The organism is Pseudomonas sp. D4-21 (assembly GCF_051132125.1).
GTDB lineage: Bacteria > Pseudomonadota > Gammaproteobacteria > Pseudomonadales > Pseudomonadaceae > Aquipseudomonas.
On record NZ_CP071664.1, the window covers coordinates 2,049,817 to 2,106,766 of the forward strand.

Annotated in this window: 54 protein-coding genes and 1 pseudogene (2 of these 55 running past the window's edge); 28 read left to right on the plus strand and 27 right to left on the minus strand. The window is 61.6% G+C overall.

Going from position 1 to position 56,950, the window contains the following annotated elements:
* The 11 genes in view from J3Q04_RS09290 to J3Q04_RS09340 are tightly spaced (at most 20 nt apart) and all read right to left on the minus strand, a layout consistent with a single transcriptional unit that may run on beyond the window.
* Window positions 1–573 carry the 5' portion of a polysaccharide deacetylase family protein gene (locus J3Q04_RS09290; protein WP_420765788.1) on the minus strand. It extends 432 nt beyond the left edge of the window, so the window shows 573 of its 1,005 coding nt (coding positions 1–573); its start codon is at window positions 571–573; its stop codon lies off the left edge, out of view.
* 12 nt (window positions 574–585) lie between these two features.
* Window positions 586–1,722, minus strand: a complete 1,137-nt coding sequence (locus J3Q04_RS09295) for a glycosyltransferase family 2 protein (protein ID WP_434606695.1) — start codon at window positions 1,720–1,722, stop codon at window positions 586–588.
* Window positions 1,715–2,674, minus strand: coding sequence for a glycosyltransferase (locus J3Q04_RS09300; protein WP_420765790.1), 960 nt, complete (start codon window positions 2,672–2,674; stop codon window positions 1,715–1,717). The genes J3Q04_RS09295 and J3Q04_RS09300 overlap by 8 nt, the downstream gene beginning before the upstream one ends.
* Window positions 2,671–4,041 (minus strand): O-antigen ligase family protein, encoded by a 1,371-nt coding sequence (locus tag J3Q04_RS09305; protein ID WP_434606692.1) that lies wholly within the window; start codon window positions 4,039–4,041, stop codon window positions 2,671–2,673. Before J3Q04_RS09305 ends, J3Q04_RS09300 begins: the two co-directional genes overlap by 4 nt.
* Window positions 4,038–5,141 (minus strand): glycosyltransferase family 4 protein, encoded by a 1,104-nt coding sequence (locus J3Q04_RS09310; protein WP_420765792.1) that lies wholly within the window; start codon window positions 5,139–5,141, stop codon window positions 4,038–4,040. The genes J3Q04_RS09305 and J3Q04_RS09310 overlap by 4 nt, the downstream gene beginning before the upstream one ends.
* Window positions 5,138–6,730 (minus strand): GumC family protein, encoded by a 1,593-nt coding sequence (locus tag J3Q04_RS09315; RefSeq protein WP_434606689.1) that lies wholly within the window; start codon window positions 6,728–6,730, stop codon window positions 5,138–5,140. Before J3Q04_RS09315 ends, J3Q04_RS09310 begins: the two co-directional genes overlap by 4 nt.
* Before the next feature lie 16 nt (window positions 6,731–6,746).
* The gene (locus J3Q04_RS09320; RefSeq protein ID WP_420765794.1) at window positions 6,747–7,769 is read right to left on the minus strand and encodes a polysaccharide biosynthesis/export family protein; all 1,023 of its coding nucleotides are present in this window, start codon (window positions 7,767–7,769) and stop codon (window positions 6,747–6,749) included.
* A 20-nt stretch (window positions 7,770–7,789) separates the two neighbouring features.
* Window positions 7,790–8,434 (minus strand): CpsD/CapB family tyrosine-protein kinase, encoded by a 645-nt coding sequence (locus J3Q04_RS09325; RefSeq protein WP_420765795.1) that lies wholly within the window; start codon window positions 8,432–8,434, stop codon window positions 7,790–7,792.
* On the minus strand, window positions 8,435–9,181 hold the full coding sequence (locus tag J3Q04_RS09330) for a sugar transferase (protein ID WP_434559703.1): 747 nt from the start codon (window positions 9,179–9,181) through the stop codon (window positions 8,435–8,437).
* A complete protein-coding gene (locus tag J3Q04_RS09335) occupies window positions 9,178–10,236 on the minus strand; it encodes an NAD-dependent epimerase (protein WP_434606682.1) in 1,059 nt (352 codons plus the stop codon). The genes J3Q04_RS09330 and J3Q04_RS09335 overlap by 4 nt, the downstream gene beginning before the upstream one ends.
* Window positions 10,233–11,591, minus strand: a complete 1,359-nt coding sequence (locus J3Q04_RS09340) for a UDP-glucose dehydrogenase family protein (RefSeq protein ID WP_434559699.1) — start codon at window positions 11,589–11,591, stop codon at window positions 10,233–10,235. Before J3Q04_RS09340 ends, J3Q04_RS09335 begins: the two co-directional genes overlap by 4 nt.
* Before the next feature lie 376 nt (window positions 11,592–11,967).
* Here J3Q04_RS09340 and J3Q04_RS09345 point away from each other — a divergent pair, with 376 nt between their 5' ends.
* Entirely contained in the window at window positions 11,968–13,665 is a 1,698-nt protein-coding gene (locus J3Q04_RS09345; protein WP_434606679.1) for a sulfatase-like hydrolase/transferase, read from the plus strand.
* Between the two features lie 8 nt (window positions 13,666–13,673).
* On the opposite strand, the gene J3Q04_RS09350 is transcribed toward J3Q04_RS09345, so the two are convergent.
* Window positions 13,674–15,593 carry an acyltransferase family protein gene (locus tag J3Q04_RS09350; protein WP_434606676.1) on the minus strand — a complete coding sequence of 640 codons (1,920 nt, stop codon included), beginning with the start codon at window positions 15,591–15,593 and terminating at the stop codon, window positions 13,674–13,676.
* Window positions 15,594–15,841: 248 nt separating this feature from the next.
* Between J3Q04_RS09350 and J3Q04_RS09355 the strand changes: the two genes are divergently transcribed.
* From J3Q04_RS09355 to J3Q04_RS09375, 5 genes are all read left to right on the plus strand, one after another.
* The gene (locus J3Q04_RS09355; RefSeq protein ID WP_420765801.1) at window positions 15,842–16,510 is read left to right on the plus strand and encodes an ABC transporter ATP-binding protein; all 669 of its coding nucleotides are present in this window, start codon (window positions 15,842–15,844) and stop codon (window positions 16,508–16,510) included.
* Entirely contained in the window at window positions 16,510–18,978 is a 2,469-nt protein-coding gene (locus J3Q04_RS09360; RefSeq protein ID WP_434611626.1) for an FtsX-like permease family protein, read from the plus strand. The genes J3Q04_RS09355 and J3Q04_RS09360 overlap by 1 nt, the downstream gene beginning before the upstream one ends.
* Window positions 18,968–20,038, plus strand: coding sequence for a lipocalin-like domain-containing protein (locus J3Q04_RS09365; protein WP_434606673.1), 1,071 nt, complete (start codon window positions 18,968–18,970; stop codon window positions 20,036–20,038). Before J3Q04_RS09360 ends, J3Q04_RS09365 begins: the two co-directional genes overlap by 11 nt.
* Before the next feature lie 62 nt (window positions 20,039–20,100).
* Window positions 20,101–20,343, plus strand: coding sequence for a hypothetical protein (locus J3Q04_RS09370; protein WP_420765803.1), 243 nt, complete (start codon window positions 20,101–20,103; stop codon window positions 20,341–20,343).
* Between the two features lie 30 nt (window positions 20,344–20,373).
* Window positions 20,374–20,547, plus strand: coding sequence for a hypothetical protein (locus J3Q04_RS09375; protein WP_420765804.1), 174 nt, complete (start codon window positions 20,374–20,376; stop codon window positions 20,545–20,547).
* A gap of 168 nt (window positions 20,548–20,715) precedes the next feature.
* Here J3Q04_RS09375 and J3Q04_RS09380 read toward each other — a convergent pair whose 3' ends face one another.
* From J3Q04_RS09380 to xthA, 6 genes are all read right to left on the minus strand, one after another.
* A complete protein-coding gene (locus J3Q04_RS09380; RefSeq protein ID WP_420765805.1) occupies window positions 20,716–21,234 on the minus strand; it encodes an Hcp family type VI secretion system effector in 519 nt (172 codons plus the stop codon).
* Between the two features lie 95 nt (window positions 21,235–21,329).
* Window positions 21,330–21,500, minus strand: a complete 171-nt coding sequence (locus J3Q04_RS09385) for a hypothetical protein (RefSeq protein WP_434606668.1) — start codon at window positions 21,498–21,500, stop codon at window positions 21,330–21,332.
* A gap of 10 nt (window positions 21,501–21,510) precedes the next feature.
* The gene (hglS, locus tag J3Q04_RS09390; RefSeq protein WP_434606666.1) at window positions 21,511–22,905 is read right to left on the minus strand and encodes a 2-oxoadipate dioxygenase/decarboxylase HglS; all 1,395 of its coding nucleotides are present in this window, start codon (window positions 22,903–22,905) and stop codon (window positions 21,511–21,513) included.
* A 137-nt stretch (window positions 22,906–23,042) separates the two neighbouring features.
* Window positions 23,043–23,972, minus strand: coding sequence for an alpha/beta fold hydrolase (locus J3Q04_RS09395; RefSeq protein ID WP_420765808.1), 930 nt, complete (start codon window positions 23,970–23,972; stop codon window positions 23,043–23,045).
* 382 nt (window positions 23,973–24,354) lie between these two features.
* Entirely contained in the window at window positions 24,355–25,689 is a 1,335-nt protein-coding gene (locus tag J3Q04_RS09400; RefSeq protein ID WP_434606664.1) for a substrate-binding domain-containing protein, read from the minus strand.
* 224 nt (window positions 25,690–25,913) lie between these two features.
* A complete protein-coding gene (gene xthA, locus J3Q04_RS09405) occupies window positions 25,914–26,726 on the minus strand; it encodes an exodeoxyribonuclease III (protein ID WP_434559689.1) in 813 nt (270 codons plus the stop codon).
* Between the two features lie 175 nt (window positions 26,727–26,901).
* On the opposite strand from xthA, the gene J3Q04_RS09410 reads away from it, so the two are divergent.
* The 7 genes from J3Q04_RS09410 to J3Q04_RS09440 all read left to right on the plus strand — a co-directional run bounded on the left by J3Q04_RS09410 (window position 26,902) and on the right by J3Q04_RS09440 (window position 38,181).
* Entirely contained in the window at window positions 26,902–27,546 is a 645-nt protein-coding gene (locus J3Q04_RS09410; protein WP_420765811.1) for a GNAT family N-acetyltransferase, read from the plus strand.
* A 65-nt stretch (window positions 27,547–27,611) separates the two neighbouring features.
* A complete protein-coding gene (locus J3Q04_RS09415) occupies window positions 27,612–29,339 on the plus strand; it encodes an autotransporter assembly complex protein TamA (protein ID WP_420765812.1) in 1,728 nt (575 codons plus the stop codon).
* The gene (locus tag J3Q04_RS09420) at window positions 29,336–33,022 is read left to right on the plus strand and encodes a translocation/assembly module TamB domain-containing protein (RefSeq protein WP_434606659.1); all 3,687 of its coding nucleotides are present in this window, start codon (window positions 29,336–29,338) and stop codon (window positions 33,020–33,022) included. The genes J3Q04_RS09415 and J3Q04_RS09420 overlap by 4 nt, the downstream gene beginning before the upstream one ends.
* Window positions 33,023–33,255: 233 nt before the next feature.
* Window positions 33,256–33,729: a MarR family winged helix-turn-helix transcriptional regulator gene (locus J3Q04_RS09425; protein ID WP_420765814.1), complete on the plus strand. Its 474-nt coding sequence runs from the start codon at window positions 33,256–33,258 to the stop codon at window positions 33,727–33,729.
* A complete protein-coding gene (locus J3Q04_RS09430) occupies window positions 33,726–35,195 on the plus strand; it encodes an efflux transporter outer membrane subunit (protein WP_434606655.1) in 1,470 nt (489 codons plus the stop codon). The genes J3Q04_RS09425 and J3Q04_RS09430 overlap by 4 nt, the downstream gene beginning before the upstream one ends.
* A gap of 15 nt (window positions 35,196–35,210) precedes the next feature.
* On the plus strand, window positions 35,211–36,407 hold the full coding sequence (locus J3Q04_RS09435; RefSeq protein ID WP_434606653.1) for an efflux RND transporter periplasmic adaptor subunit: 1,197 nt from the start codon (window positions 35,211–35,213) through the stop codon (window positions 36,405–36,407).
* A gap of 244 nt (window positions 36,408–36,651) precedes the next feature.
* Window positions 36,652–38,181, plus strand: a complete 1,530-nt coding sequence (locus J3Q04_RS09440; protein WP_434606651.1) for a DHA2 family efflux MFS transporter permease subunit — start codon at window positions 36,652–36,654, stop codon at window positions 38,179–38,181.
* Window positions 38,182–38,297: 116 nt separating this feature from the next.
* Here J3Q04_RS09440 and J3Q04_RS09445 read toward each other — a convergent pair whose 3' ends face one another.
* Both J3Q04_RS09445 and J3Q04_RS09450 read right to left on the minus strand, forming a co-directional pair.
* Window positions 38,298–39,065, minus strand: coding sequence for a UDP-2,3-diacylglucosamine diphosphatase (locus tag J3Q04_RS09445; protein WP_434606648.1), 768 nt, complete (start codon window positions 39,063–39,065; stop codon window positions 38,298–38,300).
* Window positions 39,062–39,565 carry a peptidylprolyl isomerase gene (locus J3Q04_RS09450; protein ID WP_420765819.1) on the minus strand — a complete coding sequence of 168 codons (504 nt, stop codon included), beginning with the start codon at window positions 39,563–39,565 and terminating at the stop codon, window positions 39,062–39,064. The genes J3Q04_RS09445 and J3Q04_RS09450 overlap by 4 nt, the downstream gene beginning before the upstream one ends.
* Before the next feature lie 248 nt (window positions 39,566–39,813).
* Here J3Q04_RS09450 and J3Q04_RS09455 point away from each other — a divergent pair, with 248 nt between their 5' ends.
* From J3Q04_RS09455 to J3Q04_RS09465, 3 genes and pseudogenes are all read left to right on the plus strand, one after another.
* The gene (locus J3Q04_RS09455; protein ID WP_434606646.1) at window positions 39,814–41,511 is read left to right on the plus strand and encodes a glutamine--tRNA ligase/YqeY domain fusion protein; all 1,698 of its coding nucleotides are present in this window, start codon (window positions 39,814–39,816) and stop codon (window positions 41,509–41,511) included.
* Between the two features lie 21 nt (window positions 41,512–41,532).
* The gene (cysS, locus tag J3Q04_RS09460; RefSeq protein WP_434606643.1) at window positions 41,533–42,915 is read left to right on the plus strand and encodes a cysteine--tRNA ligase; all 1,383 of its coding nucleotides are present in this window, start codon (window positions 41,533–41,535) and stop codon (window positions 42,913–42,915) included.
* Between the two features lie 216 nt (window positions 42,916–43,131).
* Window positions 43,132–43,218 (plus strand): annotated as a pseudogene (locus J3Q04_RS09465) (DUF2214 family protein); the annotation flags it as partial.
* 194 nt (window positions 43,219–43,412) lie between these two features.
* Here the strand turns inward: J3Q04_RS09465 and csrA are convergent.
* The gene (csrA, locus tag J3Q04_RS09470) at window positions 43,413–43,607 is read right to left on the minus strand and encodes a carbon storage regulator CsrA (protein WP_003179932.1); all 195 of its coding nucleotides are present in this window, start codon (window positions 43,605–43,607) and stop codon (window positions 43,413–43,415) included.
* Window positions 43,608–43,854: 247 nt separating this feature from the next.
* Here csrA and J3Q04_RS09475 point away from each other — a divergent pair, with 247 nt between their 5' ends.
* Window positions 43,855–44,217, plus strand: a complete 363-nt coding sequence (locus tag J3Q04_RS09475; RefSeq protein ID WP_420765822.1) for an SPOR domain-containing protein — start codon at window positions 43,855–43,857, stop codon at window positions 44,215–44,217.
* Between the two features lie 132 nt (window positions 44,218–44,349).
* Here the strand turns inward: J3Q04_RS09475 and J3Q04_RS09480 are convergent, their stop codons facing one another.
* From J3Q04_RS09480 to J3Q04_RS09490, 3 genes are all read right to left on the minus strand, one after another.
* Window positions 44,350–45,039, minus strand: coding sequence for an endonuclease (locus J3Q04_RS09480; RefSeq protein WP_434606640.1), 690 nt, complete (start codon window positions 45,037–45,039; stop codon window positions 44,350–44,352).
* Between the two features lie 5 nt (window positions 45,040–45,044).
* Window positions 45,045–45,344, minus strand: a complete 300-nt coding sequence (locus tag J3Q04_RS09485; protein WP_434606637.1) for a DUF1654 domain-containing protein — start codon at window positions 45,342–45,344, stop codon at window positions 45,045–45,047.
* Window positions 45,345–45,499: 155 nt separating this feature from the next.
* Window positions 45,500–46,588, minus strand: a complete 1,089-nt coding sequence (locus J3Q04_RS09490; RefSeq protein ID WP_420765825.1) for an asparaginase — start codon at window positions 46,586–46,588, stop codon at window positions 45,500–45,502.
* Between the two features lie 314 nt (window positions 46,589–46,902).
* Between J3Q04_RS09490 and J3Q04_RS09495 the strand changes: the two genes are divergently transcribed.
* From J3Q04_RS09495 to J3Q04_RS09530, 8 genes are all read left to right on the plus strand, one after another.
* Window positions 46,903–47,349: a hypothetical protein gene (locus tag J3Q04_RS09495; RefSeq protein WP_420765826.1), complete on the plus strand. Its 447-nt coding sequence runs from the start codon at window positions 46,903–46,905 to the stop codon at window positions 47,347–47,349.
* 134 nt (window positions 47,350–47,483) lie between these two features.
* Entirely contained in the window at window positions 47,484–48,443 is a 960-nt protein-coding gene (locus J3Q04_RS09500; protein ID WP_420765827.1) for a sugar ABC transporter substrate-binding protein, read from the plus strand.
* A gap of 55 nt (window positions 48,444–48,498) precedes the next feature.
* Complete coding sequence (locus J3Q04_RS09505) at window positions 48,499–50,052, plus strand: sugar ABC transporter ATP-binding protein (protein WP_434559673.1); 1,554 nt, start codon at window positions 48,499–48,501, stop codon at window positions 50,050–50,052.
* A complete protein-coding gene (locus J3Q04_RS09510) occupies window positions 50,049–51,026 on the plus strand; it encodes an ABC transporter permease (protein WP_039592822.1) in 978 nt (325 codons plus the stop codon). The genes J3Q04_RS09505 and J3Q04_RS09510 overlap by 4 nt, the downstream gene beginning before the upstream one ends.
* A gap of 3 nt (window positions 51,027–51,029) precedes the next feature.
* Window positions 51,030–52,049: a LacI family DNA-binding transcriptional regulator gene (locus J3Q04_RS09515; RefSeq protein WP_420765829.1), complete on the plus strand. Its 1,020-nt coding sequence runs from the start codon at window positions 51,030–51,032 to the stop codon at window positions 52,047–52,049.
* Between the two features lie 23 nt (window positions 52,050–52,072).
* Complete coding sequence (gene rbsK / locus J3Q04_RS09520) at window positions 52,073–52,987, plus strand: ribokinase (RefSeq protein WP_434606631.1); 915 nt, start codon at window positions 52,073–52,075, stop codon at window positions 52,985–52,987.
* The gene (rbsD, locus tag J3Q04_RS09525) at window positions 52,984–53,388 is read left to right on the plus strand and encodes a D-ribose pyranase (RefSeq protein WP_434606628.1); all 405 of its coding nucleotides are present in this window, start codon (window positions 52,984–52,986) and stop codon (window positions 53,386–53,388) included. Before rbsK ends, rbsD begins: the two co-directional genes overlap by 4 nt.
* Window positions 53,389–53,417: 29 nt before the next feature.
* A complete protein-coding gene (locus J3Q04_RS09530; protein WP_434606625.1) occupies window positions 53,418–54,446 on the plus strand; it encodes a nucleoside hydrolase in 1,029 nt (342 codons plus the stop codon).
* 42 nt (window positions 54,447–54,488) lie between these two features.
* On the opposite strand, the gene J3Q04_RS09535 is transcribed toward J3Q04_RS09530, so the two are convergent.
* Window positions 54,489–54,686, minus strand: a complete 198-nt coding sequence (locus J3Q04_RS09535; protein ID WP_434559665.1) for a hypothetical protein — start codon at window positions 54,684–54,686, stop codon at window positions 54,489–54,491.
* A 131-nt stretch (window positions 54,687–54,817) separates the two neighbouring features.
* On the opposite strand from J3Q04_RS09535, the gene J3Q04_RS09540 reads away from it, so the two are divergent.
* Both J3Q04_RS09540 and J3Q04_RS09545 read left to right on the plus strand, forming a co-directional pair.
* On the plus strand, window positions 54,818–55,123 hold the full coding sequence (locus J3Q04_RS09540) for a hypothetical protein (RefSeq protein ID WP_420765834.1): 306 nt from the start codon (window positions 54,818–54,820) through the stop codon (window positions 55,121–55,123).
* Window positions 55,124–55,286: 163 nt separating this feature from the next.
* A complete protein-coding gene (locus tag J3Q04_RS09545; protein WP_434606621.1) occupies window positions 55,287–55,601 on the plus strand; it encodes an I78 family peptidase inhibitor in 315 nt (104 codons plus the stop codon).
* 65 nt (window positions 55,602–55,666) lie between these two features.
* Here J3Q04_RS09545 and J3Q04_RS09550 read toward each other — a convergent pair whose 3' ends face one another.
* Window positions 55,667–55,879: a cold-shock protein gene (locus tag J3Q04_RS09550; RefSeq protein ID WP_003179963.1), complete on the minus strand. Its 213-nt coding sequence runs from the start codon at window positions 55,877–55,879 to the stop codon at window positions 55,667–55,669.
* A 289-nt stretch (window positions 55,880–56,168) separates the two neighbouring features.
* The gene (locus J3Q04_RS09555; RefSeq protein ID WP_420765836.1) at window positions 56,169–56,471 is read right to left on the minus strand and encodes a hypothetical protein; all 303 of its coding nucleotides are present in this window, start codon (window positions 56,469–56,471) and stop codon (window positions 56,169–56,171) included.
* A gap of 373 nt (window positions 56,472–56,844) precedes the next feature.
* On the opposite strand from J3Q04_RS09555, the gene thrS reads away from it, so the two are divergent.
* A protein-coding gene (gene thrS / locus J3Q04_RS09560) for a threonine--tRNA ligase (protein WP_434606619.1) crosses the window boundary here: on the plus strand, window positions 56,845–56,950 show its beginning. It continues 1,817 nt past the right edge of the window; the window shows 106 of its 1,923 coding nt (coding positions 1–106); its start codon is at window positions 56,845–56,847; its stop codon lies beyond the right edge, outside the window.

The following is a 56,950-nucleotide window of genomic DNA, read 5'->3' on the forward strand; positions in this document are numbered from 1 at the left end:
GAGCGTCTTGAGGCTTTGCAGGTAATGCAGCAGCGCCAGGCTGCGGCGCTCGTCGTCGATGTCGTCGAGCAGCACCGGCAATGGCCGGCCGACGTGCTGCAAGTGCTCGATCAGCGAATGCCGCGCCACTTGCCCGTGGCTGCCCCACAGGGTTTCGCCGATGCTTTCCCACCAGAAATGCTGGCGACTGCCGACAAAATCGGTGGACAGGAAAATACTCGCCGGCACCTGGTACTGACGCAGCAGGGGAAAGGCGTTCATGGCGTTGTCACGCCAGCCATCATCGAACGTCAGGGCCACCCGAGGACGGTCCGGAACGCTTTCCGGGTCGGCCAGCAGCAAGGTCATCAAGGGCACGCATTCAAAATGCCGTTGCAACCAGATCAACAGGTGTTCGAACGCTTCGGGCCCCACGCACAGTTCATTGCGGTGGGGCAGCTCGGCGGCGCGGTCGTTGTTCAATACCCGGTGCAACATCAGGATGACGCCGGCGCCACGCAATGGATGGCGACCCATGGACGTGTTCAGGTACAGCCAGCCGCCGGTGCGCTTGAAAACATGTTTGATCGACATCGGCCACACTCCTTAGCGGTTTTGGTCGGGGTTCCATTGGCTGTAGCGCTGGCCTCGCAGGAATTGCCAGAGCCCGATGCTCATGCCGACCAGTGTTACCAGCACGAACGCGGCCAACCGAAATGGCCGAGGCAAGCGGTGGCCTGCGTCGAGCAAGCCGATCAGCGCTGTGGCATAACCGAGCAGTTGCGCCACCAGCGTCAGGCGATAGAACGGATGGTCATTCCACAGCCAGGCGTTGCTCAGCAGCAACGGCAACAGCAGCACCGGCGCCAGGCGGCGGATCAATTTGTGGCTGATCAGGCCAATGGCGTAGAGCCCATGGCGCAGCGGGTTGAGCAGCTCCCGGCGCTGGGCCAGGCTCTGCAATCCGCCGACAGTGACGCGCTGACGACGACGAAACTGCTTGTCGGCTTCGTCCACGCCCTGGTCGGTCACCCGCGCTTTGGGTGCATAAACAATGGATTTGCCGGCTGCCGGCGCGCAGGTGCTTAGGAAAAAATCATCGTTGACCTGGGCCGGAATCGGCTGGAACAAAGCCCTGCGCAAGGCCAGCAAGGCGCCGTCGGCCGAGACCATGCAGCCGGTGCGGCTTTCCACCCGGCGCAGCCACCCTTCGTAGTGCCGATACAGACTGTCGCCGAGGCTCAGGCCCTTGCCGGGCACGGGGATGACCATGTGCCCGGCACAGGCGCCGACTTCAGGATCGCCCAGCGGCGCCAGCAGGTGGCCGAGGGTGTCGTGGGCCCATTGGTTGTCGGCATCGGTGAACACCAGGATCTCGCCGTAGCTATGGGCCACGCCGGTATTGAGGGCGGCGGCCTTGCCCTGGCGTGGCAGGTCGAGCACGGTGATGCGTGAGTCGCCGATTTTGCGCGCACAGGCCACCGTCTCGTCGGTGGAACCGTCGCTGGCCAGGATGATTTGCAGCGAGCGTGCCGGATAATCCTGGGCCAACAGCGTGCGCAATTTCGCTTCGATGTGCCGTGCCTCGTTGTGGGCGGCGATGACAATGCTGACGTCCATCGGCAGGGGCTTGCCATAGCGCCGTAGCGGAAACAACGGTGTCAGCAAGGTCAACAGCACGGGGTAGCCGAGGTAGGCGTACACCGGCAGCAACAGGCAAGACCAATAGATGAATTCAGCCACGGGCGGGTCTCCTGACGTTCCATTGAAAAAGATTGAGCAGCAACGCGGCACCGGTCAGGTGCAGGCGCACCCCGTGCAAGGCCCACAGTTGCAACGCCAGGCGCGGGTCGCGCTGGCTCTGGCGCAGGCTGAGAAACAAGGCCGGCAATGTGCTGATGAACAGTAGCGTCAACCCCAGGCGCACCTGGCCCTGGAGCAGGGCGGTGAGCGCCAGCAGATCCAGGCCCCAGGCGCCAACGGACAAGGCGGGAAAGCGCAGCAAGCGCAGGCTCGGCCCATGGCTGCGCAGCAACTGCCAATGGCTGCCCTGGCGCCACAGCTCCTTGCTCATCCATTCGCGCCAGCTGCCTTCGTAACCCCAATGCAGGGCCAGGCTTTCGTTCACCAGCAACAACTGCGCACCGGCTTGGCGCAAGCGCAGGGAAAAATCCTTGTCTTCACCGGTACGCAGGGTCTCGTCGAAGCCGCCGACCTGTTCGAACCAACGGCGGCGCATCAACAGATTGGCGCTGGGCAGCCACTGCACTCGATGCAGCGGACGGGCGCCCGGACGTTGGCTGCGGCGTTGCCAGGCCTGGGCGAACCAAGGCGCGTGTCGGGGCGTGTCCAGGTCCAGTCCCAACACATCGCCCTGACGGCCCTCCATTTCGACGAGCAGCTTCAGCCAGTCGGCGGGCATTTCCATGTCTGCGTCGATGAATGCCAGCCACTCACCGCTGGCAACCGCCGCGCCACGGTTGCGCAGGGCGCCGATGTGAACGCCGGGCACAATCAGCACCCGGGCGCCCAGTTCGTTGGCGATGCGCGGCCCATGATCGTCCGAGCCGTTGTCGACCACGATCAGTTCGCATTCCAGTTGCGCCTGGCGAGCAGCTTGCTGCGCGGCCAGCAGGGTGCGGCCGATGTGGCGGGCCTCGTTGAACATCGGGATGACGATACTGACGCGGCTCATGGGCGGGCCTCCCGTGGCGCGGATTGTTCGGCGTCGTAGCGCAACACACTGGTCAAGGCGAGCATGATCCACAGCAACTTGTGGTTCGGCGCGCTGAGAAACATCAGGAACAAGGCCAGCGCCAGGAAACTCATCCCCAAATGTGTGAGCAGGTCGGCCTGTGCCCAGTCCCGACGCTGGAGCCAGAGTTGGCGCGCGCGCACCAGGTTGTAGAGGCCAAGACCGATCATGCCGACAAACATCAACCCGCCCGGTACGCCGATCTCGCTGAATATTTCCAGGTAGGTGTTGTGAGCGCGACGGTACAGGTCGCCCAGTTTGCGGTTGGCCGAGAAGGCCTTGGCATAACCGGTCGGCGCGTAGTGCAGGGGAAACGTCCCGGGCCCTGAACCGAGGATGGGGTTCTCGCGGATCATCTGGCTGCCCACCAGGATGTAGGAGGCGCGGCGGCCAAGGGATTCATCCTTGTGAGCGCTGGCGCCGGCGCTGAGGATGCTCAACGATTGGATGCGTGCCACGTAGCCGGCGGGCATCACCGCGATCGCCAGGGGAATTATCAGGGCCAGCCCGAGCATGGCGAAGCCCAGGTGCCGTGGACGAATCCGCGGTAGCTGCGCGCGGTAGTGGTACAAGCCGATCATCAGGCTGAGCAGCAACACCACCAGCCCGGAACGCGATTCGGTCTTGGTCATGCCGCCCAGCAGCAGGATGAAACCGCCGCCCCAGAACAGCCGGTGCAACAGGTTCGGGCTGCGCAGTACCAGCAACAAGGCCAGCGGTATGGTGAACGCGATCAGCAGCGCAAAGGAGTTCGGGTCCTCCAGCAGTCCGGACGCGCGGCCCTGGTCCTGGTATTTGGCCGAGAACATCGCGAGTACGCACGTGGTGGACACGCTCACGGTCATCAAGCGGGCAAACAGGTCCAGGTTCAGCTCGCGTCCGATCAACAAGGTGATCACGAACAGAATCAGCCCTACCGTCAGTTCCCGCAGATGGGTCTGGGACAGGTCCATGTTTTCCGACAGCAGCAGGCTCAGGCCATACAGCGCCATGAAGCCGACCAGCGGCTTCCAGATATTGCTGCGCAGGCGCGTCGCCGGAATCTGGTGCAGGGCCAGTTGCAGTGCCAGGATCAGAATCAGCGCCAGGCCAAAGAACTTGCTGCCCGACAATCCGTTTTCCTTGAACAGCCCTTCGAATGGCACCAGCGCGGCGATGCCCAGCAGGCCCCAGCCGGGCTTGCGGTACAGCACGGCGACGCCGACCAGGCCGAACACCGCGCCGGGCGCCAGGAACGGATAAGGACTGGCCAGCAATGCCAGGCAGACCAGCCCCAGCAAACTGATGATCGAGAGCGGGACGATCATGGTCGAGCCTCCCGTGCCGTGCGGATATAAAGTTGCGACCAGCGTTCGGCCAGCGTGCGCAGGTCGTAGCGGTCGCGTTGGGTGCGCCGGGCGTTGTCGGCGAGGATCCGCGCCAGGGGCGGTTCGCTGAACAGCGTTTCGATCTGGCGGGCCAATTCGTCGCTGTCGGCCGGCGTGGCCAGCAGGCCGTTGTGGCGGTCCTGCAGGATGTCGGGAATGCCGCCGACGCCAAACGCCACCACCGGCACCCCGGCTTGCATGGCTTCGAGCAGGATCATCGGCGTGCCTTCGGTGCGTGAGCTGATCACCAAAGCGTCGAGGCGGCTCCACCAATCATTCATGTCGGTTTGATAACCGGGCAACTCGATGCGCGTCGGCAACCCCGCGTCGGCGATGCGCTTGAGCAGCGGCTGGCGTTCCGGACCGTCGCCGAGCATGACCGCATGCAGCGAACCATGGCGCTGGCAGAGCGGGATCATCGCGTCGAGGAACAGGTCAGGGCCTTTCTCGCTGCTCAAGCGACCCACGTACCCGACCCGCCAGCGCTGCCTGTCGTCACGATGGGGCAGCGGTGTCGTGACGGCCGGCAAACCGTTGGGAATGACGTCGAGCTTGTCCGCCTTGACGCTGGCCTTGCGGTGCAATGCCGCGATGCTTTCGGCGACGCAGACCACGCGCTTGACCGGCGCGGTGCGGCACAGTTGCAGGCTCAACCAGGTGTAGAAACGCTGCTTGGTGCTGCGCGGCGTGAAGCCGTGCTGGGTAATCACCAGGGGCAGGCGCAACAGCGTGGCCGCGGCCCAGCCGAACAGCAAGCCTTTGAAGTTGTGGGTGTTGATCAGCGGCCGGTCCGCGCGACGTTGCCGCAGATGCTGCAACAATTCGCCCAAGCTGGCGCAGTGTCGGCAATCCACCCCGGCCTGGCGAAACCGCGTGATCAAGGTCGGCGGCGCCGCCAGGAACAGCACTTGGTGCTGCCCCGGTGTCGCCAGGCAATGATCGAGCAGCATCCGCTCGGCCCCATAGAAGCCGCCGCTGTCGAGCAGATGAATGATCGACAGGGGGCTGCTGCGGTGGGACGGGCCGAACGGCGCGTTCAATTTTTCACCCAATGGACAAGGCTTGGCAGGCTCCAGTTGCGGTGCGGATTGACCTGTTCGGGCGACTGCTCATTGATCACCAGCAAGACCGGCAGGTCCAGTTGCTGGCTGATTTGCGCAGGATGCTTGAAGCGATGGTCGAAGAACTCACGCACGTAGACCAGAGCGATCGCCAGCAGCAGGCCGCAGAACAAGCCGAACGGGATAATCAGCATCGGCTTGGGGAATACCGCGGCGGTGGGTTCGAACGGGGGGCTCAGGACACGGGCGTTGGACAGGTCATTGTCCAGCGAGCGCGCGGAACTGGCTTCGGCGAACCGTTGGGCATAGGTGGAGAACGCCGCGTGGAGTGCGTTGATCTCGGTGTCCATCTGCCGCAGCTTGCTCTGGGTTTCCTGTAACTGGTGGATGCGTTCCTTGAAGGCCGCGATGCGCTCGACCTTCTGGTTGATCACCGAGCTGACGACGGCCAGGTCGGTGGTGCGTTCCTGGATGCGGTTGTTCACCACTTTGAGGAACTGCTGGCGTGTGCGCATGATCTGTTCGCGGGCCAGCAGCATTGGTTCGCTGCTGGGCTGGAAGATCGCCAGGTCGTTCATGTAGCGGCTGACCTGGCTGGTCAGCTGCTCACCCAGTTGCCTGATTTCCCGGTCCTCGAAAGCGATGTTGTCCACGGTCGTGGTGAAGGTGAACGGGAACGTGTAGTCGTTGAACCGCGAGCTGTTCGCCGCTGCCAGGCTGGTCTTGAGGTAATCGAGCCAGCGTTGGCTTTGCAGCAGGCGATCCTGGTACAGGTTCAGGGCCTGTTCTTCGGTATTGATGGCGTTCAGGCGAAACGTGATTTCTTCCTTGGGATCGGAGGAACCGACGCCTTCGAGCAGGCCGAGCCGGGTGCCTTCCAGACCGTCGAGGCGCGTCTGGTATTGGACTTTTTTCTGCTCGTAGAAGGTCTGGGGCAATTCGATCGATTGCAGGTCCTGGCGGCCGGTGAGGTAGTTTTCCAGCAGCTGCGCGACGAACCGGGTGCCCTGGGCGGGATCGCCGAAGCTGTAGATGATGGAGATGACGTTCGAGCCGGGCAGGGTCTCGATTTTCAGGTTCGCGATGGCCTCGTCGGTGAGGGTATCGAGCATCGTGTCGCGTACCGGATCGACTTCCAGCCCGAGGCCGTCGCGAAGCGGATTGATGACGTATTCACGCAGTGGCTGGGTGATGTAGCGCTTGAGCGGTTCGCTCACCCATTTATTGAGGGCCCCTGGGCTTGGGGTGTATTCACCCTGGTCGCGCAGGGTCTTGATGGTTTCGCGAATCAACGCCGGTGAGCGCAGGATGTTGCTCTCGGTTTCCATGTCCGCCAGGGACGGCGGAATGAAAGTCGCGTTTTCCTGGTTCAACGAGGTAGTGGCGTCGCCTTGGGAGAGTTTTTTCGACTGGACGATCACTTGGGCGGTGATGTCGAAACTCTGCTTGAGCATCAACGGCAACACCAGAGCGATCACGGCGAAAACCAGGAAGATGCGCTTCACCCACTGCTTGTTGGCGAAGAAGATCCTGAAAAACTCGTGCAGATAATTTTCCTTGGGGTTCATGTCGGTCACCTGAGTCTCAGTTGTCGCTGCCTTTGTTGTCGACGCGGTAGCCGAAGCTCAACCCCGTGCCCTGGAACAGCACCACATCGGCCAATTGCCTGGCCAGTTCACCGGCACTTGCAAGCTTGGTCTTGGGCACGAACAGCATGTCTTCCGGTTGCAGATAGGCGATCTGCGACGCGTCGCCGCTCAAGGCTTTCTCCACGTCGTAGTGGCGGGCTTCGACCTGATTGCCGTTGCGGCGCATGATTACCACGGAGTCGAGCCGGGCCTTGACGTTCGTGCCCCTGGCCAGTGTCAGGGCCTCGAGTACCGAGATCGGCCGGCGGATCGGGTAGGAGCCGGGCTGGGCCACTTCGCCGAGGACATAGATTTCGTTGCCGGCGGTGGACTTGAGCAGCACGTCCACCGTCATGTGGCCGGGCAGCTGGGCGTAGCGCTCGTTGAGGAAAGTCTCCAGCTGGCTGACGGTCATGCCTTGCAAAGGCACGGCGCCAATTTCCGGGAAGCTGGCGTAGCCATCCCTGCCCACGGTGATTTCCCGGCTCATGCCCGTGCCAGGGTGAGTCAGGGTGTTGCGCAGCTTCGTCTCGCCGGAGAGCGGGCTCGTCACCAGTACGGTCAATTGGTTGCGATTGGGCTGGAACAACATCTTCTGGTCATAGGCGCGCTGCACCGCCAGGCGCGCCTCGTCGGTGGTCAGGCCGCCGACTTTCACCGAGGTGTTGGCGCCCGGCAGTTCGATACTGCCGTCGGGCATCACCTGTTGCGTGCCGTTGAGCTGGCTGGCGGCGGTGAAGTTCAGGGCAACCTGGTCGCCAGGCTGCACGCGATAAGCCTGGGAAGAGGTGGTGCCGATGTGGAATATCACGTCCAGCACATCCTGGGGCCGCAAGGTCTGCTCGACCTTGGGCATGTCGGTGGCCTGGGCATTGGCCGGCGCCGCGGTGAGGATCTGCACCGGCATCGAGCGGGTATCGGTGTTGCTGGAGCAACCGGCAAGCGGCAGCAACAGCAGGACAAGCATTCTAGCGTTCATCTCGTCATCCTTTTGCAGGCTTACAGGTTGTTGTAGAGCCATTTGGGCATGTAGTACTTGCGGCGGTTGAACACGCTGCCGACCACTTTCGCGCCGGCCTGGGCCAACCTTTGTCGGGTGGCCTGGGCCACTTCCCAGCGGGTGTCTTCGCCGCGCACCACCAGCACCACGCCGTCCACCTGGGTGCTGATCACCAGCGTGTCGGTGGCCGAATACACCGCGTCGGCGTCGATCACCACGAAGCGGTACTGCGCCGCCAGTTGCCGGAACAGCGGGCGCAATCGCTCGGGGCTCAGGCGTTCGGCGTTGTGGCCGAGGCGGCCGTGGGGCAGCACGTCGAAGGGCAGGCTCGACACCTGTACTACGCAGTCCTGCAACAACGGTGGGGACAGGCTGTTGAACAACAGGTCGCTGAAGCCGCGCTCTTTTTGCAGCGAGAGCTGCTGGCTGAGGTTGCGCGGCGACTGGCTGGCGTCCACCAGCAACACCCGGCCATTGCTCATCTGCGCCAGCTGGGCGGACAGCGCCATGGCGCTGGTGCTCGTGCCGGTGCCGGTGTTGGCCGCTGTCATGAGAAGGATCCGCAGATCCGGGTCGAGCACGGTCGAGGTCAGGTTGGTCTCGCTCGGGCTGGCTATGGTCAGGATATTCGTCGAACCGTCCATTTAACTCGCTCCGTGGCCGCTGAACACTTTGAAGGGGGTAATCATCAGGATCTTCAGATCCAACAGCAGGCTCTGCTCGGCGATGTAGCTGAGGTCCAGTTCCACGCGCTGGTCGAAGTCGATATTGCTGCGCCCGGAGATCTGCCACAGGCCGGTCAGGCCGGGGTAGATGCTCAGGCGCACCAAATGGTTGTCCTTGTAGCGATAGGCGTTGAACGAGGTGGGCCGCGGGCCTACCAGGCGCATGTCGCCGGTCACTACATTGATCAGGTTCGGCAGTTCATCGAGGCTGCTGCGTCGCAGGAACCTGCCGATCGGGGTAATGCGCGGGTCGTTGTCGATCTTGAAGTCGATGGCGTCGGCGCCGTGCTTGTTGAGGTGGCGCAGCGACTCTTTCAGGGCCTCGGCATCGACGACCATGGTGCGAAACTTGTACATGCCGAACACGCGCCCGCGATAACCGGTGCGTTTCTGCACGAAAAAAACCGGGCCAGGGCTGGAAAACTTGATCAGCAATGCCAGACCCAGCAGCAGCGGGGTGAGCAGTACCAGGATCGCCAGCGCGCCGAGGCAAGCCACGACCCGATTGGTCCGCGAAACCGTCCAGGGCCGACCACCGTCCCGACCGGTGAGCCAGCCACGGCCCTGGCGGTGGATGGCGGCATCCAGGCGTCGGCGATGCTCGGGGTCGACACGTTTGTCGCGTCCGGAGGTGCTGATCGGAATGTCTTGTTCATGTCGGGTCATAGACTCCTCCGCTGAGGTACGGCCGCAAGCGGCGTGTGATCGATGGGTTGCGCGTAGTAATCGAGGAACCAGTCGACGAAGCGACCCAGGCCGTCATCCAGTGCAATGCACGGTTGGAAACCGGTGGCCCGGGCCAGGTCGCTGGCATCGGCGCAGGTGTTGAGCACGTCCCCCGGTTGCAGGGGCAGCAGCTCGATCCGGGCGGTGCGGCCCAGATGTTTTTCCAGCAGCGCCACGTAGGTTCGCAACGCCACCGGGTGCTGTCCGCCGATGTTGTAGATGCGCCATGGCGCCAGGCTGGTGGCCGGGTCCGGTTGCTCGCGATCCCAGTGGGGCGTTGGCTGCGGCGCACGTTCGATCAACCGGGCGATGCTCTCGACGATGTCGTCGATGTAGGTGAAGTCGCGTTCGTGCTCACCATGGTTGAACAGCCGCAACACTTGGTTTTGCGCGATGGCCGTGGCGAACTGGATCGGCGACATGTCTGGCCGACCCCACGGGCCGTACACGGTAAAAAAGCGCAGGCCGGTGCACGGGATGCCGAACAGATGGCTGTAGCTGTGGGCCATCGATTCGTTGGCCTTCTTTGTTGCCGCATACAACGACAGCGGATGATCAACGCCGTCCCGTACCGAATAGGGCGTGCGCTGGTTGGCGCCGTACACCGAACTGGAAGAGGCGTAGATCAGGTGCTTGACCGGATGACGGCGGCAACTTTCGAGAATGTTCAGAAACCCGGCGAGGTTGCTGTCGACATAGGCGCGGGGATTGTCCAGCGAATAGCGCACGCCGGCCTGGGCGGCGAGGTGGATCACCACCTCCGGGCGATGGCTCTGGAACAGTCCGTCGATCGCCGAGGCGTCGGTCAGGTCGATACGCGCCAAGGGAAATGCGCCGACCTGGTCACGCACCCACGCCACGCGGTCGTGCTTGAGCTGCGGGTCGTAGTAATCGTTGAAGTTGTCCAGCCCGTACACGTGATGGCCATCGCGCATCAACCGCAAGACGCAGTGGGCTCCGATGAATCCGGCGGCGCCGGTCACCAGGACGTTCACGCTTGTGGCCCCGGGGCGCTGGGCACGGTGTGGCGCAAGCCGATGCCACGGTACAGCAGCCCGGCGGCAGCCAGGTGCTCGGGGTTGTAGAGGTTGCGGCCATCGATGATGACCCGGGCGCGCAGCTTGCTCGCCAGCAGGTCGAAATCCACCACGCGAAAATTCTTCCACTCAGTGCAAATCACCAGGGCATCGGTGTCCTCAAGCGTGTCATCGCGGGTGGCGCACAGGTTCAGGTCTTTGCGATAACCGTACAGGCGCCGGCATTCGGACATGGCTTCCGGGTCGTAGGCCTGCACGCGCGCGCCTTCGCGCCAGAGGGCTTCCATCAGGTAGCGGCTCGGGGCTTCGCGCATGTCGTCGGTGTTGGGCTTGAAGGCCAGGCCCCAGATGGCAATCGACTTGCCGGCCAAGCCGTCCGGAAATTGCTGCGCCAGCTTCTCGAAAAGGATGTGCCGCTGGCTGTCGTTCACATCGGTGACGCTGCGCAGCAGGCGCAGCGGCATGCCGCTCTGTTCGGCCGTGTGCAGCAGGGCGCGCAGGTCCTTGGGGAAGCACGAGCCGCCGAAGCCGCAGCCCGGATAGATGAAGTGATAGCCGATGCGTGGGTCCGAGCCGATGCCTTTGCGCACGGCTTCGATGTCGGCGCCCAGGCGTTCGGTGAGGTTGGCCAGTTCGTTCATGAAACTGATGCGGGTGGCGAGCATGGCGTTGGCGGCGTACTTGGTCAGCTCCGCGCTGCGGTTGTCCATGAACATCAGTTTTTCGTGGTTGCGGCAGAACGGCGCGTAGAGCTCGCCCATCTGATCCCGCGCCAGTTGATCGCTGGCGCCGATGATGATGCGGTCCGGGCGCATGCAATCGGCGAGAGCGCTGCCTTCCTTGAGGAACTCCGGGTTGGATACCACACGCACATTCAACTGTTTAAGGCCCCGACGAGCCAGCGCCTGGCGGGCGCACTCGGCGACTTTATCGGCTGTTCCGACCGGTACGGTCGACTTGATGATCAGGGTGCGGTCACTGTCCATGAAGTCGGCGATCTGGCGGGTCACCGCCAGCACATGGCTCAGGTCCGCCGAGCCGTCTTCGTCGGCTGGCGTGCCGACGGCAATAAAAATCAACTCGCCATGGTTGACCGCATCGCTGGCCTGGCAACTGAACAAAAGCCGGCCGGCCTTGATGTTGTCTTCCAGCAATACGGACAGCCCAGGCTCACTGATGGGCGGTACGGCTTGTTGCAGTTGACGGATCTTGTTCGGGTCGATATCGACGCACAGGACGCGGTGCCCGACGTCGGCCAATGCCGCTGCCTGAATCAGCCCCACATACCCCGTGCCAAATACGCTCACGTCCATTCTAGGCGCGCCTCTCAAACCGGTTGATGTAACTCGGATGAAACTGTTTAGAGGGTATAGCGCAGCTTCAAAAAAACGTGTCAGCAAAATGACAGTTGTCAGTGTTGGCAAATCTCGACGGATTAGGGCTTTTTGATATCAAGTCATTGACTGACTTGGAAAAGCGCCATTTTTAAAGGGCTCTGGAGACGTTTAAGTAACCGATGAACGGTATATATCCATAGATTTTTATGTTTTTGATGCGTCAAAGGTGTCACTTTTGAGGTAACTTTTTTTTGACGCTGCGACCGATCAGTCTCTTTCTTGCGCTTTGAAATCCCGCTGCTAGTGTGCAGAAAACGAACCTTCCATCCGCCGCGCCACCGCCGAGAAAAACATGACCCGATACCTCAAGGAACTGCTGCTGTTGCTGTACCTTTTCAGGGGGCATGACTATTACCTGGAGCGTCTCGCTGCGCTGGGTCTTGGTTCTGCAACGGTGCTGTTCGGTGCGATGTTCCTTGTGCTGGTGCTTGCGTTGTGGATGAGCGCCTACATCCGCCAGACGTTGGTGCGGCATCTGTTTGCCTTGACACTGTTTGCCTCGGCGGTGTTCTTCGAGGTGTATACCCGGGTCACCGACAGTTACCTGACCTACAGCCAGTTCGTGTCGCTGGTGTATTCGGGCGGCTTTATCCAGGAGGCGGCTTATCAGTATCGAGAGGTGATTCTCAGCGCGATGGCGGGCGGCCTGTTGCTGCTGTTGGGCATCGGGCTGAAGCCTCGGCGGCGTTTACCATTGCCCGGTTATGTACCGGTCGCCGCGCCGTTGCTCGGGGTATTGCTGCTCAGTGGTGTGCTGTTCGCAAGGGCGGGCGAGGGCGCCCGTGGTCTACCTGTGATGTATACGCCGCTGGCCTATCTGAACCTGTTTGCCTACGAGGCGCTGCACGACACCGTCGGCGTCCGCGAGCCGGTCAGCTTGGCTCGCCGTTCTCCTGCGATCGAGCACGATATCGTGTTGATCATCGACGAAAGCATCGGTGGCAACTATCTCGATATCAACACCCCGTTCGGTGTGAACAGCGGCCTCAAGACCCCGCCGCCTGGGGTGGACATCTTCAATTACGGTTATGCCGCTTCCATCGCCAATTGCAGCGCCGACACCAATATCACCCTGCGTTATGGCGGTACGCGGGCTGATTACGTGCGTATCAACAGCACGCAGCCGTCAATCTGGCAGTACGCCCATGTCGCGGGCTTGCATACCGTCTATATCGATGCCCAGCGCACCGGCGGCAACTTGCAGAACCTGATGACCGAACAGGAAAAACAAGACATCGACCAATTCATCCAATTCGACCAGGTCCGTGTGCTGGACCGCGACATGGCAGCCGCGGCGCAGTTGATCGAGCTCTTGGGCAATGACCGGGCCGAACTGGTGGTGGTGAATAAAGTAGGGGCGCATTTTCCGGTCCACGACAAATACCCCGACGAATTCATGAAACACCGTCCGGCCTTGCCCCGGGGGCGGTTTCAGGACGTGGCCGACACCGGCCAGCGCGACGGCTTCAACGGCCAGCAATATGACTGGTTGCTGTATCGCAATGCGTACCAGAACACGCTCCTATGGAACGTCGGCGAGTTCTTCCGGCGCCTGTTGCGTCAAGGCAACCTTCAGAATGCGGTGCTGATCTATACCTCCGATCATGGCCAGGATCTGCACGAGCGTGGCAATCCCGGGCTCAATACGCATTGCGGCGGCGACCCGGTGGAGGAGGAGGGGCTGGTGCCTTTGGTAGTCATCCAGGGCAGTCAGCTGCGCACCTTGGACTGGCGCGGCGCCTGGGCGCAAAACAAGGATCGTTCCAGCCACTACAACATCTTTGCGACGCTGCTTGAGTTGATGGGCTACGACCCGGCGGCGGTCGTGGCGCGCTATGGAAAACCCCTGAGCCAACCCACCGAGGACGACTTCACGTTCAACTACCGCTTCAACGCGCGGCTGGGTGCCAAGCCAGCCTGGAAGCACATCGATCTGGGCAACATCGTCATACCGGAACCGGCCCAGACCGAGATGGCGGCGGGGCATTGAGCGAGCGCCTATCGGGTGGTAGCAATCGGCGTGGTTGGCGCTGGGTCGTACAGCAGCGTGAAGCCCAGGTCGCGGAGCGCGCGGCCAATGAAACGCGAGCCGACATCGTTCAAGTGCGCGTCATCCCGGTAGAGCAGTTGTCCGTCGATGACCGGGCTGCACAGGCCGGCCGGGCAAATCACCTGGTTGGGATCGATGAAGCGCACCTGAGGCAGCCTGGCGCGTATCTGCGTCCAATAGGGCGCCGCGGCGTCCAGCCGCGTTGAACACTGCCGAAGAGGAGCGAACATCAAGCGGCGCACCGGGCACGTCGCGGCGTTGTCGATTGGCTGATTGCTGAGAACGACGATGACTTGGCCGGTCCGGTCCGCCACTTGCCGGATGCTTGCCTCGATGACGGCTCCTGCTGCCGGGTCCCGGGGCCAGGCGCCGGCGAGCACCACGTAGGGATACCGGTTCCGCTCGATCAACTGCAACACCTGCTCATTGCGCGCCACGCAGCGTGCCCCGTAACCCGCCGACATCTCGGCGGCGTGGCCGAAGATGGGTGGGCACTTGTCGAGGGTGTAATCCATCAAGGCGATGCCGTTGGGTTCGGCCAGGACATCGACCATGCCGGTGAAATGGTTGGCGAAAGAGTCTCCGACCATCACGCCGTCGATCTGCGCCTTGCGTGCCCCGAGGTGGCACGCCGGATCGGGCGCGGCGTTGTAGCGCGCATTGGGCATGTGGCAGCGCTCACGCAGTTTGTTCGGTTCGGTCAGGCTCATCGCTTCAAGGATTGACACCTGCGGTACGAAACGCTGTGGGAACCCCTGCCATTGCACGCTCAGTACAGCCAGCACGGCCAGCCCCAACGCTGGAACCATGAACCGACGGCCAAATGCGCGGGTGAACGGCAACAGCGCCCCGGTTCGTCGAAAGGGGACTTCGACAAAATGCCAGGAACACCAGGCCAGTAGCGTCGCCACTGCCATCAGGCCCAGCCCCAGCGGGAGCGTGATGTTGATATCCAGATATCTCAGGTACGCAATCAAGGGCCAATGCCAGAGGTAAAGCGAGTAGGAAATCAGACCAACAAATACCATCGGCCGGTTGGTCAGCCAGCGCGAGCGTGTTCCGCCGCTGCCAGCGAGGATCAACAGCGCCGCCCCCAGGCAAGGTATAAGCGCATTGAGGCCGGGAAAGGTTGTTTCCGGACTCAGTGCAAACAATGAATAGGCAATCGATCCGGCTCCCGCCAGCGCCCAGATCCGGCCCACCCCGTCACTGAACGTACGTGGCTGCGCGAGATAAATCGCCAACGTCGCCCCCAGCAGCAGTTCGAAAAAACGTGTGGGCAGCAGATAGTAGGAGGCAGAGGGAACGAGGGTCGTGGCGTACTGCGAAACGCCAACCGTCACGACAACGCCGATGCACACCAGCGGCAGCAAGTAGCGGGGTGCCCATCGACACAGCATCAGCATCAGCAGCGGCCAGAGCAGGTAGAACTGTTCTTCGATGCCCAGTGACCAGGTATGCAGAAGTGGGGCTTCGCTGGCGTCCGCCGCGAAATAATTTCCGTACTTCATCCAGATATAGATATTCGAAACACCGAGCAGGGAGGACAGCGCGCTGATGTTCAGTCGGGTCAGGTCGACCGGAGACAGGACGAAGATCCCGGCAATCACGCTCGCCACCACCACCGTCGTCAGCGCCGGTACGATGCGGTTGATGCGCCGCTGATAAAAACGCTTCATGGAGAAGGTGTTCTGTTGGATCTCGCTGAACACCTGGGACGTGATGAGGAACCCCGAGATGACGAAAAAAATGTCCACCCCGACGAAGCCGCCTGGTAAGAGGCTGGCGTTGAGGTGATGGATAAACACGGCGATCACCGCAACAGCGCGAAGACCATCGATATCGGGGCGATATTGGGTGTGAGGCATGGCGGCGATCGTCCGTGAAAGGAGGAATCCTTGATGCGTCATGTTAATGACGATTGCGCCGACAGCCTTTAACGGCGCGCGTTAGTTATTGATCAATAGCAGAAAGTTGACGAAGCGCAAGATTATCCGGCGCGTCAGGCAGGGGTGGCGACCAGTGGTAACGGAAACTGCCGATGACGTCGGCCAATGGCCGTGGCCCTCGATTCCGCTATCCTGAGAGCCAATGGTTTTACCCAATGAGCCTTTCAATGCTTGAAGTTCGAGAAGTATTCAAAAGCTACCCAACCCCCCAAGGTCTTTTGCCGGTGTTGCAAGGCATCGACCTGACCTTGCCCCCCGGCAGCAGCTTGGCGCTGATGGGCGAATCGGGCAGTGGCAAGAGCACCTTGTTGCACCTGGTTGCCGGCCTGGACAAGGTCGATCGCGGCAGTATTCGCAGCGGCGGGTATCGGCTCGACGGCATGAGTGAACATGAGTTGGCGAACTGGCGGCGCACGGAAATCGGCCTGGTGTTCCAGCAGTTCAACCTGATCAGCAGCTTGCCGGTGGAAGACAACCTGGCGTTCCAGGCGCGCCTGTGTGGGCGTTTCGACGCGGCCTGGCAAACGCATCTGGTGCAGCGGCTCGGGCTGTCGCAACTGCTGCGGCGTTATCCCGAGCAGCTTTCCGGCGGGCAGCAACAACGGGTCGCCCTGGGCAGGGCGCTGGCGTCACGTCCGCCGTTACTGTTGGCCGACGAACCCACTGGCAATCTGGACGAAGCCACCAGCGACGAAGTGCTGAAGCTGTTGCTGGAATTGCTCGACGGCAGCCCGACCAGCCTGTTGATGGTCACCCATAGCCAGCGGGTGGCGGCGCGCCTGGCCCATCGGGTGGTATTGCAGGGCGGGCGCCTGGCAGAGGCGACCCAGGGGTGATGATCGTTCGCCAGACCCTCAAGGCGCTGCTCAGCCATTGGCGCCGGCACCCGGTGCAGTTTTTCAGTGTATTGACCGGGCTTTGGCTCGCCACCAGCCTGCTGACCGGTGTGCAGGCGTTGAACAGTCAGGCCCGCGACAGCTACGCCCGGGCCAGTCAGTTGATCGGCGGCGAACCCCAGGCCAGCTTGAGCGCCCCCGGCGGTGGCACGTTCGCGCAGCAATGGTTCATCGACCTGCGCCGCCAGGGCTGGCCGGTGTCGCCGGTGTTGCAGGCGCGAGTGACGCTCCAGGGGCACGAAGACCAACGCCTGCAACTGATGGGGATCGACCCGGTGTCGCTGCCGCCGGGTTCGGCTGTGGCGGGGCAGGCGCGGGAGATTGCCGAGGTGGTGGAATTTTTCACAGGTGCCGGCCACACCTGGATTGCACCGCAGACATTGCAGGCCCTGGGGTTGAAGGAAGGCGACCGCCCCCGCACCGTTGACGGCCAGGCCCTGCCGCCCTTGCACGTGCAGCCGGACATGGCCCCGGGCGTGCTGCTGATGGACATCGGTTTTGCTCAAGCGCTACTTCGGATGCCGGACCAGCTTTCACGATTGGTACTGCCCAGCACCTACACCGCCGCCTTGCCCGAGGCCTTCAACGGGCTGTTGCAATTCAAGCGCGCCGAGGACGAAAACAACCTGTCGCGCCTGACCGAAAGCTTCCACTTGAATCTCGACGCACTGGGGTTTTTGTCCTTCGTGGTGGGCCTGTTCATCGTCCATGCCGCCATTGGCCTAGCCCTGGAGCAACGCCGCGGCCTGCTGCGGACCCTGCGGGCTTGCGGCGTCAGCGCGCGGGTGCTGATCACCAGCCTGGCGCTGGAACTGGGCGCACTGGCCCTGCTGGGCGGGATCGCCGGCGTGCTCAGTGGTTATTGGCTGGCCAGCCTGTTGTTGCCTGATGTAGCGGCGAGCCTGCGAGGTTTGTACGGCGCCGAAGTCCCCGGACAACTGAACCTCAGTCCCTGGTGGTGGTTGGGCGGTATCGGCCTGGGCCTGCTCGGCGCTGTACTGGCCGGCGCCCAGAGCCTGTTGCGCGCCGCTCGCCTGCCGTTGTTGGCCCTGGCCAATCCCCAGGCCTGGCACCAGGCCCATGCGCGTTGGTTGCGGCGCCAAGGTGGGGTGGCGCTGTTGGCGGCGCTGGTCGCCGCGTTGGCGCTTGCCTGGGGCGACAGCCTGGCGAGCGGTTTTGTCCTGATGGCCGCATTGTTACTGGGCGCGGCGTTGGCCTTGCCGGTGTTGCTCAACGCCGTATTGAACCGACTGCTGCGCCGCAGCCGTTCGGTGCTCGGCCAATGGTTCCTCGCCGATTGCCGTCAACAACTGCCGACGTTGAGCCTGGCGCTGATGGCGCTGCTACTGGCGTTGGCGGCGAACATCGGCGCTGGCAGCATGACGTCGGGGTTTCGCCAGACGTTCAGTGACTGGCTCGAGCAGCGACTGACCGCCGAGCTGTACATCAACCCGCAAACGCCGGCCCAGGCGGCCGAACTGCACGACTGGCTCAACCAGCAACCCACGATCACCGCCGTGTTGCCCAACTGGCAGGTGTCGATGCCGTTGCAAGGTTGGCCGACGGACATCTACGGCATCATCGATCACTCGTCCTATCGCCAGCACTGGCCGTTGCTGGAGTCCGCCGGTGACCAAGCCTGGCAGCAACTGGCAACAGCCGACACGCTGATGCTCAGCGAACAACTGGCTCGGCGCCTGAAGGTGCGGATCGGCGACCGCTTGAACTTGCCGACCCCGCAAGGGCCCTGGACCCCAAGGGTTGTCGGGATTTATGCCGACTACGGCAACCCCAAGGGCCATGTGCTCATCAACGCCGAACATTTACGGGCGCATTGGCCGCAGCTTGCACCCAATCGCTTCAATCTGCGTATCGAGCCGTCGGCCATCCCCCCGATGTTGGCGGCGTTGCAAGACCGCTTCAACCTGGATGACAACCGCATTGTCGATCAGGCTCGACTCAAGGGCTGGTCTACCCAAGTGTTCGAACGCACCTTTGCCGCCACGGCGGCGCTTAACAGCTTGACCCTGGCGGTGGCTGGCGTTGCGCTGTTCATCAGCCTGCTGACCCAGAGCCAGAGTCGCCTCAGTCAGTTGGCGCCGTTATGGGCATTGGGAATCACGCGGCGGCAATTGATGCTGCTCAACCTCGGGCAGACCTGGCTGCTGGCGTTGCTGACGCTGCTGCTGGCCCTGCCGCTGGGCATTGCCCTGGCCTGGTGCCTGGACGCGGTCATCAATGTCCAGGCCTTTGGTTGGCGCCTGCCATTGCGCATCTTTCCGATGCAGTTGGCGCAGCTGCTGGGCCTGGCGATGTTCGCCACGCTGCTGGCATCGGCCTGGCCGCTCTATGCGTTGTACCGCACGCGGCCGGCGGACCTGCTGAGGACTTTCGCCCATGAGGATTAGAATCGGCCTGGTGTTGCTGGCGCTGCTCGGCGGTTGTGACAACACAACGCCTCCGGACAAGGGCTTTGCAGGGCTGGGTACCGAGGCTGTCGCCTTTACGCCGGTGGTACCTGGGCGCGTGTTCAGCTTTCCAGCCGATCATGGTGCGCATGAAGGCTTTCGCATCGAGTGGTGGTACGTCACCGCCAATCTCAAGGACGTCGAGGGGCGGGATTTCGGTGTGCAGTGGACGCTGTTCCGCAGCGCCCTGGATGCCGCGCCTCCGGCCAGCGGTTGGCGCAACCAGACGATCTGGCTCGGCCATGCCGCCGTCACGTCCGCCACCGTCCATCACGCCGCCGAGCGCTACGCCCGGGGTGGAGTGGGGCAGGCCGGGGTGCGTACCACGCCCTTCGAGGCCTGGATCGACGACTGGCGATTCGGTACTCAAGCCGCTGGCCCGGACCCGCTCGCAGACATGCAGTTGCAGGCGCGCGGGCCGCGCTTCAGCTACGACCTGCGGCTGACGTCGAGCCGTCCACTGGTGCTGCAGGGCAACCAAGGCTTCAGTCAGAAATCCGAGCAAGGCCAGGCCTCGTACTATTACAGCCAACCGTTTTTTCGAGCCGGAGGTCACTTGGAAATCGATGGCCAGCGCTATCAGGTCAGTGGCCCGGCCTGGCTCGACCGGGAATGGAGCAGCCAGCCCTTGACGGAAAACCAGACCGGGTGGGACTGGTTTTCCTTGCACTTGGACAAAGGCGAGCACGTGATGCTCTACCGCATGCGCCACAAGGACGGTGAGCCGTACCTCACCGGCACCTGGATTGACGCCCAAGGCCAGGCGACGACACTGGCCGCCAGCCAAATCAGCCTCACACCGCTGGACACCGCCGAAGTTGCGGGAAGGCCCATGCCAGTGAGCTGGTCAATCAGGATTCCCGGCAAGCAATTCGATATCACCACGCGAGCCCTGAACCCCAATGCCTGGATGAACCTTCGCATCCCGTATTGGGAGGGGCCGGTGCAACTGAGCGGCAGCCATGGTGGCACCGGTTATCTGGAAATGACGGGGTATTGATTCGTCGGAACTCCCTGCGTTCATCGCCCCTCATACCTATGAATGCCTCGCGGGAGTCCGTCATGAGCGATGACATCAAACAACCGTCGCTGGCCAACTGGCAGCGGCTATTCGACGACAAGGCCTATTGGCAGGAGTCGCCTGATGCTCATTTCACCGAGCTGATGCGGCTCGCCGACGACCTGTTCGGCCTGGGAGAGATTGACCTGGACCGGTGGCAAGATTTGAAAACCAAGGCTGAGGAGCTCCACCAACGCTCGCCAGATGCCAACGTTGCCGAGGAAATGGCAGACCCCGACGCTTGATACCTTTCAAGCCAACCCAAGGAGTTCGTGATGAAGTCCAGCCATGATCAAACCCAGCAGAACCCCGACGCCCCGGCCTTGCCCGGTGAAGTGGAGCGTGACAACGACGCTTTGCGGCCCAACGACCCGGCCAAGCGCGAACAGCAGCAGGGCAACCCCGATGCGCAGGAAACCGACGCGCAGAAAACAGCAAGGCGCAAATAACGCTGCCGGGAGCAGGCTGCCTTGCCGTCCTCATGAAGAATAATTTAAGCCTGGCTCACGCACATCCCTCGCAAGCTCCACTATCATTGTTTGCGTTCGCCCAGTGCCAGGCTCTTTACCAGTGCATGGAATGCCGAGGCCGTCGCACTGGGCGAACACCCGTGAGGCTTAGCTTGTGACTGGGGTGCGCCAGTCATCGGAGCCCGAAGTGCCGCTCACCTCGTGGGTCCAGGTGATCTTGCGGTAGGTGAAGTGGACGTCCTCCAGATGGGTGAAGTGGCTGTTGCCAGGGTCCTGGCAATTAAGCATGTAGTCGTTCATATCAACGATGATCGCGTCTTCCAGAGTGGTGGTGTAGTAGTGTTCCTGGGTGCCCGCGGCCGAGGTGCGATACCACTGGATTTCGACTTTCGTCAGCCGTTCGCCGCTGGTCAGGGCTGCCTGGAGCAGCGGCGAGGCCTTGTCGAACACCTTGGTGATGACCAAGGGTTTGTGTATGCGCTGGCCGGTTGGCTGCCCGGACTGAGGGTCGCGGGGGATAGTCACCTGGTGCTGGAAACCCTGCACCATGATCTGGTCTTCATGACCTTCCTGATAGGTATTGCCCACCGAGTCGGCGGTGAACGCTCCGGCGGTGATCAGACCTTGTTTGGTGCCTTCGATGGACATGTAAGCGGGGGTAGCCAATGGATGCTCTCCTTCCTGGATAACGGGATGCCGGGGCGGGAATCGTCCCGAGGCGGCTGACCGTTATCAAGAGCTATGCCATCTTTATAAAATGTTTAAAAATCAATCAGTTGTAGGTTTTCTGCGATTGGGTATAGCGGCAAAGTCGCGAAATTCACGCAGAAGGTTGCACCGCGCTCCACGTTCCATTGCCCACGCAGCGCAGGGCGCCTGCCTCGGGCAACGAACAGCAACGACAGGGCATGGCCGATGAGCTGTTGTGCCATTTCCTGCTCTTTATTCGTGGCTCGCTTGCTGAGCGCCCAACGCCAACAGGCATTCCTCGAGGGAGCGCTTTTGTGTCTCGGCGTACAACCCCAACTCATCGATGGCCGGCCGTCCCAGTGCAGTTTCGAACGCTTGTCGATTGGATTGCCCTGCGTAGTGACTCTGGGCGGCGTCGCCAAGGTTCGACTGGAATATCCCGGCGGCGCTGACCGGCAGGAAATCTTCGTAGACCAGCGGTTCGGCGCGCAGATAGCCCTGTTCCAACAGGCGTTCCAGCGAGACATTCGGTTCCATCGCGCCTTTGGCGGCAAGCCCCGCCGGCGTCACGAAATAGCGGAAGTAAGCCAGCGCCTGTCGGCGCAATGATTGGTGATCATCGGGAAACTGAGCAAAGTGTTCGGCCATCAGCGCGTTGTAGCGTTCGGCATTGGCTTCATTGGGAAATCCGCCCAAGGCATCCCGCGCAGCATTCAAAAGTTGGTCGTAGAGCGCCCGTCCTTTTGGCGTAAGAGCCGCGCCACGTTGTTCGATTTCCCCGAAACGGGCGCTGTGGCTGCCCTGGGATTGGGGTTGGTCAGTGAACGCGACGGGTTCATCGAGCGCCTTGAAGCTGGTCTGGCGCAGCAGGATCGGGCACCGGCGACGCGGTGGCCCCTCGACCACCGCTTTGGGCGTGATGCCATGCAGCGGCATCTGGGCCTGGACGACGTCTATGTCCAGAGTCCGCGGTGTGAGGTGGTTGATGTGCGGCCCCTTGAACGCCACGACATCGGCGATCAGGCGATGCTGGGCGCTGAGTTGTCGGTATTGATCGGCGGTAACGGTGGCGCTGTGGTGCCAGCGAAAAGTCTCCAGCGCTTGCAGGACAAAATCGTCAGCCTGGGGTTGCGTCAGGCCGCCCTGGCGTTCGGCCAGATCGATCAGTTCAAGGGCGCCCGGGGTGAAGATTTTCCGTCTGGCCAGCACCGACTCGGCAAAGGTCCGCAGTTCGCTGTTTTCGATCAATTCCAGGCGCAACAGCGACGTAAATACTCGGAACGGGCTTATTTGCAGCGACTTTTCATGAACGGCGCGGAAGGCCGTTGAGTGCACTGGCACCCCAGCCGGCGTCAGGTCGTAGTAACCCACCGGCTGCATGCCCATGACCGCGAACAGCCGGCCCAGCATCGCCAGTTCCGGGGCGGTGCCGACGCGGATCGCGCCATGGCGTTCCATGTCCAGGCGTTGAAGTTCGCCGGTGCTGCTCAGGTGCTCGGCCAGTGATGGGTCGTTGGCCAGTGCCTGGGCGTTGGTTTGCTCCACGAGGTTCATCAATGCCCCATACAACGGGACCTCGTCGCGGTACATGTCGGACATCGCCTTGGAGAAGCGTTGGCGGATCAAGTCGGGGCTGACGAAGCTCATCGTAAGGATTCCTGGCGAGGGCTGTGGGAAAGTTGGACGAAAGATCGCAGCCTTCGCCAGTGCCGGCAAACGAAGAATCTTCAGGACTTCATTCTGCCAAGGACTGATGGGTGGCTCATTTCAGCCCTGCATCTTCCTCACTGCCCTAATCCCTCAAGAAAGTCCCGATACAGCGCCGCGGTCTTGCCGGGTTTTTCAACCATGGGCATGTGCCCTACGCCTTCCCAGATTTCCACTCGCAGGTCGGCGATGCCCTTGCTCCACACCGGCACACTGCTGACGTCGATCAGCCGGTCCTTGCGTCCCCAAAGCAGTAATGACGGTGCGCGGATATCGTCCAGGCGAGGCTCCATCGCCGGGCTGGCGCGCAAGTCGACGAAAATTTCCGCCAATTCCTCCCGGCGCTGCTCGTAACGCTGGGCCAACGCCGCGAGTACAACGCTGGGCAGCCACGGCGGGGATGCCATGGTCATGGCGTAGAAGGGCGCAAAATCATCCCGGGAGTGGACCAGAAACGGGTTGTGGCCGGCGGCCAGGTGACGCTCCATGTCGCTGGGCTCGGGAGCAGTGACGCCGGCCGGGTCGATCAGCGCGAGGGTCAGCACTCGTTCAGGCGAAGTCGCCGCCAGCCACGCCGCAAGGTGGCCGCCCATGGAGTTGCCGATGACGTGGACCTTGTCCAGGCCGCAGGCATCGAGCAGTTCGATGACTCGCCGGGCCTGGGTCGGGATGTCGTAGCCGCCGCCGGCCTTGAAGCCGGTTTCGCCATGGCCGGCCAAGTCGGGTATGACCACCCGGTACTGGTTGACGAAGTGCCGGGCGAAGCGCAGCCACAGGTTCTTGTCGGCGCTATAGCCATGCAACATCAGGATGCTGCCGGAGGCTTCGTAAGGCCCGCCTTGCCAGGTCGACACGGTCATTTCGCTGATGGGCACGGTGATTTTGTGCAGCCGATAAAGGCGCGCTTCCAAGGCCATACCCAGGTCGTACAACACATGTCCGATGCCTGGATACGTCAGCCAGCTCCAGACGATGAACACGGCGAGGACCACCCACAACACCAGCATGTCTTTACCTCCATGGGTCATGGTGGATTCGACCCGCCTCCTGAGTCGGCGGCGTCATTACGTAAGTGAAGCTCAAACCTGGGGATACCGCGACGACGGGGCGGGTTTGCTGTGAAACACGCGATGTCGGCCAGCGAATCTCCTTTTTCATGTATAGCCAAGATTCATGGAGAACGTTGAAAGCGTCAGTGGTCGAGTCGGCCGGCGGTAGCGCACTGGCTTTTGCGGCAAGGGAGCTTGCTCCCGCTGGGCTGCGCAGCGGCCCCAAAAGGGCCTGGCGTGGTGATCAGGAACACCACGTCGGCCGTTCAACGACTGCTGCGCAGCCGAACGGGAGCAAGCTCCTCGCCACAAAACCGAGTTCGCTTTTTGATTGTGGCGTTTAATATACCCAAACCTCCACCCGCCGATTCCGGACCCTTCCTTCGTCTTCGCTGTTGGCCGCCACCGGCATCAACGCGCCGAATCCGCGTACCTCGCGCAAGGTCACGCCGTATTTGACCAGTTCGCGCCGCACCGCCATGGCCCGAAGCCTTGACAGCAGGTCGGCTCGCGCCGGGTCGTCCTTGAGATCGCCGAAACCTACCAGGGTCACGCGCCGGTCGGCCTTGCCGTGCTGCTTGATGTAATCGAGTACGCGGCCCAGGTCTTGTTGGGCCTTGTTGTCCAGGCTGGCACTGCCTTCTTCGAAACGAAAATTCACCGTCAAGCGCTGGGCATGGCGGCTCAGGGCCTGATAACCCTCTGGCATCAGCGCGTTGGGGGTGACGGACATCGCTTGTACGGTCTGGGCAATGAACCCGTTCCCTGCAACGATGGCCTGGCCCTGTTCGCTTTGGGTGAAATCGACCAGAGCCTCGGCCCAGGGATTGCTTTGCAGAGGGGGTAGGTAAAAGAACAAACGTCGGGACAGGGGATAGTCCTCGGTGGCAATCAGGTTGTTCAGCGGCAACATCGGCTGGGAATCGCCGTCGACAATTGCCAGGGGCTTGGCCTGCCTTACGTAGGGCAAGCCGATAAAACCGATACCCTGCGGGTCCTGGCTGACAGCGTCCGACAACTGCTCACTGGATTCGAAGCGCCGAGCTGTAGGATCCAGCTTTTTCCCTTGTCGGTTGAGTACCAGTTCCTTGAAGGTATCGTAGGTCCCGGACTGCTCGTCCCGCGCATACAGGTGGATTGCCCCGCCGACACTGCCCACGGCTTCCCAGGTTTTCGCCTCGCCACTGAAAATGCGCGCCAGTTGCCGGGTGTCGAGCTGTCGCAACGGGTTTTGTGGATGAAGAATGATCGCCAGGCCGTCGATGGCGATGACTTGCTCGGCGGTAGGACTTTTCAGGTCTCCAAGGGCCGCCAGGTCGTGCAGTTCGCTGTCCTTGACCGGCCGGGAAGAGGCGGCCAGGTCGGCGTTGGCTTGCTTGAGGGCGGTGAATCCGGTGCTGGAGCCGTGGGCGGCGATCTCGACTGAGACTCGCTGGCCTTCGGCGGTTTGTCCGACGATGCGTTGCTCGTTGTCGCGGCCGGTAATTTCAGTGCTGACCTTGAGCAATCCCTGGTCTTCCATCAGGCCTCGGACCAGGGCCGGCCCCAACGCCGCGCCAATGGTGTTGGAGCCCTGCAGGCGCAGGGCGGGGCCGTGTTCAGGAATGGGCAAACGGCCGGCCCATGCCACGCACGGCAGCCAGAGGCCCAGGAAAAACACAACGCACAGCCGCATGCCGGCCACCTTCTGACCTTGGGAAATGCCGGAAGATTAAGTCAGTCGGGTTACTGAAAGATGACAGCGGTGCGACGCCGGCCAATAACCGGCGCAGCAACTGTGGCAGCGAGCCTGCTCGCGATGACGGCAGCACAGTCAGTATTGATGTGGCAGATAAACCGCTATCGCGAGCAAGCTCGCTTCCACAGGGCAGCCTTTGGAGGGAATCCGAAGGCTGGGATTCAGTTCAATTCCAACCAGATCGGCGCATGGTCCGACGGCTTTTCCATGCCCCGCAGTTCATAGTCCACGCCGGCGTCCTTGACCCGTGGCAGCAAGCCCTGGGACGCCAGGATCAGGTCGATGCGCAGGCCGCGCTTGGGTTCGTCTTCGAAACCACGGCTGCGATAGTCAAACCAACTGAAGCGGTCGGTGACGTCCGGGTTCAAGTGGCGGAAGCTGTCCACCAGGCCCCAGTTCTTCAGGCGAGCCATCCATTCGCGCTCTTCCGGCAGGAAGCTGCATTTGCCGGTCTTCAACCAGCGCTTCATGTTGTCCGGGCCGATGCCGATGTCGCAATCCTCGGGGGAAATGTTCACGTCGCCCATCACCACGACCGGTTGGTCGTTGCTGAAGCGGGCTTCCAGCAGTTGTTGCAAGTCGCTGTAGAAGCGTTCCTTGGCTGGGAATTTGGTGGGGTGATCGCGGCTTTCACCTTGTGGGAAATAGCCGTTCATGATGGTCACCGGCACACCGTTGGCATCGGCAAACGTGCCCCAGATGAAGCGCCGCTGGGCGTCTTCGTCGTCGGTCTCGAAGCCTTTGTGCAAGCTCAGCGGAGGCTGGCGAGAGAGCAGGGCGACACCGTAATGGCCTTTTTGCCCGTGGTAGTGCACGTGATAACCCAAGGCTTGCACCTCGGCCAGTGGGAACTGTTCATCGTGGACCTTGGTTTCCTGCAACCCGATCACGTCCGGCTGGTGCTTGTCGATCAGTGCCGCCAACTGATGGGGACGGGCTCGCAGGCCGTTGATGTTGAAGGAGACGATCTTCATGGTCGGCTGTCCTGGCAAAACTGCGATGCTAGCTGACATGTGGGAGCGGAGCCAGCGTGGCAGTAGGACAAATGCACTGCTAATGTCCTTGGCATGTAGGAACGATCGCAACCCTGCCGGGTTCGTAGTCAATAAGAGCAGGGCCTCACCGAGCCCGCCCAGGAGACGCAACGCCATGCCCGAAACCGCCACTGCTGATATCCACATGCTCGACAGCGGTTATTCCCGCGAAGCGCGTTCATTGCTGTATCAGGCTTATCGCCACGAGCCGACCTTCAGCTACCTGTTCGAGTCCGAGCGTCCCGGTTACGAGCAGCGGGTGCGGGCGACCGTGCGAGAGCTGGTCAAACAGCATTTCTTCCAGGATCTGCCGGCGATCGGTCTGTTGGTGGACGATCGCTTGATCGGCATCGCGCTGATTGCCCCACCGCAGCGCCGCCTGGGCATTACCGAAAGCTGGGCCTGGCGCCTGCGCATGGTCTTGAGCACCGGATTTCGCTGTACCCGGCGGTACTTGGAGTACCACGCCGCGGTGCTGGCCTGCCTGCCGTCGGAGGCGGTGCACGTATTGCCGTTGTTGGGGGTTCATCCGCAATTCCAGGGCAAACACTACGGTGAGCAGTTACTCGAAGCAGTGCATAACTGGTGCGCCGTGGACGAGCATTCCCAAGGCGTGGTGCTGGACACGGGTAATTCCCGTTACCTCGAATTTTATAAACGCCAGGGTTACGAGGAAATTGGCGAAGTCGCCGTAGGACCGATCCGCGAGCATGTGTTCTTTCATGCGAACCCGCAGGTTCTGCGGAGCGCGACGGCTTAATCAGACGAACTTTTGGGAGTCGTCTGGCTCTATCAGGCTCCCAACCTCGTGATAGCATCCGCGCCATGAACTTCCCAGGACGAATGACCGGTGGCGCGCTCTTGCTGTCTCTCAGCTGCGTGGCGCTGGCACAAAGTGAATTGGATGTGCGGGTCAAACCGTCCAATGATGAACTCAAGGCCAACATAGAAGGCTACATCGGTGGTGTGGGCGACCGTGATGAAGAAGCGTTGCTGCGCTTCAGTCGCGGCGCCGAAGAGCAGGCGCGCAAAGCGGCCCAGGCGCTGGGCTACTACCAGCCGCAGATCGACAGCGAGGTCAAGGCGGGCAAGGCGCCGCGCCTGATCCTGACCATCGACCCCGGCGAGCCGGTGCACTTGCGTCATGTCACGATCCGCATCGACGGCCCAGCGTCATCGCTCGAGGGGTTTCGCGTGCCCGGCGGCGCGGGCCTCAAGCCAGGCGCTGTGCTCAATCACGGTCGATATGAAGACGCCAAGCGGACGATCCAGAACCAGGCCTCGCGCTATGGTTTTTTCAGCGGACGCTTCGTCAGCCAGACGTTGCGCGTGGATCCGCAGGCCGGTATTGCCGATATCGAGTTGATCTACGACAGCGGCCAGCGCTACGCCCTTGGGCCGGTCAGTTTCGAAGGCGACACGCCCTTCGACGAAGACCTGCTGCAACGCATGGTGCCGTTCAAGGCGGGCGCGCCCTACGACTCCGAGCTCATAGCCGAACTCAACCAGGCTTTGCAATCGAGCGGCTATTTCGAAGGTGTTCGCGTCGATGCAGCACCCACCGCGGCCACCGACAACGTGATCCCGGTGGCGGTCAAACTCGATACTCGCAAGCCGCGCACCATGGGCCTGGGCCTGGGTTTCTCCACTGACGTCGGGCCACGGGCCAAGGCCAACTGGACGCGTCACTGGGTCAACCCGCAGGGGCACAGTTACGGATGGGAAGCGGAAGTCTCGGCGCCCCGGCAGAACGTCGGCCTCTGGTATGACGTGCCGCTGGACCCGCCGCTGACCGACAAGCTGCGCTACGCCGGCGGCTATCAATATGAAGAACTGGCCGGCACCGACACCCTCAGCAAACTGCTGACCGTCGGGCCGGAATGGCACAGCAAGTTGCCCAGCGGCTGGCAGCGGGTGGTGTCGCTCAAATGGCAGCGCGAGGAGTACCGTCTCGGTGACGATTCGGGCCTGAGCACGTTGCTGATGCCGGGTGTGAGCTATTCGTACCTGCGCAGCGATAACCGTATCGACCCGCACAATGGCTATCGGCTGCAATTTGACACCAAGGTCGCCAAGGAGGGGTTGGGGTCGGACAATAACCTTTTGTACGGCACCGCCATGGTCAAGGGCCTGACCACCGTGTTCGACAAGCATCGCCTGCTGGCGCGCGCCCAGATTGGCGGCAGCGCCACCAATGGCTACAAATCGATTCCGCCGTCCCTACGGTTCTTTGCCGGCGGCGACCAGAGCGTGCGCGGCTACGACTACCAGAGCTTGTCGCCGGAGAACTCCGAGGGCGACCGTATCGGCGGCCGCTACATGGTGGCCGGCAGCCTCGAGTATCAGTATTCAGTCGCGGAAAAATGGCGGGTCGCAACCTTTGTTGATCAGGGCAACTCTTTCAACAGTCTCGAGCTGCCGAGCCTGAAGACCGGCGTCGGCGTCGGCGTGCGCTGGGTGTCGCCGGTCGGCCCGATCCGCCTCGACCTGGCCCACGCGCTGGACGACGACGGCGGCATTCGATTGCACTTTTCCATGGGGCCAGAGTTGTGAATCGCGGTTTGAAGATAACGTTGCTGGCCCTCGGCGGGTTGCTGGCGACGCTCGTGCTCGTGTCGAGCATCGTGTTGGGCACGGCGTTCGGAAGCCGCTGGGCACTCGGCCTGGTGCCGGGCCTGACCGTGGAGAATTTCCAGGGGCGGTTGGGCGGCCAATGGAGCGCCGACCGGGTGCTGTGGCAGCAGGACGCCAGCCGGGTGGAGCTTCATCAGCCGATCTTCGCCTGGTCGCCGTCGTGCCTGCTGCGCATGACCCTGTGCATCGATCAGCTCAAGGCCGACAACGTTGCGGTGCAACTGCCGGCCTCTGCCGACGAGCCGAGCAGCGGTCCGATCAGCCTGCCGGACCTGGACTTGCCCCTGGCGATCGAGCTGGGCGACGTCCAGGTGGGCAGCCTGTCGTTCAACGGCAGCGAGCAACTCAAGGGCCTGCAACTGGCGGCGCACTGGACCGCCGAGGGTTTGCAGATCGACTCGGTGCAACTGCAACGCGACGAACTGAGCCTGAAACTCTCCGGCCTGTTGCAGCCGCATGGTGATTGGCCGCTGAGTGCCGCGGGCCAGCTGACGTTGCCGGCACCGGGTGCGACGCCTTGGGCGCTGGATCTGAAAGTCGATGGCGAGTTGCTCAAGACCCTCAATCTGGCCGCCGACAGCAGCGGCTATCTGCAAGGCCGCCTGACCGGCGAGCTGCAACCCCTGGCGGATAACCTGCCGGCCAAGGTGCGCATCACTGCCGATGGCTTCAAGGCCAGCGCCGATTTACCGGACACGCTGCTGCTCGACCAGGTGGAATTGACCGGCGAAGGCGACCTGAAAAAGGGTTACCAGTTGCATGGCAAGGCGAGCCTTCGCGCCGAAAAAAAACCGGTGGCGTTGCTGTTGCAGGGCAAGGTGGACGCCAACGGTGCGCAGATCGCCGGCCTTGATCTTGAGGCCGGCGACCAGCAAAGCCTCAAGCTCACCGGACGGTTGGATTGGCGCGAGGGCCTGAACGCCGAAGCGGAAGTGGCTTGGCTGGATTTCCCCTGGCATCGCCTCTATCCGCTGATCGAAGAACCGCAAGTCACGCTGCGCAGTTTCAATGGCGAGGTCTCGTACACCGATGGCCAATACCTCGGCAACTTCCAGGCGGCGTTGGACGGTCCGGCCGGGGCGTTCAGCCTCGACACCCCGTTCAGTGGCGACCTGACGCAAATCCACCTGCCGCAGCTCAAGGTCGCCGCCGGGGAGGGCAAGGCCGAGGGGCACTTGAGCCTGCAATTTGCCGACGGCATCGCTTGGGATACGGCGCTGCAATTGTCGGCCATCAACCCGGCGTATTGGCTTGGCGAGCTTCCCGGCACGCTGGCCGGGCCGTTGCGCAGTAAAGGCGCGATGAAAAACGACCGCCTCGAACTCGACGCGGACCTGGACCTCAAGGGCAAGCTGCGCGGCCAACCGGCGCTGTTCCAGGCCAAGGCCAACGGTGCAGGCGAGCAATGGAACCTCGGCGCCTTGGACATTCGTCTGGGCGACAATCGCATCAACGGCACCGCAAGCCTGCAACAGAAGCTCAGCGGTCAGATCGACATCAAACTGTCACGGCTGGCCCAACTCTGGCCGCAATTGCGTGGCCAAGTCTTCGGACGTGTCGACCTGGCCGGAACGCTCAAGGCGCCCCAAGGCAAGCTCGGTGTGCAAGGCACGCAGTTGGCTTTTCAGGACAACCGCCTGCAAAGCCTGAACCTGGACGCGACGCTCGACAGTGCGCAGCGGGGCAAGGTCGACCTGAAGGCAAGCGGCATCCGGGCCGGCGAAACATCGCTGGGCGTGTTGACGGTCAGCGGACAGGGCGACATCAAGCAACAGAGGCTCAATCTCGACCTGCAAGGGCCCCAGTTGGAAACCAACTTGGCTCTTGATGGTTCGCTCGACCAAGGCAACTGGCGCGGACGCCTTGCCAAGGGGGATGTACAAGTCGGCGGGCAAACCTGGCGCTTGCAGGCGCCGGCCAAATTGGAGCGCCTGGCCAACGGCACGCTGAACTTCGGTGCTCACTGTTGGCGATCCGGCCCGGCCAGCCTCTGCGGCGAGGATCAGCGCCTGATGCCGGAGCCGAAGCTGCGCTATCACCTCAAGCAATTCCCCATCGAAAGCCTGGCCCAGTGGATGCCCAAGGACTTCGGCTGGCAGGGCCGGCTCAATGCCGACCTGCAATTGGACTTGCCGGCCAGCGGCCCAAGTGGTCGAGTGTTGGTGGATGCCAGCGGCGGTACGTTACGGATTCGAGACAAAGAGCAGGGCAAGGGGCAATGGTTGGATTTCCCCTATCAGACCCTGACGCTCAACAGCCGCCTGACGCCCACGCGCATCGATACGGACGTCAATTTCGTCGGCGAGAGGCTGGGTGAACTGACGCTTCAGGCGCGAATCAATCCGTTGCCGGCCAGCAAACCGTTGAGCGGCACCTTCCGGCTGAGCGGTCTGGACCTGTCGGTAGCCCGGCCGTTCGTGCCGATGGTGGAAACCCTGACCGGCCGTTTGAACGGCAGCGGCACGCTGTCCGGTGGCTTGCTCGCGCCCCAGGTCAACGGCAACCTCGTGCTCAGTGACGGCGAAGTCTCCGGCCCGGAGCTGCCGGTCAGCCTCGAAGCCCTGCAAATGCGAGCGATGATCGCTGGCGAAACCGTACGGCTCGATGGTGATTGGAAAAGTGGCAAGAGCGGGCAAGGGCGACTGACGGGAAACATCGGCTGGGGCGAGGCCCTGACCCTGGACCTGGCGCTCAAGGGCTCGCAACTGCCGGTCACCGTCGAGCCTTACGCGGTGCTGGATGTCGCGCCAGACCTGAACATCACGATGCAAGGGGAGCGGCTTTCGATTGCGGGCAAGGTCCTGGTGCCCAAGGGCGAGATCACCATACGCGAGCTGCCGCCGTCTACGGTCAAGGTTTCGGATGACACGGTGATCGTCGGCCACCAGACTGAAGAGGGCGAGGTGCCGATGGCCATGGCGATGGACATCGACGTGATCGTCGGCCAGGAAAAACTCGCCTTCTCAGGTTTCGGCCTGACGGCCAATGTGCAAGGGCAGGTCCACATCGGCGACAACATGGACACACGCGGCGAGCTGTGGCTCAACGACGGCAAATACCGAGCCTATGGGCAACGGCTGACGGTGCGTCGGGCGCGATTGTTGTTCGCCGGGCCGATTGACCAGCCCTACCTGGACATCGAGGCGATCCGCCAGACCGACGATGTGATCGCCGGCATCCGCCTGAGCGGCAGCGCCGAACAGCCAGCCACGCAGATTTTCTCGGAGCCGGCCATGAGCCAGGAGCAGGCGTTGTCCTACCTGGTGCTGGGCCGGCCGTTGAGCACCACGGGGGAGGACAACAACATGCTCGCCCAGGCAGCGCTGGGCCTGGGCTTGATGGGCAGCTCCGGAGTGACCACCAGCCTGGCCAACAATCTGGGGATCGAAGATTTCCAGCTCGACACCCAAGGCAGTGGCAACGACACCAGCGTGGTCGCCAGCGGCAACCTGTCGGAAAAACTCAGCCTGCGCTACGGCGTGGGTGTGTTCGAACCGGCCAATACCATCGCGTTGCGCTACAAGCTGAGCAAAAAGGTCTACCTCGAAGCCGCGAGCGGCGTCGCCAGTTCGCTGGATATCTTCTACAAGCGCGATTTCTGATCCCCTTTCTACATTCCCAATGCCCAATGTGGGAGCGAGCCTGCTCGCGATAGCGCAATGACATTCAGCATCTTCGATGACTGACACACCGCTATCGCGAGCAGGCTCGCTCCCACGAAATTTTCTGCGTCTGTTTGTTTATGCGTAGCTAACTATCTATTTGTTTGACATTTGCTGCCTAGGCAGTAACATCTCGTCATACATTCACTGCCTAGGCAGCAAAAGGTGGTCAGATGAAGCATTTCACCCCAGACGAATTCCACAATTGCCATCTCGGCATGCTGCTCGGCCGTGCCGCGATGCTCAAGGATCGGATCATCGACACGCACATGGAGCCCGTCGGCATCACTGCCGCGCAGTTCAAGGTGCTGATCATCATGGCCCAGCACGGCATCGACACGCCGGTGGAGCTGTGTCGTTACCTGTCGCTGGACAGCGGCTCGATGACACGAATGCTCGACCGCCTGGAGCAGAAGAGCTTCCTGGTTCGCCAACGCTCGGCCCAGGACCGACGTCAGGTCCGCCTGGTGTTGACCGAGGCCGGCCAAGCGCTGGCTGACCGCCTGCCATTCATCGGGGCCGACGCCATGAATCAACTGGCCGGTGCCATCAGCCGCGAGGAGCTGCAAACCCTCGAGAACATCCTCAAGAAAATACTGCTCGCCGCCGGTGATCCCTTCACCGTCCTGCGATTGGGGGAAAAATGAAGCGTCAAACCTTGCGTACCGGCCTGAGCCTGGTGCTGTTGGCCATGAGCCTGGCCGGTTGTGCCAGCTACAGTGGCCTGAATACCGAAGGTGTCAGCCTCGAGGCCAAAAGCCTCCAGGCGGGACAATCGCTGACTGGCGTCACGTTGTCGCCGGCCTCGTGGCCCAAAAGCGATTGGTGGAAGAGCCTCGGCGATCCGCAACTCGATAGCCTGATCCGCGAAGCGCTGCGTGACAGCCCTGACATGCAGATCGCCAGCGCCCGTGTTCACCAGGCCAGCGCCGCTGCCTACGCCGCCAATGCCGCGCGTCTGCCATCCCTGGACGCCAGCGGCAGCGTGAGCCGTTCGCGCCTGGCTCGCGACCAGGACCCGCAAGGGCAGGGCGGCGCCTACAGCACCTTGCGTTCGCTGAGCGTGGATTTCAACTACGACTTCGATTTGTGGGGTGGCCAGCGCGCTGCCTGGGAAGCTGCCCTCGGCCAGGCCCGCGCCGCCGAGATTGACCGCCAGGCCGCACAGCTGACCCTGGCCGCTGACGTGGCCCGGGCCTACAGCGACTTGGGCCAGGCCCATATCATTTATGACCTGGCCAACGAAGATCTCAAGCGCACGCGTCAAATGCTCGACCTGGGCAAGCGCCGACTCAGCGCCGGAATCGACAGCGAATATCAGTTCCAACAGACCGAAAGCCTGGAGGCCAGCGCCGATGCCACATTGATCGACGCGGAGAAGCGTTTGCAAAGCGCCAAGATCGCCTTGGCGGTGCTGCTGGGCAAAGGGCCGGATCGTGGCAACGAAATCGCCCGGCCCCACGTGTTGCAGGCCAGCGCGGTCGCCTTGCCGTCGAACCTGCCGGCCGAGTTGCTGGGCCGTCGTCCGGACCTGGTCGCCGCGCGGTGGCGGGTGGAGGCGGCTAGCAAGAACATTGAGGCCGGCAAGACGAACTTCTACCCCAACCTCAACCTGAGCGCGGCGGCCGGGGTGCAATCGTTGCTGGGTGACGCGATGTTTGGTCCAGCGAGTCGCTTCTTCAACGTGGCGCCGACGGTGTCGCTGCCGATTTTCGACGGTGGACGTTTGCGGGCGGACCTGGACGCCCGGGACGCCGACTACGACCTGGCGGTGGCGCAATACAACAAGAGCCTGGTCGCGGCACTTGGCGATGTCAGCGACACCATCAATCAGTTGCGTGACATCGGCCGGCAGATCGGCGCCCAGCAGCACGCCGTGGATATCGCACAGAACTCCTATGACACCGTGGTCCAGCGCTACGGCTCGGGCATCGGCAATTACCTGGACGTGTTGAGCATCGAGCAGCAGTTACTCCAGGCCCAGCGCCAACTGGCAACGCTCAATGCCGAGCAGATTGATTTGTCGATCCAACTGATGCAGGCCCTGGGCGGCGGCTTCGACACCCAAACCGTGGCTTCGGCCGCACCGGCCGCCACCGCGCCGGCTCACTGATTCGAGGTATTTGTCATGGCAACTGCCGAAACAACGCAACAAACGTCACAGGACACCGGCAACCCACGCAAACGCAAGGTCATGCTGCTCGCCCTGGCCGTGATCGTCATTCTCGGTGGCCTGGGCGTCTGGGCCTGGCACGAACTGTATGGGCGCTGGAGCGAAAGCACCGACGATGCCTACGTCAACGGCAACGTCGTGGAAATCACCCCGCAGGTCACCGGGACCGTGATAAGCATCGGCGCCGATGACGGCGACCTGGTGCGCGAAGGCCAGGTGCTGGTGCAGTTCGACCCGAACGATGCCGAAGTTGCGCTGCAAAGTGCCCAGGCCAACCTGGCCCGTACCGTGCGCCAGGTGCGCGGCTTGTACAGCAATGTCGATGGCATGAAGGCGCAAGTCCATGCGCAAGAAGCCGAAGTGCAGAAGGCCCAGGAGAACTACAACCGACGCAAGAACCTGGCGGCGGGCGGGGCGATTTCCCAGGAAGAACTGTCCCATGCCCGGGATGACCTGACCTCGGCGCAGAACGCCCTGGCCAATGCCCGGCAGCAGCTCAAGACCACCAGCGCCTTGGTGGATGACACCGTGGTGTCGTCCCATCCCGACGTGCAAGCGGCCGCCGCGCAACTGCGCCAGGCGTACTTGACCAATGCTCGCAGCACCTTGATCGCGCCAGTGACCGGTTACGTCGCCAAACGCACCGTTCAGCTCGGCCAACGGGTGCAACCGGGCACCGCGTTGATGGCCGTGATCCCGCTGGACCAGTTGTGGATCGACGCCAACTTCAAGGAAACCCAACTGCGCGACATGCGCATCGGCCAACCGGTGGACATCGAGACCGATCTGTATGGCAGCGATGTGAAGTACAGCGGCACGGTCGACAGCCTGGGCGCCGGGACCGGCAGCGCATTCGCCTTGCTGCCGGCACAGAACGCCACCGGCAACTGGATCAAGATCGTCCAGCGGGTGCCGGTGCGCATTCATATCAATGCCCAAGAGTTGGCCAAGCATCCGCTGCGGGTGGGGCTGTCGACCCAGGTCGACGTCAACCTGCATGACCAGAGCGGGCCGGTTCTGGCCCAGCAGCCACCGCAAAAAGCCACGTTCAGCACCCAGGTCTACGACCGCCAGCTGGCCGACGCCGACGCGATGATCACGCGCCTGATTCATGAAAACAGCGCGGCGGCGGGCAAGACCGCGCAGCGCTGAAGCAGCGCCGCCAACCCTGTGGCGAGGGAGCTTGCTCCCGCTCGGCTGCGAAGCAGTCGTAAACCGGTGGGAGCGGTGTGTCTGATGTTGCGTGCTCGACAGGTTTTGGGGCCGCTCCGCGGCCCAGCGGGAGCAAGCTCCCTCGCCACGTGTCTGTCAAAGGCCTTAAGTGACAGTGACAGCATCACGGTCCTGGCGGGTTTTTGCTTCGATTTCACCACCACCGCTTCATAGGATTCTCGCAATGAGCAATAACGCGTCCTTCACGCCGCCCAGCCTGTTGCTCAGCACCATCGGGTTGTCGCTGGCGACGTTCATGCAGGTGCTCGACACCACCATCGCCAACGTCGCCTTGCCGACCATTTCCGGCAACCTGGGCGTGAGCTCGGAGCAGGGCACTTGGGTGATCACTTCGTTCGCGGTGAGCAACGCCATCGCGCTGCCATTGACCGGCTGGTTGAGCCGGCGGTTTGGCGAGGTGAAGCTGTTTCTGTGGGCAACGATGTTGTTCGTCCTGGCCTCGTTCCTGTGCGGAATCTCGACATCGATGCCCGAGCTGATCGGCTTTCGTGTGCTTCAAGGGCTGGTGGCCGGGCCGTTGTATCCGATGACCCAGACCTTGCTGATCGCCGTGTACCCACCGGCCAGGCGTGGCATGGCCCTGGCGTTGCTGGCGATGGTCACGGTGGTGGCGCCGATCGCCGGGCCGATCCTCGGCGGCTGGATCACCGACAGCTATAGCTGGCCTTGGATTTTCTTCATCAACGTGCCCATCGGCATCTTCGCGGTGATGGTCGTGCGCCAGCAGCTCAAGGCGCGGCCGGTGGTCACCAGCCGCCAGCCGATGGACTATGTCGGCTTGATCACGTTGATCATTGGTGTCGGCGCGTTGCAGGTGATTCTCGACAAGGGCAATGACCTGGATTGGTTCGAGTCGAACTTCATCATCATTGGCGCACTGATTTCGGTGATCGCCCTCGCGGTGTTCGTGATCTGGGAAATGACTGACGGCCACCCGGTGGTCAACCTGCGGCTGTTCGCCTATCGCAACTTTCGCATCGGCACCATTGTGCTGGTGGGCGGTTACGCCGGTTTCTTCGGCATCAACCTGATCCTGCCGCAATGGCTGCAGACCCAGATGGGCTATACGGCCACATGGGCCGGCCTGGCTGTAGCGCCGATCGGTATCCTGCCGGTGTTGATGTCGCCCTTCGTCGGCAAATACGCCCACAAGTTCGACCTGCGCCTGTTGGCCGGGCTGGCCTTCCTGGCGATTGGCCTGAGTTGCTTCATGCGCGCCCGGTTCACCAACGAAGTGGATTTCCAGCACATCGCCCTGGTGCAGTTGTTCATGGGCATCGGCGTAGCGCTGTTTTTCATGCCGACCTTGAGCATCCTCATGTCCGACCTGCCGCCTCACCAGATCGCCGATGGCGCGGGGCTGGCGACGTTTCTGCGGACCCTGGGCGGCAGCTTCGCCGCATCCTTGACCACATGGATCTGGATCCGTCGGGCCGACCAGCACCACGCGTACCTGAGCGAAAGCATCAGCACCTTCGAGCCGGCCACGCGCGAGACGATCAACCAGCTCGGCGGGGCGAGCACGCCGGTCTATGCCCAGCTCGACCAGATCCTCACCAGCCAGGCGTACATGCTCTCCACCGTGGATTACTTCACGTTGCTGGGCTGGGCATTCATGGGGTTGATCCTGCTGGTGTGGCTGGCGAAACCGCCGTTCACGGCGAAGGCGGGGCCTGCCGCCAGCGGTCATTGATGGCGGGCGCAGTCCAACCTGTGGGAGCGAGCCTGCTCGCGAATGCGGATTATCAGTCAGTGATGTTTTGACTGACACACCGCTTTCGCGAGCAGGCTCGCTCCCACAAGGGGGATTTATGTGTGGCTGGGGATTGCGTCGGGTGCCGGCAGTTGTGGCGGCGGGGCAAACCCGAACGGCGCCAACGCAAACCCTTGTTCATCTACCTGCAACGCCCACCCTTGCTTGTCCCAATCCCCCAGCACGATGCGTCTCGCTGCGTGTTCGCCCAGTTGCAGCTTATGGATGGCGGGGCGGTGGGTGTGGCCGTGGACCAGGGTCTTCACGCCGTACTGCTGCATGATCAGCGGGATCTCTTCGGGCGTGACGTCGACGATGTCGTTGGCTTTCATCCGCGTCTGCGTGCGGCTTTCGCTGCGTAGTTTGCGCGCCAGTTTCTGGCGGCTGCCCAGTGGCAGGTGGCGCAGGATGAACAGCGTGACCGGGTTGCGCAGCCAACGGCGCAGCTTCATGTAGCCGATATCCCGCGTGCAGAGGCTGTCGCCGTGCATCAGCAATACAGGTTCACCGTTGAACTGCACGACGCTCGGATCCTTGAGCAAGGTGCAGCCAGCCGCTTTGCAGAACGCCTGCCCGAGCATGAAGTCGCGATTGCCGTGCATGAGGAAAATGGCCGTGCCGCTGTCGCTCAATTCGCGCAGGGCCTGGCAGATGGAACGCTGGAACGGCGTCATGGCATCGTCGCCGATCCAGGCTTCGAAAAAGTCGCCCAGGATGTACAACGCTTGCGCCGCACGGGCGCGTGTGGCGAGCAGATCCAGAAACGCCCGGGTGATGTCCGGGCGCTCCTCTTCCAGATGCAAGTCTGAAATCAGCAATATCACTCAATGATCTCGGCTTTCTCGATGATCACGTCTTCTGCCGGGACGTCCTGATGGCCGGCCTTGGAGGTGGTGGACACGCCTTTGATCTTGTCGACCACATCGGTGCCGGCGGTGACTTTACCGAATACCGCATAGCCCCAGCCCTGGACGTTCTTGCCGCTGTGGTTCAGGAAACTGTTGTCGGCCACGTTGATGAAGAACTGCGCGGAGGCCGAATGCGGCTCCATGGTGCGGGCCATGGCGACGGTGTATTTGTCGTTGGAAAGACCGTTGTCGGCTTCGTTCTGGATGCTTGGGCGCTTGTCTTTCTTTTCCTTCATGCCCGGTTCGAAACCACCGCCCTGGATCATGAAGTTGCCGATGACACGGTGGAAAACGGTGTTTTCGTAGTGGCCGGCCTTGACGTATTCAACGAAGTTGGCAACGGTGATCGGTGCCTTTTCGGCGTTCAGTTCCAGGACGATGTCGCCATGGTTGGTGGTCAGTTTGACTTGGGTCATGATTACTACTCTTCAAGGAATTCGTGGGTTTGGGGGGCGCGGGCGCCCGCAACCGGTCTGGCCGCAATCGCCAGGTTGGGCAGTTTAGCGTGCCATGCACGAATTTCGAGGCTGTTTTTCATCGGGTCATCGATTAAATTCAATCGTTTGCCGGCTCGGCCTGTCAGGTGCTTGACAGCATCGGCTATGATACGGGCTTTGATTTATCAGGCCGCACCCGGCCGCGCACTTGTATGTTCAAGGATCCTATGAGCAAGCCCACTGTCGACCCTACCTCGAATTCCAAGACCGGCCCGGCCGTGCCGGTCAACTTCCTGCGCCCGATCATCCAGGCGGACCTGGATTCGGGTAAGCATACGCAGATCGTCACCCGCTTCCCGCCGGAGCCCAACGGCTACCTGCACATCGGTCACGCCAAATCCATCTGCGTGAACTTCGGCCTCGCCGAGGAGTTCGGTGGCGTCACGCACTTGCGTTTCGATGACACCAACCCGGCCAAGGAAGACCAGGAATACATCGACGCGATCAAGAGCGACGTCAAGTGGCTGGGTTTCGAATGGGCGGGCGAAGTGCGCTATGCCTCGCAATATTTCGACCAGTTGCATGACTGGGCGGTCGAGCTGATCAAGTCCGGCAACGCCTACGTGTGCGACCTGACCCCGGAGCAGGCCAAGGAATACCGTGGCAGCCTGACCGAACCGGGTAAGAACAGCCCGTTCCGCGACCGCAGAGTGGAAGAGAACCTGGACTTGTTCGCCCGCATGCGCGCCGGTGAGTTCCCGGACGGCGCCCGCGTGCTGCGCGCCAAGATCGACATGGCCTCGCCGAACATGAACCTGCGCGACCCGATCATGTACCGCATCCGTCATGCCCATCACCACCAGACGGGCGACAAATGGTGCATCTATCCGAACTATGACTTCACCCACGGCCAGTCGGACGCCATCGAAGGCATCACGCACTCGATCTGCACGCTGGAATTCGAAAGCCACCGTCCGCTGTACGAATGGTTCCTGGAGCACCTGCCGGTGCCGGCCAACCCGCGCCAGTACGAATTCAGCCGCCTGAACCTGAACTACACCATCACCAGCAAGCGCAAGCTCAAGCAACTGGTGGACGAAAAGCACGTCAACGGTTGGGATGACCCACGCATGTCGACGTTGTCGGGCTTCCGCCGTCGTGGCTACACGCCGAAGTCGATCCGCAATTTCTGCGAGATGATCGGCACCAACCGTTCCGACGGCGTGGTGGACTTCGGCATGCTGGAATTCAGCATCCGTGACGACCTCGACCACAGCGCGCCGCGCGCCATGTGCGTGTTGCGTCCGCTGAAAGTCGTCATCACCAATTACCCGGAAGGCCAGGTCGAGAACCTCGAACTGCCGTGCCACCCGAAGGAAGACATGGGCGTACGCGTCCTGCCGTTCGCCCGGGAAATCTACATCGACCGTGAAGACTTCATGGAAGAGCCGCCCAAAGGCTACAAGCGCCTGGAACCTGCCGGCGAAGTGCGCCTGCGTGGCAGCTACGTGATCCGCGCCGACGAGGCCATCAAGGACGCCGACGGCAATATCGTCGAGCTGCGTTGCTCCTATGATCCCGACACCCTGGGCAAGAACCCGGAAGGTCGCAAGGTCAAGGGCGTGATCCACTGGGTGCCGGCCGCCGCGAGCGTCGAGTGCGAAGTGCGCCTGTACGATCGCCTGTTCCGTTCGCCGAACCCGGAGAAGGCCGAAGACAGCGCCAGCTTCCTGGACAACATCAACCCTGACTCCTTGCAAGTACTCACTGGTTGTCGTGCCGAGCCTTCGCTGGGCAACGCACAGCCGGAAGACCGTTTCCAGTTCGAGCGCGAAGGTTACTTCTGCGCGGATATCAAGGACTCGAAACCCGGTGCTCCGGTGTTCAACCGTACCGTGACCTTGCGCGACTCCTGGGGTCAGTGATCAAGTCTTAAGGGAAACCCTGTGCTTACGATCTACAACACGCTCACCAAGAGCAAAGAAGTCTTCAAGCCGCTGGATGGCAACAAGGTGCGGATGTACGTCTGCGGCATGACCGTGTACGACTATTGCCACCTGGGTCATGGCCGCAGCATGGTCGCCTTTGACCTGGTGACCCGCTGGTTGCGTTTCAGCGGCTACGACCTGACCTACGTGCGCAACATCACCGACATCGACGACAAGATCATCAATCGCGCCAACGAGAATGGTGAAGCGTTCGATGCGCTGACCGAGCGCATGATCAAGGCCATGCACGAGGACGAGGCGCGCCTCAACATCCAGAAGCCGGACCTGGAGCCCCGTGCCACCGATCACATCCCGGGCATGCTGGCGATGATCCAGACCTTGATCGACAAGGGCTATGCCTACGCACCGGGAAATGGCGACGTGTACTACCGCGTCGCCAAGTTCATGGGCTACGGCAAACTGTCGCGCAAGAAGATCGAAGATTTGCGCATCGGCGCACGCATCGAAGTCGACGAGTCGAAGGAAGACCCGCTGGACTTCGTGCTGTGGAAAGGCGCCAAGCCGGGCGAGCCGAGCTGGGAGTCGCCGTGGGGCGCCGGGCGTCCGGGCTGGCACATCGAATGCTCGGTTATGTCCACCTGCTGCCTGGGCGAGACTTTCGACATTCATGGCGGCGGCAGCGACCTGGAATTTCCGCACCACGAAAACGAAATCGCCCAGAGTGAAGCGGCCACCGGCAAGACCTACGCCAATGCCTGGATGCATTGCGGCATGATTCGCATCAATGGCGAGAAGATGTCCAAATCCTTGAACAACTTCTTCACCATCCGCGACGTGCTCGATAAGTACCATCCGGAAGTCGTGCGTTACCTGCTGGTGTCGAGCCACTACCGCAGCGCCATCAACTATTCGGAAGATAACCTCAAGGATGCCAAGGGTGCCCTGGAGCGTTTCTACCATGCGTTGAAAGGCCTGCCGAGCGTGCCACCTGCCGGTGGTGAAGCGTTCGTGGCACGGTTTACCGAAGTGATGAACGATGACTTCGGCACGCCGGAAGCGTGCGCGGTGCTGTTCGAGATGGTGCGTGAGATCAACCGCCTGCGCGACAGCGATCTCGATGCGGCGGCCGGCTTGGCGGCGCGCTTGAAGGAACTGGCCAGTGTTCTGGGTGTGTTGCAGCTCGAAGCCGATGACTTCCTGCAGGCCGGTGCCGAAGGCCGCGTCGACGCTGCCGAGGTCGACGCGCTGATTCAAGCACGGCTCGCGGCGCGGGCCAACAAGGACTGGGCCGAATCCGACCGCATCCGCGACCAGCTCACTGCCATGGGCGTGGTGCTGGAAGACGGGAAGGGCGGGACGACCTGGCGTTTGGCGGACTAACATCTCTTAGAACGCGCAATACCCACTGTGGGAGCGAGCAAGCTCGCTCCCACAGTTTTTTGCATTTCAATTGGTTCTGACCGATCGCTCGACATCCCTGACGGGAGCCTTCCCATGCTTTTCCGTTGATCTGTCGCGGCCACCCATCTGCTGGCGTTTGCCTTCGAGTTCTGGGCGGTGCTGACCTTCGGCATGGCGCTGCGGCGCTGGCAGGTGGCGCGGATCAGCCACCTGCAAGCGTTGCTGCTGATCGTGATGGTCGTGGCGGCCACGGGCATGACCCGTGGCGTGCGCTTGGGCTGACCGGCGCTAGCGCCTGCTTCATCGCCATTAAAACGAAACGTCTGACAGCCATGGTGTGGGGCATGCCAGTAGTATCGGTTCCGGGTTGATTGGATTTACAAGGCGGGATTGGACAGGGTGCGGCTCGGTCGGCATGCATCTTTAGCCAGCCATTGCGGCGATGCAAACGGGCTGGCTGCGGACTGCGGCAGGGCTCAGGGCGTTTGCGGTTTGTCAGGGGCAGTGAGGCCGGCCTGGATGCGCTGATAAATTTCTTCGCGATGCACCGCAACGTTTTTCGGGGCGTTGATGCCGATCCGGACCTGTTGGCCGCTAACGCCCAGAATGGTGATCGTGATGTCGTCACCAATGTTTATGCTTTCACCGACTTTGCGGGTGAGTATCAGCATGGTGTTCTCCTTGATTGCTTTATAGGGCACCTGATTCAGACAGTGCAGATGTCGGTACTGCTTATAGATTAGTGCTAAGTGTCACAATGTGGGTGCCTCTTTCTGACGTGCAGATGCTGCATTAATTCCCAGGGTGCGACTATACAGAGACGTTGGAGAGGATTCTCGTGTTTTGCGCACTGTTTAGGGCGTTTCCGGCGAAACTGGATGCTAAAATCCTCGCTTCATGTCTTGCGGGGGAATCGTTGTGCGTAAATTGGCTTGGGTAATTGCGGTACTGGCGCTGGCGGGATGTGGGGAAGGGCGCGACGTCGAAGCACCCAAGCCGAAGCCGGCGGCGACCTCCACGCCGGCAGTCGCGGCGCCGCAGTGGGCTGTCGAGGTGCGAGGCCAGACGCCCCAGGCGGTCAGCGACCTGACGGGCTGGCTGATCGAGCACAGCTTCATGTCCAGTGTCGTCAGGGAAAATGGCAAGGATCGGGTCCTGGTCGGGCCGTTGGGTTCCGAGGCTGAAGCTCAGGCGAAACAGGAGCAGATCAATGCTGCGCTGGTACGAGCCAAGAAGCGCAACATCGAGACCTTGGTCGTGGACTTTCCGCCAGCACGATAATCAGACAAAACCAAACCTGTGGGAGCGAGCTTGCTCGCGATAGAGCCATTGCCAGTCAGCGTCAATGTTGCGGGTCCACCGCTGTCGCGAGCTCGCTCCCACAGTTGAGCTGTGCCGTTCGTATAGGCCAGGTCAGCCGCAGGCCTTCAGGTCCACCGGTCCGACGAATTCGTTTCCACGCCCCATCACGCATGCCACGCTCTGGTTGCGCTGGCGCTCCCACGCTTGCACCGGGTAGGTCTTGTCCCAGGCTTCGTACAGGCGCCGGTCCTGTTTGGAGAGCCGCAGGCCATATTGTTTGCTCATGTAGAAATAGGTCCTGGCGATCATCCCGCGGATGGAAGGGCGGGGCATGACTTTTTTGGCCTTGAAGTCCACCTGGGTCAGGCACGAGCCGTATTGGCCCTTCTGCACCGGCAACCAGCCGAAGCTGAAGTTGCTGCGATCGCCATTGACCTCGCCAATGCTGGGCACCAGGTTGTGAAGGTCGGCCTCGGCCCGTTGGTAGACCGGGTCGTAGCGAGTGCAGTTCTTGCGCCCACCTTGTTGCCAGCATTGACGCTGATGGCCGATATGCCAGGCCGGAACGATATGTTCCCACTCGATGCGGGCGGCGCGACTGGCATTTTTGCGGGGTACATAACCGCAGGCGGCGAGGTTCACGCGGTTGCCGGTGTATTTGCAGCCGCAGTAGAACTCGGTGGATTGGGGGGCATAGAGCTTCCAGGCGACTTTCTTGGCTTCGTTGAAGGTACGGGGCGCTCCAGCCTGTGCGCCCATGGCAACGAAGACGAGCAATAAAACCAGACAGCGGAAATTCATCAAGCTCAATCTTCCTTCGGCACAACCCAGAAAACCTGCACGCCGCCATCGTCGCGATAGGCGAGGGTGACGTTGTCGTTCTCGTCGATTTCTGCCAGCAGGCGTTCCCATTCCTCCACCGGCTCATCGGGCAGGCGAAAGATCAGAGCGGCCTTGGCATTTTGTGCGGTGGGCGCGTTGATGATCTTCGAGACCCGTAGACCGAGTCGTGCATAGGAGTCTAAGGGGGTAGTTGCAGCGGAGGGCATGGCCACAGGATTATCCTTATTAAGCTGTACGTGCATACAGTATTTAACCGTAGGCATTTACGCAACTGCTTAAATTTCAAGAAAATCGTCTGACAGCGCTTTTTTCATTTTGATGTAGGACGAAGGTGATTTTTTACCGGACCTGGTAATGGGCCCGTGGGGCGGACGATGAAAAAAGCGGTGCCCGACCGGGCTCGGTCGGGCGGGGGAAATCAATATTCCCAGAAAATTCGCTGCAACTCCTTGCTGTCTTGGGTCTTGGTCAGGGCAACCATTGCCAGGATACGGGCCTTTTGAGGATTCAAGTCGTGGGCTACGACCCAGTCGTATTTGTCGTCAGGCTGTTCGGCGTTTCGCAGTACGAAACCACCTGCGTTGGCGTGTGACGAACGAATGATCTGCACGCCTTCCTTGCGCAAGGCCTGCAACGACGGAACGACTCGCGAAGACACCGAACCGTTGCCGGTGCCGGCGTGGATGATCGCCTTGGCGCCGGATTGGGCCAGGGCCTTGTACGCGGTGTCGCTGACGTTGCCGTAGGAGTAGGCAATTTCCACGTCCGGCAGGCTCTTGATGGTCTTGATGTCGAACTCCGAACCGGAGGTGTGGCGCTTGGCCGGCAGGCGGAACCAGTAGGATTTGCCTTCCACTACCATGCCCAACGGGCCCCACGGGCTTTTGAATGCTTCGGTCTTGATGTTGATCATCTTGCTCACATCACGGCCCGACTGGATTTCATCGTTCATGGTCACCAGTACGCCCTTACCGCGCGCTTCCTTGCTGCTGGCGACCGCCACGGCGTTGTAGAGATTGAGCATGCCATCGGCAGACATTGCGGTGCCGGGCCGCATCGAGCCGACGACAATGATCGGTTTGTCGGTTTTCTCGACAAGATTCAGGAAATAAGCGGTCTCCTCCAGCGTGTCGGTGCCGTGGGTGATGACGATGCCGTCGACATCCTCGCTGTCGGCCAGCTCGGCGACACGGCGTCCCAGTTGCAAAAGGTTTTCGTTGGTGATGCTCTCCGATGCGATCTGCATCACCTGTTCGCCGCGCACGTTGGCCAACCGGCTGAGCTCCGGTACGCCGGCGATCAGTTGTTCGATACCAACCTTGGCTGCCTGGTAGGTGGCGCTGTTGGCGGAGCTCGCGCCGGCGCCGGCGATGGTGCCGCCCGTGGCGAGGATGACGACGTTGGAAAGCTTTTGCTCAACCGGGTTTTCTTTCGCCTGAAGGGCGCTGGGCAGGAGCAGCAAGAGGGCCAAAGCGCCCGGAACAAGAGTCTTTAAGGCAGATGTCATTATTTTTCTCTCTAGTCATGAGGATTCATCTAGATGCTCCGGCAGACCTGAATGCCGAGAGCACTCCTCTCAGAGCACGATCCGTACCACTGCTGCGCAAGCGTGGGTCTACCTTCTAACGCCTTGAAAATCAAAACGATGTGTATTTGAGAAGATGCCCCTTCGGTGGATGCATGGCCGGATTTCCGAACATCAAGCTGTTTGCTGTTCGGTTAACCGGAGCAGAACGGTCTGAAGGAAGGTTGGGTTGTGAGGCTAAAGAAAACGCGCCAATGGACGATCTACCTTGTAGGAATTCATTCATGGAGCGAGACATGAGCTTTTCAATCGGCTTTCCAAATGCCGCCGCCGTCACCATCGGCGGTAAATCCGCAGCGACGTTGAATGCCTTGAGCGAGGCAACCGCCGATGCTGCCGACCAAGCCCTTGGCGAAACGCAAGCGCCCGGTAAGGTGCGCGCGAACCTGCATACCGACGCCGAGAGCAAGACCGAAAAAAGCGACAGCACCCAAAGCATCGCCATGAAAGTCCTGCTCAAGCGCATGCAAGAGCTACAGCAGCAACTGCGTGAGCAACAGCAGCAGCTCGCCGCTGCGCAGGCGCGTCCTTATTCCACGCCTGAAGCCAAGACTGCCGCGGTCATGGCCATCCAGGGACAGATCGCCGATACCACCGGTGCGCTGCAGGAAGTCACGGGCAGCTTGATCAAGGAATTGGCGAAGGATTCCAGTTCTGGGACGTTGGTCAACACCACGGCTTGATCCACAATGTTCCGGATAAAACCGGAGCGTTGACAAAACGCCGATGCTTTACCATAGTTCATTCCACGCAAACGTTTGCGCAGTCGTCGTATGACGATTTTTGCTCACAATAATCATAAAATCGGAGTGAACCCATGAAGCTGCCATTCGCTGGTCGCCTGCTCGCCGTTGCCATGCTCGCGACCGCATCCGCTGCGCTGCCTTTCTCCTCGGCGCTCGCCCAGACTCCCGAAAAACCCAAGGTTGCCCTGGTCATGAAATCCCTGGCCAACGAATTCTTCCTGACGATGGAGGATGGCGCCAAGGCTTATCAGAAAGAACACTCCGCCGACTTCGACCTGATCTCCAACGGGATCAAGGATGAAACCGACACCGCCAACCAGATCCGCATCGTCGAGCAGATGATCGTGTCCAAGGTCGACGCGCTGATCATCGCGCCTGCCGATTCCAAGGCCATGGTTCCGGTGATCAAGAAAGCCGTCGATGCCGGCATCACTGTGATCAACATCGACAATCAACTCGATCCAGCGGTGGTCAAGAGCAAGAACATCACCGTGCCTTTCGTAGGCCCTGACAACCGCAAGGGCGCTCGCCTGGTGGGTGAATACCTGGCCAAGGAGCTCAAGGCTGGTGACGAGGTGGGTATCATCGAAGGCGTGTCGACCACCACCAACGCCCAGGCGCGCACCGCGGGCTTCAAGGATGCGATGGAGGCCGCGCAGATCAAGGTCGTTTCCCTGCAATCGGGCGATTGGGAGATCAACAAGGGCAACCAGGTTGCCTCGTCGATGCTCAGCGAATACCCGAACATCAAGGCGCTGCTGGCCGGCAACGACAGCATGGCGGTAGGTGCGGTCTCGGCCGTGCGCGCGGCTGGCAAGGCGGGCAAGGTGCAAGTGGTCGGCTACGACAATATCAACGCCATCAAGCCGATGCTCAAGGACGGCCGTGTCCTGGCCACAGCCGACCAGTTCGCTGCCAAGCAGGCTGTGTTCGGCATCGAGACCGCATTGAAAATGCTCAAGGGCGAAAAAGTCGACAGCGGCGCCAACGGCGTTATCGAAACTCCGGTCGAGCTGGTGACCAAGCAGTAATCCTGGCGACACAACGGCGCTCGCCCGTCCGGGCGGGCGCATTGGAGAGTTTGTTATGTCCGTTCGCGACCCGAACGCTGTCCTGTGCGTCAGCGGTATCGGCAAGACCTATGCCCAGCCGGTACTGAGCGATATCAACCTGACGTTGATGCGCGGTGAAGTGCTGGCGTTGACCGGTGAAAATGGCGCCGGCAAAAGTACCTTGTCCAAGATCATCGGTGGGCTGGTCACGCCGACGACGGGGCAGATGCAGTTCCACGGGCAGGATTACCGTCCCGGCAGCCGGACCCAGGCGGAAGAGCTGGGCGTGCGCATGGTGATGCAGGAACTCAACCTGCTGCCGACTCTTTCCGTGGCCGAGAACCTGTTCCTCGACAACCTGCCCAGCCACGGCGGCTGGATCAGTCGCAAGCAATTACGCAAAGCGGCGATCGACGCCATGGCCCAGGTGGGGCTCGATGCAATCGATCCCGACACGCTGGTCGGTGAACTGGGCATCGGTCATCAGCAGATGGTCGAGATCGCCCGCAACCTGATCGGCGATTGCCATGTGCTGATTCTCGATGAGCCGACCGCGATGCTAACGGCCCGCGAAGTCGAAATGCTCTTCGAGCAGATCACCCGCTTGCAGGCCCGCGGCGTCTCGATCATTTATATCTCCCATCGCCTTGAGGAACTGGCGCGGGTGGCCCAGCGCATTGCGGTGCTGCGCGACGGCAACCTGGTCTGCGTCGAGCCGATGGCCAACTACAACAGTGAGCAGTTGGTGACGCTGATGGTCGGTCGGGAGCTGGGCGAGCATATCGACCTGGGCCCGCGCCAGATCGGCGCCCCCGCGCTGACCGTGAAGGGCCTGACCCGTTCCGACAAGGTCCGCGATGTGTCGTTCGAAGTTCGCAGCGGTGAAATCTTCGGTATTTCCGGGCTGATCGGGGCAGGGCGCACAGAGCTGTTGCGGTTGATCTTCGGCGCGGATGTAGCCGACAGCGGTACGGTGGCACTGGGCTCGCCAGCCAATGTGGTCAGCATCCGTTCCCCGGCCGATGCGGTGGCCCACGGCATTGCCTTGATCACCGAGGATCGCAAGGGCGAGGGCTTGCTGTTGAGCCAATCCATCGCCGCCAACATCGCGCTGGGCAACATGCCGGAGATATCCAGTGCCGGCCTGGTCAATGGCAGCGCGGAGCAGGCCTTGGCGCAGCGGCAGATCGACGCCATGCGCATCCGCAGTTCCAGCCCGACGCAGCTGGTGTCCGAATTGTCTGGCGGCAACCAACAGAAAGTGGTGATCGGCCGTTGGCTCGAACGCGATTGCTCAGTACTGCTGTTCGACGAGCCGACCCGTGGCATCGACGTCGGCGCCAAGTTCGATATTTATGCGTTGCTGGGTGAACTGACTCGCCAGGGCAAGGCGCTGGTCGTGGTCTCCAGTGACCTGCGGGAACTGATGTTGATTTGTGACCGGATCGGTGTGCTTTCCGCCGGGCGCCTGATCGACACATTCGAGCGCGACAGCTGGACCCAGGATGACTTGCTTGCCGCCGCGTTCGCCGGCTACCAGAAACGTGATGCGCTGCTCAACGAAGCGGCGCCTAGGGATCTCTCATGAAAACCGCACCTGCCGTCGGCAAATCCAATGGCAACTTTTATGGTCTGGGCACTTACCTGGGCCTGGCTGGCGCCTTGCTCGCCATGGTCGCGCTGTTCTCGGTCCTGAGCAGCCACTTTCTTTCCTACGACACCTTCAGCACCCTCGCCAATCAGATCCCCGATCTCATGGTGCTGGCGGTCGGCATGACCTTTATCCTGATCATCGGCGGCATCGATTTATCGGTGGGCTCGGTGCTGGCGTTGGCGGCTTCGACAGTCAGCGTGGCGGTGCTGGGCTGGGGCTGGAGCGTCTGGCCATCGGCCTTGCTTGGCATGGCCGTGGCGGCATTGGCGGGCACGGTCACCGGTTCGATTACCGTGGCATGGCGTATCCCGTCGTTTATCGTTTCGCTGGGTGTGCTGGAAATGGCCAGGGGCCTGGCGTACCAGATGACCGGCTCGCGGACCGCCTATATCGGCGACTCCTTCGCCTGGCTGTCCAATCCGATTGCCTTCGGTATTTCGCCTTCGTTCATCATCGCCTTACTGGTGATCTTTGTTGCCCAAGCGGTGTTGACCCGCACGGTGTTCGGGCGCTACCTGATTGGCATCGGCACCAATGAAGAAGCCGTGCGCTTGGCCGGCATCAACCCCAAGCCCTACAAGATCCTGGTGTTCAGCCTGATGGGCTTGTTGGCCGGTGTTGCGGCGCTGTTCCAGATTTCTCGCCTGGAAGCGGCGGACCCCAACGCAGGCTCGGGGCTCGAGCTGCAAGTCATCGCCGCCGTGGTCATCGGCGGCACCAGCCTGATGGGCGGGCGCGGCTCGGTCATCAGCACCTTTTTCGGCGTGCTGATCATTTCGGTGCTGGCGGCAGGCCTGGCCCAGATCGGCGCGACCGAGCCGACCAAACGCATCATCACCGGCGCGGTGATCGTGATTGCAGTGGTGCTCGATACGTACCGCAGCCAGCGCGCCAGTCGGCGGGCTTGAACCATGGCGACGATCAAGGATGTGGCGGCGCTTGCCGGGATTTCCTACACGACCGTGTCCCATGTGGTGAACAAGACGCGGCCGGTCAGTGACGAGGTGCGGCGCAAGGTCGAGGCCGCCATCGAACGGTTGGACTATGTGCCCAGCGCCGTGGCGCGCTCGCTCAAGGCCAAGACCACGGCCACCATTGGCCTGCTGGTGCCCAACAGCCTCAACCCGTACTTTGCCGAACTGGCTCGGGGGATCGAGGATTACTGCGAGCGCAATGGCTACTGCGTGATCCTATGCAATTCCGACGACAATCCGGACAAGCAGCGCAGTTATCTGCGGGTGCTGCTGGAAAAACGTATCGACGGATTGATCGTGGCGTCGGCCGGGGGCGATGTCGGCCTGGCCGAGGGCCTGACCAACGTGCGTACGCCCATGGTGATCGTTGACCGTGGCCTGGATGGCGTCGATGCGGACCTGGTCCGTATCGACCATGAATATGGCGCGTACCTGGCCACCCGGCATCTGCTGGACCTGGGCCATCGCGACATTGCCTTCATTGGCGGGCCGGCGGACACCAGCGTGGCACAGATGCGCCTGGCGGGTTATTGCCGTGCGCTGAAGGAGGCGGGGATCGAGCTGCCCGTCGAGCGCATGCTCGAGAGCGATTTCACCAGCATCGGCGGTTACCGTGCGGCGGCCCAATTGCTTGGGCAACGGCCGCCCAGCGCGATTTTCGCGGCCAACGACATGATCGGCATCGGTGCATTGCGCGCCGCCGCCGAACGCAATGTGCGCGTGCCCAGTGAGCTGTCGATCATCGGTTTCGACGATATTCAGATGAGCCGTTATGTCTACCCGGCGCTGACCACTGTGGGGCAGTCGATCCTGGACCTGGGCGAGATGGCGGCCGAGGTGTTGCTGCGGCGCATCGCAACGCCGGGGCTTGCCACTGACCAGCGGATCGTGACGCCCAGCATTGTCTTGCGAGAATCGACTGCACCGGTGCCCGGTACATTCGCCCAATACCGCTGAACCGAATTGATGAGTAATGATGTATGCCAGCAAAAGTAGTGGTGATAGGCAGCCTGAACATGGACCTGGTGACGCGTGCGCCGCGTCTGCCTCGTGGTGGGGAAACCCTGATTGGCGAGTCGTTTTCCACCATCCCGGGGGGCAAGGGCGCCAACCAGGCGGTGGCCGCCGCGCGCCTGGGTGCGCAAGTGTCCATGGTCGGTTGCGTCGGCAATGACGCCTATGGACAGCAGTTGCGTGGCGCGCTGCTCGCCGAGGGCATCGATTGCCAGGCGGTCAGCGTGGTGGAGGGCTCCAGTGGCGTTGCGCTGATCGTGGTCGATGACAACAGCCAGAACGCGATCGTCATCGTTGCCGGCGCCAATGGTGAGCTGACGCCCGGCGTCCTCGATAGTTTTGATGCGGTGCTGCAAGGCGCCGATGTCATTATCTGCCAACTGGAAGTGCCGGACGCCACCGTAGGGCATGCGCTCAAGCGCGGCCATGAGCTTGGCAAGATCGTCATTCTCAATCCGGCGCCGGCCTCCCATGCCCTGCCGGGCGACTGGTACGCCTACGTCGACTACCTGATCCCTAACGAAAGCGAAGCGATGGTCCTCAGTGGCCTGGCCGTGGATTCCCTGGAGACCGCCGAAGCCGCCGCGACGCAGTTGCTCGCGGCGGGTGCCGGCAAAGTCATCGTAACGCTGGGTGCCCAAGGGTTGCTGTTCGCCAACGGAGCGAGCTTCGAACACTTCCCCGCGCCGCGGGTCAAGGCGGTTGACACAACCGCGGCAGGCGATACGTTCGTCGGCGGTTTCGCGGCGGCCCTGGCGAACAGTAAGGACGAAGTCGAGGCCATTCGTTTCGGGCAGGTCGCCGCTGCGCTGTCGGTCACTCGCGCGGGCGCGCAGCCCTCTATTCCTGCATTGTCGGAAGTTCAGGCGTTCGAATCATGAAAAAGACTCCTTTGTTGAACATCGCCCTGTCACGCCTGGTCGCTTCCCTTGGGCATGGCGACAAGGTGGTGATTGGTGATGCCGGGCTGCCGGTGCCGCCACACGTCGAACTGATCGACCTTGCGTTGACCCATGGCGTCCCCGATTTTGTCAGTACCTTGAACGTGCTGCTCAGCGAGATGCAGGTCGAAAGCCATGTATTGGCGCAGGAAATTATCGACAAGCAACCGTCAGCCCTGGCGACGTTGGAGGCGCTGCACGCCGAAGGCGCCTTAGGCGCGCGGGCGTTGGTCAGCCATGAGCAGTTCAAGGTGCTTACTCGCGAGGCGAGGGCGGTCATTCGCACCGGAGAATGCTCACCGTACTGCAACGTGGTGCTGATCGCGGGCGTCACGTTCTAGATATTCACAACCTGCACAAGGAGTGCGCCATGCACCGCTATGCTCAAAAAATGCATCAACTGTTGCGGAGTCTGCTGCTTTTGTCATTCATCACGGCTACAAGCGCCCAGGCGGCAGAGAAGATCGACTTGATCATCGACACCGATCCGGGCGCCGATGATGTGGTTGCGCTGTTGTTCGCGCTGGCATCCCCCGAGGAGTTGCACGTTCGCGCGTTGACCACCGTGGCGGGGAACGTGCGCCTGGACAAGACTTCCCGCAATGCGCGCCTGGCCCGTGAGTGGGCGGGTGGCGAAGAGGTGCCGGTCTATGCCGGCGCGCCGAAACCGTTGATGCGCACGCCCATCTACGCGGAAAACATCCACGGCAAGGAGGGTTTGTCGGGTGTCACGGTGCACGAGCCGAAGAAAGGCTTGGCCGAGGGCAATGCCGTCAATTACCTGATCGACACGCTTAAGGCGGCCAAGCCCCACAGCATCACCATTGCCATGCTCGGCCCGCAGACGAACCTGGCCTTGGCGCTGGTCCAGGAGCCCGGGATCGTTCAGGGGATCAAGGAGGTGGTGATCATGGGTGGCGCGCACTTCAACGGCGGCAATATCACGCCGGTGGCCGAATTTAATTTATATGCCGATCCTCAGGCGGCGGAGATCGTCGCCAAAAGCGGTGTGAAGCTGACCTACCTGCCCTTGGACGTGACTCACAAGATCCTTACCAGCGAGACACGCCTGAAGCAGATCGCTGCGCTGAACAACAACGCGAGCAAGTTGGTCGGCGATATTCTCAACGAATACGTCAAGGGCGACATGGAGCACTACGGCATGACGGGCGGGCCGGTGCACGATGCAACCGTGGTCGCCTACCTTCTCAAGCCGCAGCTGTTTAGCGGGCGTGCGGTCAACCTTGTGGTGGACAGCCGTGAAGGGCCGACTTTCGGCCAGACCGTCGTCGATTGGTACGACGGCCTGAAAGCGCCAAAAAATGCTTTTTGGGTGAAGGACGGCGATGCCCAGGGGTTCTTCGATCTGCTGACCGAGCGATTGGCGCGGCTCAAGTAACGCATCTCAAGGCAACCCCGCAGGCGTCTGCCTGCGGGAACCTTATGCAGTTGTCTCAATGATGCTCGGATAGCGCTCGAACGCTTGCTTGACGAAGTTCTGCGCGGCCTGCGTCCCGAGTTCTTTCACCAGCAACTCGATGCTGAGGATCGCCAGTTCTTCCGGGCTGCCTGGGCTGTACGAGCTGTGGCCCTGCGCCCATTTTGCATTGATGGTGGCTTCGATGCTGACGGTGCTCATGTCGGGGGCTCGCAGGTTGGGAAATCTGTAGGCTGAGTTAAGCATTTTTGGAGTGGGTTTGGCAGTGCGACTTAGGCATCAGGCGAGCACTGTGCGACACTCGGTTTTTTATTTTTCCCGGGGGCTCCTACGTGCAGATCGATTTGAAGGATCCTGAGGCGTTCACCCTCGAGGCCGTGCGTGATTTGCTCGCGTCCGCCAGTGATGACGAACATACCCAGTTGCGTGTGACCAAGGCTGGCATTGCCTATCTTTCCTCGGGTGTCGTAGGCGGTGCCGACATCGCAGGTTTGTTGTTTCGGCTTGAAACCTGGGCGAAGGGTTCGGGGTATGTCGGAAACGTTGCGGCGAGCGATGAGGTCTGGGTGATGCAAATCTACAATGCATTGAAAGACAACTGGCCGAACCCGCCCTTCGATTACATCGACATCTACTGAGCGCCATTCATATTCAGTCACGATTGAGCGGTGAACAGCTGGGCAGGGCTCAGGCAAACTGCCGTTTTTCCAGATGAGGGCACCATGATGGCCTTGGCGTTGAAACCAAGTTTCGTTTGGGTTGTCGCACGCTCTCTGCTATTTCACTGAAAAAGGAGGCTTCATGCCTTGGAAGCTCGCGTCACTGAGTACTTTGCTGGCCGCTGCGCTCTTGAGCGGTTGCAGCAGCACCTCTGAATCGACCCCTGATCCCGTGACGGCCGAAACCGGGCATAGTCGCTGCGAGGCGAAGGCTGCCGAGTTCGCGATTGGCAAGCAGGCCTCGCCCCAGTTGCTGGAGCAGGCGCGGAGCCGTTCCGGCGCGCAAAACGCCCGTATTCTCAAGCCCAACGACATGGTGACGCTTGAGTACCGCTCCGATCGCTTGAACCTCAATACCGATGCCAAGCTGGTGGTCAACCGGGTCAATTGCGGCTGATTGGTTTTAAGCTGACCATAAAAAACCCCGTCACATGGACGGGGTTTTTTTAGCGCGCCGGGAAATTACTCTGGGCGAACTTGTGCAGCTTGCATACCCTTTTGGCCTTTCTCAGCCACGAAGGAAACAGTCTGGCCTTCTTTCAGGCTTTTGAAACCGTCGCTTTCGATAGCTTTGAAGTGTACGAACAGGTCGTCACCGCCACCTTGAGGAGTGATGAAGCCGAAGCCTTTTTCATCGTTGAACCATTTAACGGTGCCGGTTTGGCGATTAGACATGGTGTATCTCCAAGAAACATATATTTTCAGTGTACTGTGCTGCTCAGGCCAACTGGGCACACCCGGGTATCATAGTCGAAATGTTCGATTTGGGAGCCCCCCGGACGAGCTGTTTGCCAATCAGTCGTGTTTTCTTTACCGTCTGAACGGGCTGGAAGCCCCGGTTTCAAAGGCTTTCAGCCGAACGTAAAGACGATAAAAAAAGCTGAAAAACCTGCAAAAATCGTAGGAAAAAGCGCTTATTCAAGCCTTTTTACCCCTGTCGGGCGCCTTCCTGATGCCCAAACCGTCATTTTTTCGCAGGCGGATTCGCCTTGCATTTGGCGATCTGGCCGAGGGCTTTCTGTTGCAGTTCAGGGGTGGCCTTGTTGTCCATCAGAGCCTGGATATCACTGGCCGGATAGGATTTGATGGCGTCGGCGCCACAGGCGCAGTGTGACTTGGCCGCTGCCGCGCCGATCTGTGGCGTTGCCGCCTGGGTGCACTGGGCCATGTATTTTTCGCGCTCGCCCTTTGGCCAGTCGGCATGGGCGGCAATCGGGAGCAGCAGGGCGAGGGGGGCGACTACTGCGAATAACGTATTCAGACGCATGCTGAGATGCTCCTTTCGGGTCGATGTCTTGGTATCTGAGGGGTTGCGGGCGCTTCAGTTCAGCACTTTGGCATAAAAGCCCCGCTTTTACGTTCGCTCCAACGCGAGCGCGGCGATGACCGTTCATCTGTGTTAGCATGCCGGGCTCGGGTATTTTCAGGCTCCGGATGACGACAAGTCCCGGCGGCGGCAAATGTTCGACTAACCCTGATTTGAATCCCAGTCACTCTGGTTCGGTTTTCCCGGTTGGCCGCAAGGCTCCTGCCGCTGTAAGGCAGGCGTTCGTCATTGAATGGCCTGGACTGGATCTTGTACTGGCTCATCCCAACCCACGTGACCTTTGGTAGGGGTCACCACTAGGAGAGGAGGCGCCATGCCAACTATTACTCTTCCCGACGGCAGTCAACGTTCATTCGACCACCCGGTTTCCGTAGCCGAGGTCGCCGCATCCATTGGCGCGGGCCTGGCCAAGGCCACCC

Coding starts and splice junctions, on each gene's coding strand:
- J3Q04_RS09300 (WP_420765790.1), bottom strand. CDS start 2,674: ATGAGCCGCGTCAGTATCGTCATCCCGATGTTCAACGAGGCCCGCCAC.
- J3Q04_RS09305 (WP_434606692.1), bottom strand. CDS start 4,041: ATGATCGTCCCGCTCTCGATCATCAGTTTGCTGGGGCTGGTCTGCCTG.
- J3Q04_RS09315 (WP_434606689.1), bottom strand. CDS start 6,730: ATGAACCCCAAGGAAAATTATCTGCACGAGTTTTTCAGGATCTTCTTC.
- J3Q04_RS09320 (WP_420765794.1), bottom strand. CDS start 7,769: ATGAACGCTAGAATGCTTGTCCTGCTGTTGCTGCCGCTTGCCGGTTGC.
- J3Q04_RS09325 (WP_420765795.1), bottom strand. CDS start 8,434: ATGGACGGTTCGACGAATATCCTGACCATAGCCAGCCCGAGCGAGACC.
- J3Q04_RS09330 (WP_434559703.1), bottom strand. CDS start 9,181: ATGACCCGACATGAACAAGACATTCCGATCAGCACCTCCGGACGCGAC.
- J3Q04_RS09340 (WP_434559699.1), bottom strand. CDS start 11,591: ATGGACGTGAGCGTATTTGGCACGGGGTATGTGGGGCTGATTCAGGCA.
- J3Q04_RS09345 (WP_434606679.1), top strand. CDS start 11,968: ATGACCCGATACCTCAAGGAACTGCTGCTGTTGCTGTACCTTTTCAGG.
- J3Q04_RS09350 (WP_434606676.1), bottom strand. CDS start 15,593: ATGCCTCACACCCAATATCGCCCCGATATCGATGGTCTTCGCGCTGTT.
- J3Q04_RS09355 (WP_420765801.1), top strand. CDS start 15,842: ATGCTTGAAGTTCGAGAAGTATTCAAAAGCTACCCAACCCCCCAAGGT.
- J3Q04_RS09360 (WP_434611626.1), top strand. CDS start 16,510: ATGATCGTTCGCCAGACCCTCAAGGCGCTGCTCAGCCATTGGCGCCGG.
- J3Q04_RS09365 (WP_434606673.1), top strand. CDS start 18,968: ATGAGGATTAGAATCGGCCTGGTGTTGCTGGCGCTGCTCGGCGGTTGT.
- J3Q04_RS09370 (WP_420765803.1), top strand. CDS start 20,101: ATGAGCGATGACATCAAACAACCGTCGCTGGCCAACTGGCAGCGGCTA.
- J3Q04_RS09375 (WP_420765804.1), top strand. CDS start 20,374: ATGAAGTCCAGCCATGATCAAACCCAGCAGAACCCCGACGCCCCGGCC.
- J3Q04_RS09385 (WP_434606668.1), bottom strand. CDS start 21,500: ATGGCACAACAGCTCATCGGCCATGCCCTGTCGTTGCTGTTCGTTGCC.
- hglS (WP_434606666.1), bottom strand. CDS start 22,905: ATGAGCTTCGTCAGCCCCGACTTGATCCGCCAACGCTTCTCCAAGGCG.
- J3Q04_RS09395 (WP_420765808.1), bottom strand. CDS start 23,972: ATGCTGGTGTTGTGGGTGGTCCTCGCCGTGTTCATCGTCTGGAGCTGG.
- J3Q04_RS09400 (WP_434606664.1), bottom strand. CDS start 25,689: ATGCGGCTGTGCGTTGTGTTTTTCCTGGGCCTCTGGCTGCCGTGCGTG.
- xthA (WP_434559689.1), bottom strand. CDS start 26,726: ATGAAGATCGTCTCCTTCAACATCAACGGCCTGCGAGCCCGTCCCCAT.
- J3Q04_RS09410 (WP_420765811.1), top strand. CDS start 26,902: ATGCCCGAAACCGCCACTGCTGATATCCACATGCTCGACAGCGGTTAT.
- J3Q04_RS09415 (WP_420765812.1), top strand. CDS start 27,612: ATGAACTTCCCAGGACGAATGACCGGTGGCGCGCTCTTGCTGTCTCTC.
- J3Q04_RS09425 (WP_420765814.1), top strand. CDS start 33,256: ATGAAGCATTTCACCCCAGACGAATTCCACAATTGCCATCTCGGCATG.
- J3Q04_RS09430 (WP_434606655.1), top strand. CDS start 33,726: ATGAAGCGTCAAACCTTGCGTACCGGCCTGAGCCTGGTGCTGTTGGCC.
- J3Q04_RS09435 (WP_434606653.1), top strand. CDS start 35,211: ATGGCAACTGCCGAAACAACGCAACAAACGTCACAGGACACCGGCAAC.
- J3Q04_RS09440 (WP_434606651.1), top strand. CDS start 36,652: ATGAGCAATAACGCGTCCTTCACGCCGCCCAGCCTGTTGCTCAGCACC.
- J3Q04_RS09450 (WP_420765819.1), bottom strand. CDS start 39,565: ATGACCCAAGTCAAACTGACCACCAACCATGGCGACATCGTCCTGGAA.
- J3Q04_RS09455 (WP_434606646.1), top strand. CDS start 39,814: ATGAGCAAGCCCACTGTCGACCCTACCTCGAATTCCAAGACCGGCCCG.
- csrA (WP_003179932.1), bottom strand. CDS start 43,607: ATGCTGATACTCACCCGCAAAGTCGGTGAAAGCATAAACATTGGTGAC.
- J3Q04_RS09480 (WP_434606640.1), bottom strand. CDS start 45,039: ATGAATTTCCGCTGTCTGGTTTTATTGCTCGTCTTCGTTGCCATGGGC.
- J3Q04_RS09485 (WP_434606637.1), bottom strand. CDS start 45,344: ATGCCTACGGTTAAATACTGTATGCACGTACAGCTTAATAAGGATAAT.
- J3Q04_RS09490 (WP_420765825.1), bottom strand. CDS start 46,588: ATGACATCTGCCTTAAAGACTCTTGTTCCGGGCGCTTTGGCCCTCTTG.
- J3Q04_RS09495 (WP_420765826.1), top strand. CDS start 46,903: ATGAGCTTTTCAATCGGCTTTCCAAATGCCGCCGCCGTCACCATCGGC.
- J3Q04_RS09500 (WP_420765827.1), top strand. CDS start 47,484: ATGAAGCTGCCATTCGCTGGTCGCCTGCTCGCCGTTGCCATGCTCGCG.
- J3Q04_RS09505 (WP_434559673.1), top strand. CDS start 48,499: ATGTCCGTTCGCGACCCGAACGCTGTCCTGTGCGTCAGCGGTATCGGC.
- J3Q04_RS09510 (WP_039592822.1), top strand. CDS start 50,049: ATGAAAACCGCACCTGCCGTCGGCAAATCCAATGGCAACTTTTATGGT.
- J3Q04_RS09515 (WP_420765829.1), top strand. CDS start 51,030: ATGGCGACGATCAAGGATGTGGCGGCGCTTGCCGGGATTTCCTACACG.
- rbsK (WP_434606631.1), top strand. CDS start 52,073: ATGCCAGCAAAAGTAGTGGTGATAGGCAGCCTGAACATGGACCTGGTG.
- rbsD (WP_434606628.1), top strand. CDS start 52,984: ATGAAAAAGACTCCTTTGTTGAACATCGCCCTGTCACGCCTGGTCGCT.
- J3Q04_RS09530 (WP_434606625.1), top strand. CDS start 53,418: ATGCACCGCTATGCTCAAAAAATGCATCAACTGTTGCGGAGTCTGCTG.
- J3Q04_RS09535 (WP_434559665.1), bottom strand. CDS start 54,686: ATGAGCACCGTCAGCATCGAAGCCACCATCAATGCAAAATGGGCGCAG.
- J3Q04_RS09545 (WP_434606621.1), top strand. CDS start 55,287: ATGCCTTGGAAGCTCGCGTCACTGAGTACTTTGCTGGCCGCTGCGCTC.
- J3Q04_RS09550 (WP_003179963.1), bottom strand. CDS start 55,879: ATGTCTAATCGCCAAACCGGCACCGTTAAATGGTTCAACGATGAAAAA.
- J3Q04_RS09555 (WP_420765836.1), bottom strand. CDS start 56,471: ATGCGTCTGAATACGTTATTCGCAGTAGTCGCCCCCCTCGCCCTGCTG.